Genomic DNA, 56,420 nt, shown 5'->3' with positions numbered 1-56,420 from the left:
CAAGGTGCTGCTGAAGACGGATCACGGCCCGCGGCTGTGCGACGATCCCTGGCAACCCACGGCATGAATGTCCTGCTTACCTTCCCCGGCCAGGGCACACAGCGGACCGGCATGCTGAAGGACCTGCCCGCGCATGCCGCGGTGGCAGCGGTGCTGGCCGAGGCGGAAGACGTGCTGCAAGTGCCGGCGGCGGAGATGGATACGCCGGCAAGCCTGCAGTCCACGGTATGGACCCAGCTTTGCCTGCTGACGGCGGGCGTGGCCATGGCGCGCTGCCTGGCCGCGCATGACGCCCGCGCCGACGCGGTGGCCGGTCTCTCCATCGGCGCCTATGCGGCGGCGGTGACCGCAGGTGTGCTGGACTTTGCCGATGCGTTGCGGCTGGTGCGTTTGCGCGGGGAGTTGATGGCGCAGGCCTTTCCGCATGGCTATGGCATGACGGCGATCCTCGGCCTGGACCGGAACCGGCTTGAACCGCTGGTGGCGCAGGTCTGCACGCCGCAGCAACCGGTGTACCTGGCCAATTTCAACGCCCCCACGCAGATTGTGATCGCGGGCAAGCTGTCGGCGCTGGCGGAAGTGTCGACGCTGGCGCTGGCGGCTGGTGCGCAGGCGGCCAGGCCGGTCGCCATCCACGTGCCGTCGCACTGTCCGCTGCTGGCTGACGCCGCGCGCTCCCTGGGCGAAGCCATGCAGGGGGTGGCGATTTCGGCGCCTGCGCTGCGCTACTTCAGTGCGAGCAAGGCGCGCGAACTGCGCGATCCACGCAGAATCGCGGAGGATCTCGCGCAGAACATGGCGACGCCAGTGCGCTGGCATGAAACCATGTTGCTGGCCCACGCCAATGGCGCCAGGCTGGTGGTGGAGGCACCGCCGGGCGATGTGCTGACACGGCTGGCGCAGCCGGTGTTTGCGGACGGCATGGCGCTGGCCTGTGACAGAACCCGGCTGGATTCGATCGTGGCAATCATGCGGCGCTGATTTTGCATCCGGCCGGCTACCCGACGCCGCACTACCGCACCGGGACACGCCGCGCCCTTCAACGCCCAAACCGTCCGACAAAGCTCTGTGCCTCCAGGGCATGCCCCTTGAGCGCAGCCATCAGTTCCTCGCGCGTCATGCCCGCAGGCAGGTTCGGCGCCAGATCCGTCGCGATGACCGTGACGACGTAGTGGTGGGGCGCCTCGCCGGTTGGCGCGCAGGGGCCGCGGTACGTTGCCTCGCCACGCACGTTCTTGCCGACCGTGATGCCTGGCCCGTCCGCCTTGCCTTCGCCTTCCTTCAGCTGGCCGCGATTTGCGGCAATGTTGTAGGCGACCCAATGCGAGACCCCGAGACCGGCGACGCCGTCCATGTCATACATCAGGATGGCGACAGACTTCGCGCCCGCGGGAAGCTTCGTCCACGAGACCTGCGGCGACACGCCCTTGCCACCGCAGGGCTTCTGGTCGCCGCCAACGCCATCATGCGCATACTGCGAGCCGATCGTGGCTCCCTCGGCGTACGAGGTGGACGACACCTGCATGCCGGCGGCGTGTGCGGTGCCGATGCACAGGCACATCAACGCCCCGGCCACCGGAGCGGAAACTGCGCTAGCGATCTTCATTCGAATTCTCCAGATAGGTAAGCAGCGGACCAGGAAAGGGAAGGCCCCGCTAACCGGAACCGACCTGCTGGCGCAGCACCTGTCTACGTGCCATCAGGTAGGTCAGGTTTCCTGACAGGAAAGCCGCCAGCAACAGGGCACCGGCACTCCAGGCCACGGCTGGCAGCCATGGCAGCAGGCTTGCCAGCACGGCGGTCTTGCTGGCGCCCGATGACACCAGGGCAATGCGCATGAACGCGGCAACCGCCAGGGCGGCAAATACGAGCCCGGTGTACATCCCTTCGCGGCCGACTTGACCGGCGTCGAGCGCCGCATTGGCCGTCGCGGCGAACATGATTCCCCACAGGCCGCCGGCAAGACATTGCACGGCGAGGATGGTCCGGAGCGAGCCCGCCACGGTGAAGCCGAACAACGACAGCGCGCCAAGGGCCGCGGCGGTCACCAGCAGCGTATAGGGCGGATAGCGCCGCAGCAACGATGTCGCGGGCAGCAGCGCGCCCAGCGCGAAGCCAATCCAGAACACCGGCGTCACGCGCTCCAGCCCGGCAGCCGTGACAAAGCGCAGGTAGGCCGGCGCGGAGTTGACGGTGGTGTGGATCTGGAAGCCGAGCGCAAGCACCCAGACTGCGGCAAAGAGCAGCCAGACGCGCCTGAGCGCAACGCCGGCTGCCGGCGCGGGCACGGCGTCGGCATCGTGGCGCGCCGGGCCGGATTCCATCCATCGCAGCGCGGCCACGGCCACCACCAGCCCCGCGCTGGCGGCCAGGAACGGCAGCATGGGCGACGCATCGCGCAGCCGGGCGGTCAGCAGCGGCGCCACGGCTCCGGCAAGGCCGACGCCGAGCAGCGAGCATCCCACCAGGAACGACGACGCGGTCGCGGGCAGCCGCCGGGCAATGATCACCATGGGCGGCGCGCGCAATGCCGAAGAGGTGGCCGCCCACAGCGCGGTCAGGCCCAGCAGCAGCACCGGTGAAGTTACCCGGGGCAGCAGCACGAACGCCATCGCGGAGATGACGGACAGCCCCAGCACCCAGCCTCCCAGCCTGCGCATTGCGTTGGCGACACGGTCGGCCGCGATGCCCAACGTGAAGTCCATCGCGACAAAGATCAACTGGTCCATCAGCAGGATCAAGGCGACGTGCGCGCGCGCGATGCCGGCCTGCGCGGCCAGCTGCGGCAGGAAGGCCACATAGAGGGTCCATGTCACCGCCAACAGGAACTGCACAGAGCAGAAGACCAACGCGCGCATGCCGCCCTCCCGCCGGGATTGACCAACAGCCGATTCCTGTGCCCGACGGCAGGATCGCCGCGCGGAGCCTCCCATAGCAAGGATAGGCCAGCGCCTTGCCATGGGAGTGGCGGGTTGTGCAGGTGCGATTGGGCCTCGCGAGTCGCTTGCGGCCCAACAGTCCTCGGGAAGTGCCGGGCCGGTGCCAACACCGGACCAATAGCGCCGCACCGGCGCCGCGCTCAACCGCCGCTCGCGCAGCCAATGCCGGGGCGTAATGTCATAAACGGGCGGTAGGCTGCACTTTTGGCATGGCCTGGCCAGGAACTTGCTTGGTCAATGCGTAGGATCGCAAGGCGACAACCATCCGTTGGGAGGATCTATGCAGCACGCACGCATCACCGCGCACAGGGGGATTCTGGTCGTCGAGCTGTTACCTGACCAGGAAAACGGCGAGACCACCTCGACCAACAAGCTCCGCAACCTGGCCACGGTCATTCATGACACAGGGCGGCACCTGGGGGTTTCAGAGGAAGCCCTGGCGCTGCTGAAGATGGTGAAGCGCGGCCTTGACGCCATCGGCGACTTCGCGTGGTTCCGGAGTGACGACGGGAGAGATCATTTTGCGTGGCTGGGCGGCCCGAAGCGGCTGGTGAATCCCGCCGCAGTGGCGGCTGCCCGGAGCTACGCGATACTCGCGCACCGCGTCATACCGAACGAGGTGCCAGAGGGCGCCAGGAAGGCCATCGAAGCCAATTTTTGAACGCGCGGCATCGCGCTCCGGGTCGGGCCGATCTTCCGAATGATCCGCGCAGCTAGAGCGTGGAGAGTGTGGAGCGATACCTTTCCCAGAGCTCTTGCAGGATGGATTCCGAAGGCGGTGTGATTTCAAAACCGGCGACGTTTCCGAAGACACCGAGAATGCGAGCCCGGAACGAAGCCATATCCGTCGTCGCCTTCGGTGAGAGCTGCGCGATATCGATAATCGTATGCAGTTGCTCGCCCGAGAGTTCGGCGATAGCGGACCACAAGCTATCAGGCTTGGCGCTGGGCTGGGAGGGCATCTTTCGTATCGGCGCCAGGCAGCGCTTGCTATCGGCTTGCCGGGCCATAGCTACGCTGGTACGACGACGAGAACGTGGCCAGCGCGCGCAGCGCCGCTGCCGGGTCGTGCCCGGGCTTGAGCGCAAAGCTGTTGAAACCGCAACGCGCCAGGTAGTGCACGGTGTCGATCATCACGTCACCCACGGCGCGCAGCTCTCCGGTCCAGCCTAGCTGGTGACGGAGCAGCTGTGCGATCGAATAGCCACGACCATCCGTGTAGACCGGGAAATCGATGGCAATGATCGCGATGCCTGTCGGGTCAACGGTCGTGGCACCAGGTTCCAGCAGGGTCTGAGGCTCCGCGTCCGGCGACAGGTAGACCGCGAGCGGATACTGTCGCAGCCGATATCGCTGGCGGTGGGCGATCCAGTTCTCCAGTGTCACCAGGTAGCCGGGCGCGTCGGGCGGGCAGGTGTTGTCGGCGTCTTGCGCATCCCAGATGTGAGCGAGCCAGTCATCCGCGATCAGTCGTCCGTCACGGATGACGTTGTGCCGGTCCTGCCCGGCGCAATGGTCATGGTCAGGCATTTACTGCCTCCTGGCGAGCTCGCCGCGCGCCGCTGTCAGGGTCCGGGTACACCGCGCGCTGGAAGGGTTCGATGCCGATACGGCCAACCACGTCGACAAAGCGTTCGGCTTCGCTGTCCCGATGCAGCAAATAGGTCTCGATCAGCCTCTCCACCATATCCGGAACCTGCTCCTGGGCAAAGGACGGCCCAATGATGCGGCCGATGGCTGCGCCGCTGGCCGCCACGCCATCCGGGCGGCGTTGGCCGTCGCCGCCGTTCTGCCGGCCGCCGATGGTGATCTGGTACCAGGCCTCGCCGGCCTTGTCGACGCCGAGGATGCCGATGTGGCCGATATGGTGGTGGCCGCAGGAGTTGATGCAGCCGGAGATGTTCAGGTCCAGCTCGCCGATGTCGTGTACATGGTCGAGGTCGTCGAAGCGCTCCTGGATCGCCTGTGCCAGAGGGATCGAGACCGCATTGGCCAGCGAGCAGAAGTCGCCCCCGGGGCAGGCGATGATGTTGGTAATCAGGCCCACGTTCGGCGTGGCCAGCCCGGCAGCGTCCAGCGCTTGCCACAAGGCGTGCAGGCCGCTGCGGCGGACATCGGCAAGGATCAGGTTCTGCTCATGCGACACGCGCAGTTCGCCGAAGCCGTGGCGCTCGGCCAGGTCAGCCATGATTTCCATCTGCTCCGCAGTGATGTCGCCGGGCGCCTGGCCCGCGGCTTTCAGCGATGCCGTGACGGCTGCGTAGCCAGGCACCCGGTGCCGATGCACATTGCTTTTCAGCCAGAGGCGGAAGGCACGGTCAGTCTTGGCCAGTTCGGCTGACTCGTCCGGCTCGTCGGCGGCCGCGGGCTCATACGGCGGGATCGTGAAGCGCTCGGCAATGGATGCGACAAAGCCTTCAGACACGGTGTCCGGGCCCCCGCGAATGCGTTGCCACTGCTCATCCACCTGCGCCCGGAACACTTCCGGGGTCAGGTCCTTCACCAGGATCTTGATGCGCGCCTTGTACTTGTTGTCGCGGCGGCCGTGCAGGTTGTAGACGCGCAGCGTGGCCTGCAGGTAGGTCAGCAGGTCCTGCCAGGGGACGAAGGGGTTGATCAGCTTGCCGACCATCGGCGTTCGGCCCATGCCGCCACCGACCCAGACCTTGAAGCCGGCCTGGCCGTCCTGTTCAACGGCCTGCAGCCCGATGTCATGGACGCCAACCGCGGCCCGGTCCGTCTGCGCGCCACTGATGGCAATCTTGAACTTGCGCGGCAGGAAGGCGAACTCCGGATGCAGCATCGACCATTGCCTGACGATCTCGCACCACACCAGCGGGTTCACCAGTTCGTCGGGCGCAATGCCGGCAAAGTGGTCGGTGGTGGTATTGCGGATGCAGTTGCCGCTGGTCTGGATCGCGTGCATCTGCACCGTGGCCAGCTCCGCGAGAATGGCAGGCGCATCCTCGAGCCGCGGCCAGTTGAACTGCAGGTTCTGCCGCGTGCTGAAGTGCCCGTAGCCGCGGTCCCAGCGGCGCGCGATCTCCGCAAGCTTGCGCAACTGCCGCGACGCCAGCATGCCGTAGGGAATCGCCACGCGCAGCATGGGTGCATGGCGCTGGATATAGAGGCCGTTCTGCAGCCGCAGCACGCGGAACTCATCCTCGGTGAGCTGGCCGCTCAGGAAGCGGCGGGTTTGGTCGGCGAACTGCACGACGCGTTCGTCGACGAGCTTCTGGTCAATGGCGTCATAGATATACATGGTGGAAAAGCCTCCTTGCGCGCGAGCGCTAGTCTTTTGCACGTGCCCGTTCGATGGACATGTCGGTCGGCATCATGTTGATATCGGCGTTGTGCATCACCCACAGCGAGCCGGCCACGACGATGACGATCAGGAAGCCGGTACAGGCAAAGATGGCGGTGTTGCCGCGCTGGCCGGGACCGGCGCCCAGATGCAGGAAGTACACCAGCTGCACCAGCAGTTGCGCGACACAAAGGCCCACGACCAGCGCGATCGCGGCCTGCGTTGGCAGGGATCCGGTCATCACTGCCGCAAACGATGCCATCGTCAGCGCGACCGACAGCAGCAGTCCGATGGTGTAGCTGCGCACGCTGCCGTGCGCGGCCGTCTGGTCCGCATGCACCGAATGAAGGTGGGACGATTTCATGCGAACTCCCGCAGATAGACGAAGGTGAAGACACAGATCCAGACCAGGTCCAGGAAGTGCCAGAACAGGCTCAGGCAGGCCAGGCGGCGGCGCACGATATCGTCCAGCCCGAAATGCCTGATCTGGTGGATCATCACCGCAAGCCACAGCAGGCCAGACGTGACATGCAGCCCGTGCGTGCCGACCAGCGTGAAGAAGGCCGACAGGTAGGCGCTGACGCCGGGGCCCGCACCCTCATGCAACAGGTGCGCGAACTCATAGACCTCCATGGCGATGAACAGTGCGCCGAGCGCGAAGGTCACCGCCAGCCAGCGGATCATCCGCGGCGCGTCGTCGGCGCCCTGCCTGAGCATGGCCAGGCCGAAGGTATAACTGCTCAGCAGCAGCACCATGGTTTCGGCGAACACGAACGGCAGCTCGAACAGTTGCCGCCCGCCGGGGCCGCCGGCCGTGTTTCCGGACAGCACGCCGAAGGTGGCGAACAACACCGCGAAGATCAGGCAGTCGCTCATCAGGTAGAGCCAGAACCCCAGCGGAGTGTGCGCGCCGGCTTCGTGATGGTGGTGCGCCGCGTCGTGGGCCGCCTCGTGCCCGGGATGGTGCAGGGTAGGGGAGAGAGTCGGAGTCATGGTCAGGCAGCTTCCTGCAGTTGTGCATAGCGCGCGCGCTCGATCCGCTCGACTTCGGCGGCTGGCACGTAATAGTCGACGTCGCGGTCATAGCTGCGCACGATGAAGGTGGCGATGGCGCCGACCAGGCCGACGGCGGCCACCAGCCACATGTGCCAGACCAGCGCGAAGCAACACAGCAGCCCGAACGCCGACACGATGAAGCCTGCCGAGGTGTTGCGGGGCATGTGGATGTCTTCGTAGCGGGCCGGCTGGCGCCATGCGCGCCCGGCTTCCTTGTCGTCCCAGTGCTGTTCCAGCGAGGTGATATGCGGCACGTGCGCGAAGTTGTAGAACGGCGCGGGCGAGGCGGTCGACCATTCCAGGCTGCGGCCATCCCACGGGTCGCCGGTCAGGTCCTGGTTCTGCTTGCGGTCGCGGATACTGACCGCGAACTGCACGATCATCGCCAGGATGCCAGCGCCGATGACGAAGGCACCCACCAGCGCCACCACCAGGTAGGGATGCCAGTCGACGTTGGCATAGTGGTTCATCCGGCGGGTCATGCCCTTGAAGCCGAGCACGTAGAGCGGCATGAAGGCCAGGAAGAAGCCGGTCAGCCAGCACCAGAACGACACCTTGCCCCAGAACTCGTTCAGCTTGAAGCCGAACACCTTCGGGAACCAGAAGGTGATCGCGGCCAGGCAACCGAACAGCACGCCGCCGATGATCACGTTATGGAAGTGCGCGACCAGGAACAGGCTGTTGTGCAGCACGAAGTCGGCGCCGGGAATGGCGAGCAGCACGCCGGTCATGCCGCCGACCGCGAACGTCACCATAAAGCCGATGGTCCACATGGTCGAGGTATGGAAGCGGATCCGGCCCCGGTACATGGTGAACAGCCAGTTGAACAGCTTGACGCCAGTGGGGATCGAGATGATCGAGGTCATGATGCCGAAGAAGGCATTGACGTTCGCCCCGGAGCCCATGGTGAAGAAGTGGTGCAGCCAGACGAAGAACGACAGCACGCCGATCGAGGAGGTGGCGTACACCATCGACTTGTAGCCGAACAGTGGCTTGCGCGAGAACGTGGCGATGATCTCGGAGAAGGCGCCGAACGCCGGCAGGATCAGCACGTAGACCTCCGGGTGGCCCCAGATCCAGATCAGGTTCACGTACATCATGGCGTTGCCGCCCAGCTCGTTGGTGAAGAAATGCATGCCGAGGTAGCGGTCGGCGGTGAGCAGGGCGAGCGTGGCGGTCAGTACCGGGAAGATCGCCACGATCAGGATGTTGGTGATCAGGGCGGTCCAGGTGAAGACCGGCATCTTCATCAGGTTCAGGCCCGGCGCGCGCATGCGCAAGATCGTGACGATGAAGTTGATGCCCGTCAGCGTGGTGCCAAGCCCGGATATCTGCAGTGACCAGATGTAGTAGTCAACGCCTGGCGTGGGGCTGTAGCCCAGCTCGGACAACGGCGGGTAGGCGACCCAGCCGGTGGCGGCGAAGTCGCCGACGAACATCGACATCATCACCAGCACCGCGCCCATTGCCGACATCCAGAAGCTCAGCGAATTAACGAACGGGAAGGCAACGTCGCGCGCGCCGATCTGCAGCGGCACGATCACGTTCATCAGGCCGAGCACCAGCGGCGTCGCGACAAAGAAGATCATGATCACGCCGTGCGCCGTGAAGATCTGGTCGTAGTGGTGCGGCGGCAGGTAGCCCGCGGCATCGCCATAGGCGATCGCCTGCTGGGCGCGCATCATGATGGCATCGGCAAAGCCGCGCAGCAGCATCACCAGCGCCAGGATGATGTACATCACGCCGACCTTCTTGTGGTCGACCGAGCAGATCCAGTCGTTCCAGAGGGTCTTCCACTTGCCGTAGTACGTGATGGCGCCCATCAGTGCGATGCCCAGCACGATCACGACGGCCAGCGTCCCCATGATGATCGGCTCATGGAGAGGGATGGCGTCCAGGTTGAGTTTTCCAAGCATTCTTATTGCTCCATGCGGCCAGCGGGCGCCGGCGGGACGCGCTGGAAGGCCTGCAGAGATTCCGGGGTGTCCGCGCGGCAGATCTGGCCGTTTGCCAGCATGTATTTGTCGACGACCTGGTCGAACAGCTTCGGCGCGACGGCGGCGTACAGCGTCACGGGGTCCTTGCTGCTGGGCAGTTCAAGCGTGCGGTAGGTCTTGAGGTCGAGCGCCTGCGACGAAGCGCGGGCAGCCTGGATCCAGGCATCGAACTCCTCGCGCGAGGTGGCCAGGGTCTTGAAATGCATGTCCGAGAAGCCGGGGCCGCTGTAGGCGGCGGACTGGCCGAGATAGACGCCGGGGGTGTCGGCGATCAGGTGCAGGCGCGTCTGCATGCCCGCCATGGCGTAGACCATGCTGCCGAGCTGCGGGATGAAGAACGAGTTCATCATCGATTCCGCGGTCAGCCGGAAATTGACCGGCGTGCCGACCGGGATCGCAAGCTGGTTCAGCGACGCGACGCCGTATTCCGGATAAATGAACAGCCATTTCCAGTTCAGCGCGATTACATCGACCTGGATCGGCTTGACCTGCGATTCCAGGGGCCGATAGGGATCGAGCTTGTGCGTCGAGTCCCAGATCAGCACAGCCAGGCAGGCCACGATCACGCAGGGGATGCCCCAGACCACGACCTCGATCTTGGTGGAGTGCGCCCATTTGGGGGCATAGGGGGCGCTCGTATTGGTTTCGCGGTAGCGCCAGGCGAACCACAGCGTCAGGACGATCACGGGGATGACGACCATCAGCATGACGAACAGGGAGATCAGGATCAGTGACTTTTCCTGTTCCCCAATGCTGCCCTTGGGGTTGAGCAGTTCGAGGTTGCAGCCGCTCAGCAGGGCGCTCAGGCAGGCGCACAGCAACAGGGTGGGAAGACGGCGCTTCGAGCCGGGGGATGGGCGGGGGAGCGGGCCTTGTCGATTCTTGTCTGCCGGCCCGGCAATAGGTTTGAGCATTTCGGACACCTTGGTTACGGATCACCGAAGGCTCCCGGCCACGCGCTCCGATTCAAGTGCTGGCTCAGCCCCGCGCGGGCGTGGTTTGTATGGATTCCCTCGGTGATGTCTGGCATGCTAATGCAAGACAAAACCCATACATCGAAGAAATATACGGGATGAAATCCATGCAAGGAAGCGATGTCAGTGCTAAATGGGATCTTGAGATCACAATCGGTGGCGGTGCCCGCTACTTGCAGATCGTGGACTTTATCGAGCGGGCGATCGGCGAAGGCCGGCTGGTAACCGGCGATCGCGTGCCGCCACAGCGCAGCCTGGCCAAGACCCTCCGCGTGGACCTGACCACCGTCACGCGTGCCTACAACGAGGCCAAGCGCCGCCATCTGATCGATGCCCGCGGGGCCCTCGGCACCTTCATTGCCGCGCCGCGGGCGGAGCTGGCGCGGGTGATCGACATGAGCATGAACGTGCCGCCGCCACCGGCGGGGCTGGATTTCCAGGACCTGTTGCGGCGCGGCCTGTCGCAGGTGCTGCTGCATAGCGACCCGCACCTGCTGATGACCTACCAGCTCGGCGGCGGCAGTGCTGCCGACCGGTCGGCCGGAGCGCTCTGGCTCGCGCAGATATTCGGGCCCATCGCCACTGGGCGGCTGGTGGTATGCCCGGGCGCCCAGGCTGCGCTGGCCGCCGTGATCCTGGCCCGGACCCGGCCTGGCGATGCGATCGTGAGCGAGCCGCTGGCCTACCCCGGCATTCGCGCGGCCGCGGCACAACTCGGGCGGCGTGTGATCATCGCGCAGGTCGATGCCGACGGGATGCTCCCCGACGCCCTCGAAGCGGCCCGTGCCGACGGTGCAACGCTGGCCTACCTCAATCCGACAGCCCAGAATCCCACTACGCACACCATGCCGGCCTCACGCAGGGAGGCTATTGCCAGGGCCGCGGCGCACTGTGATGTCACCTTGCTGGAGGATGATCCCTACTGGCTGCTGACGCCGTCAGCGCCGCCGCCGCTGTCCAGCTTCGCTCCCGAGCGCACGTACTATGTCTCGACCCTGTCCAAGACGCTCAGTCCGGGGCTGCGGACCGCATATGTCATGCTGCCCGAGGGCAGGCGCGGCGACGATCTGCTGGCATCGCTGCGGGCTTTTGCCCTGATGGCGGCACCGATGACCGCCGCCCTGGCGACCCAATGGATCCACGATGGCTCGGCAATGCAGCTGCTCGACGGCATCAGGACCGAAGCGTTGGCCAGATGCGCGCTGGCAAGCCGATGGCTGAGCGGGATCGGCCAGCTCCCGCCCAGCGCCATCCACGCATGGCATCGCTTGCCCGAGCACTGGTCGGCGCAGCAGCTCACCAGGGCCGCGCTGGCGGAGGACCTGCGCGTGACGCCGTCCGACGCCTTCTGGGAGGGGCCCAACGCGCCGAATGCCATCCGCATCTCGCTCGGTGGCGTGGAGGACCGCGCGCAGTTATCGGCTGCGCTGCGCAGGCTGGCCGCATTGCTGGAACGCCGGCCGACGCCGGGTCTGGAAATGGTGGTGTGAATTGCGGCGTGCGTCGGCTTGCTAGTTGCCAGCATCGTCCGCAGGCGCAGACTGTTTTGTCGCAAACTCGCCCGCGGCTTCCAGCAGCCACTCGCGCAGCCGCTGCATCGCCTCGCTCATCGGCCGCGTATCCGGCGAGACCAGGTGATACGCGCTCGTGGAGCGCTGCGAATGGGCGACGGGCATGACCAGCTGGCGGTTTGCCAGGTATTCCCCCACGAGGAAGCGCGGCACCAGACCAACGCCCAGCCCGGTGCGTGCGGCGGCGATGACCATGGAGTGGTGGTCGAAGCGTGCACCGCGCATGGCGTTGACGTCGTCGATGCCGGCCGCTTCCATCCATTGCTTCCAGCCGAGAATGCGCGTGGCGAGGTGCAGCAGCGGGGACAGGGCGATGTCATGCGGGGTGATCCGCTTTTTGCCTTCGAAGAAGTCCGGATGGCAGACCGCGACCGATTCTTCGTCAAACATCCGGTCGGCACGCGCGCCGGGATAGACGGCCTCGCCAAAGTGAATCGCCGCGTCGTAGGGCGTGCCGTCGAACAGGAAGATGTCTGACTGCGCGCTGATATTGACGACGATCCCCGGATGGCGCGCATAAAAGGCCGGTAGCCGCGGTATCAGCCACTCGACCGCCAGCGTGGGCACGCAGGCCAGCTCGACGGTGCCGCCCGCGCCCTCGTGCGCCATCAGGTCGAGCGTGTCGCGCTGCAGCTTGCGCAGCAACTCCCGCACCTGCCCGCTGTAGAGCGTGCCGGCCGCCGTCAGCGTGATGCGCTGGTTGGCGCGGTGGAACAGCTGCACGCCCAGCAGCCCTTCCAGCGACGCAATCTGGCGCGACACCGCGCTCTCGGTGATAAACAGGTCCGCCGCCGCGCGGCGCAGGTTCAGGTGCAGCGCGGCTGCCTCGAAGGCGCGCAGGCTGGACAGGCTGGGGAGTCGTTGCCGCATCGGGGGGCTGAGTTGATGATTTTAGGTCATCATCCTATACGGAAATCTCGCTTGAAAGCTTGGAGTTGATGAGAAATCATTCGATCCTTGCGTTGCCGCCTCTTCTCGGCATCGTCATCGCGACAACCTCATAACGACAACCATCAGGTAGACAGGAGACTGCATGAAACACTTGTTCAGCGCGCTCGCCGCCGGCGCCCTTGCATTCGGCGCGACCATGCCCGGCATTGCCGGCGCGCTCGAGTTCCCGGCCAAGCCGGTGCGCATCATCGTGCCGTACCCGCCGGGCGGCACCACTGACATGGTGGCCCGGCTGATCGGTGAGCAACTTGCCACGCAATGGAAGCAGTCGGTGGTGGTCGACAACCGCCCCGGCGCGGGCGGCATCGTCGGCACCGGCACGGCGGCCAAGTCCACGGCGGACGGCTACACCTTGCTGATGGGCTCAGTGGGCGAGTTCGGCATCAACCCGGCGTTGTACAAGAAGCTGCCCTATGATGCCGACGCCGATTTCGCGCCGGTCGCGATGGTGGCGCGCGTACCCAACGTGGTGGTGCTCTCGCCGGCGTTTGCGGAACGCGCGCGCGTGCAGACGCTGCCCGAGTTCATCGCCTACCTGAAAGCCAATCCGAAGCGCGTCAACATGGCGTCGGCCGGAAACGGCACCTCCACGCACCTTGCGGGCGAGCTGTTCCAGCGCATGACCGGCACGGAGATGAGCCACGTCGCCTACAAGGGCAGCAGCCCGGCCATCGCCGACCTGATGGGCGGCAGCGTCGACGTGATGTTCGACAACCTGCCGGCGTCGCTGCCGTTTATCCGCTCGGGCAAGCTCAAGCCGCTGGCCGTGACCACGCCAGCGCGCTCGTCGGCGCTTCCGAATGTGCCGACGGTCGCCGCCGCGGGCCCCGTCCCCGGCTTCGATGCCAGCCCATGGTTCGGCCTGCTTGCGCCGCGCGGGGTGCCCGCCGCGGTGGCCCAGAAAATCAGCCAGGACCTGACGCGCGTGCTTAGCGAGCCAGGCGTGCAGGCAAAAATGCGCGAGCTGGGCGCGGAACCGGCGCCCAGCTCGCCGGAGGCGTTTGCCGACGTGTTGAAGAAGGACCGCCAGAAGTGGGGCGAGATCGTTCGCCTGTCCGGTGCTTCGGTGGACTGAAGCACGCCCATATCCAGCACGCTCTGCATCCGCTCATGATTTCCGACGCCGCTTATCCCTTCGTCCCCGCGCTGCGCGACCCGGCAGGCTCGCCAATCCGGGAACTGTTCAAGTACCTGTCCGACCCCGGGATGATCTCGTTCGCCGGCGGCTACCCGTGCGCCACGCTGTTCGATGTCGACGGCATTGGCGCGGCGTCGTCGACGGTGCTGCGCGAGCGGCCCGCCGAATGCCTGCAGTACGGCGCCACCGAAGGCGCGCCGGCGCTGCGCCAGGCGCTGGCGTCGTTGATGGCCGGGCGCGGCGCGCCTGTGGCCCAGGACGAACTGCTCGTGACCAGCGGCTCGCAGCAGGGCTTCGATTTCCTCGTGCGTGCACTGGTCGAGCCCGGCAGCGTGGTGCTGGTCGAGGAGCCGACCTATTCCGCGACGCTGCAGGCATTGCGGCTGGCCGGCGCCGACATACGCGGCGTGCCGTCTAATCACGACGGCATGGACGTGGCTGCACTTGAAGCCATGCTGGCCGAGCCGTCGTTGCGGCCCCGGCTGATCTATACGGTGCCAACCTTCGCCAACCCCACCGGCGCCACGCTGTCGCCCGCACGCCGGCTGCAGTTGCTGAAGCTGGTGGCGCGGCACCGCGTGGTGCTGGTCGAGGACGATCCCTACGGGGCGCTGAGCTTCGATGGCGCACCGCCGCCTTCGCTGCTGGCGCTGTGCGCGTCGGTACCCGAGGCGCGGCCGTGGCTCGTGCACCTGGCCAGCCTGTCGAAGACGCTGGCCCCCGGCCTGAGGATCGGCTGGATGGTCGCCGCGCCCGGGATCGTGCGCCGCGCGGTGATTGCCAAGCAGGTATCCGACCTGTGCACGCCGCCATGGATCCAGCTGGCCGCGGCGCAGTATCTGGAAGCGGGCCGGCTGCCGGCACAGGTCGCGCGGGAAGTCGCGGCCTATCGTGACAAGCGCGACCAGCTCGCGGCGGCGCTGCGCCAGGCCTTTGGCGACCGCATCCGCTTCGCATCGCCGGCGGGAGGGATGTTCCTTTGGGCCGCGCTGGATGGCATCGACGATGCCGCCGCACTACTGCCGCACGCGATCGCGGAAAAGGTGCTGTTCGTCGCCGGTGCCGGATTCTATGTGGAGCGGCGCCAGCGCGCCGCATTCCGGCTGTCCTTCGCGAGCACGAACCTGACGCAGATCGGGGAGGGCGTCGCACGGCTCGCGCGGGCGGTTGCGCGGGCCGGATGAGGGCACCCACGACGCAAGCGGTTTGTGGCAGCCGGCGGATGCTATCCTGCTGCGGTCGAAACCACACGGCCGAACGCGGCAGGAGGACGGTATGACCATGACGCTCTACTACAACCCCCAAAGCCGCGCCTCGGTGGCGCGCTGGATGCTGGAGGAGGTCGGGGCTGACTACAAGCTGCAGCACATCGATTTCACCAAGGGCGAGAGCCGCTCGCCGGAGTTCCTGGCGATCAATCCGATGGGGAAGATTCCAACGCTGGTCTTGCAGGACGGCACGGTCCTGACCGAGAACGGCGCGATCATCGCCTGGCTTGCAGATGCCTTTCCGCAGGCCGGGTTGATGCCGCCCGCAGGCTCGTCCGCGCGCGGCACGGTGCTGCGGTGGCTGTTCTTCTGCGGCAGTTGCTTCGAACCGGCGCTGACTGACCGGATGATGCGCAAAGAGGCGCCGCTGCCGAAGCAGGCGGTCGGCTGGAGCGACTATGACGATGTGATCGACACCATCGAGAAAGCCCTGACTCCCGGCCCCTTCGTGCTCGGCGCAACCTTCAGCGCGGCGGACGTCTATCTCGGTGCCTCGCTGGCATGGGCGGGGCGATTCGGTGCGCCGCGCATCAGCGAGAGCCCGTGCATCCAGGACTACGTCAAGCGGATCACTGCGCGCGACGCGTTCGTGCGCGCGGCGCAGGCCCGGTGAGACGCGGCATGTCCTGCGGCCTCAGTCCAGCGCAATGTTCGCCTTGCTGATCACCTCGCGCCAGCGCTGGGTCTCGAAGCGCACCAGGTTGGCATAGTCGGCACTGGTGCCGGGCAGCGGGACCGCCCCTTGGGCAGCGAGACTGTCGGCAGTCGACTTCTCCTTCGCGATCTTGTTGATCTGGAGCGAGAGCTTGTCGATCACAGCCTTGGGCGTTCCCGCGGGCGCCAGCACGCCGGACCAGGAGTCGACCACGAAGTCAGGGACGCCAGCTTCCGCCATGGTCGGCACGTCCGGCAGCGAAGCGGCCCGTCGCGCGCTCGCGACCGCGAGGGCGCGCATCTTCCCGCTCTGGATGTGCGGCAAGACGTTAGGCAAGTTCACGAACATCAGGTCGATCTGCCCCGACAGGAGGTCGACTGTCGCAGGGCCCGCGCCCTTGAACGGCACATGCTCGAAACTGGTGCCGGTCTTGTGCTGGAAGAGTTCGCCGACCATCTGGTTGACGCTGCCGTTGCCGGCGGAGCCCATGAACAGTGTCTTGCCGCCTGCTTTGGAATAGGCGATGAACTCCTTGACAGTCTTCGCCGGTACCTTGTTCGAGACCACGAGCACGTTTGGCACGGCCGCGAACAGCGCCACCTGGACAAAGTCCTTGTTCGCGTCGTAGGGCAGCTTCTTGTAGATGAGCGGGTGGATGGACTGGTGGCTCGATGACGCGAGCAGGAGCGTATAGCCGTCAGCCAGCGACTTGGCGACCACGTCCGCACCCAGCGTGCCGCCCGCGCCGGGCTTGTTCTCCACAATGACCTGCTGGCCCAGGGTCTCCGAGAGACGTTGTGCCAGCACACGGCCAATGAGGTTCACGGTGCCTCCCGCCGCGAACGGGACGATGAGGCGGATCGGCTTGTCCGGGTACGCGGCGGAGGCGCCAGGGGCAACGCAAGCAGCGGTAAGCGCCGCAATCAGGAACTTGGCGATGAGCTTCATGGTTCTTGGCGATAGAAGGACGGGTTGGTGAATCAGGCGGCTGCCAATGCGGCGATGTCACGCTTCATCCGATCGCGCGCTGCATCGAGGCGCGCTCGGGTGGACTTCACCGAAGCCAGCACGGTGTCAACGTGGCCGCGTTGCCGCTGGATGGCGAGGGTGACCTCCGAAGGCGCCGGACCGCCGTTGCCGCGCGCGTTGACGCTCTCGACGGGATCCAGGTACTGCCGCAGCTTGTGCTCGGGCCATTCGATTGCCCGCCCGATCACGTCCACCGCGGCACGGTCCAGCATGGCACTGGTCAGCTCGCCTGCGGATTGTCCGGAATCGAGTGCCAAGCGCACCAGTCCGCCCACAACGTGGTGAGCGTCCCGGAACGACAGTCCGGCCTCGGCCACAAGCCCATCGGCCAGGTCCGTCGCCACGGAAAAGTCGAGGCTGACGCGCTGCAGCATGTTCGGCAGCCTCGGCTCCACGCTGCCGAGGATCAGCTCGAACAGGGACAGGCAGCGCGCGGTTTCCTCGCTGCATTCCCAGAAGCTGCGGATGCTCTCCCGGCTGCTGTCACCGGTGTGCGTGAAGTGCGTTCCCTTGACGGTAACCAGGGACGTCGTCAACAGGCCAACGATATGGGCGCTCTTGCCACGCAAGTACTCCAGCACTGCGGGATTCTTCTTCTGCGGCATGATGCTCGAGGTACTTGCCACCCGGTCGGGAAATGCAAGGAGGCCGAACTCGGGCGTGGACCACACGTAGAAGTCCTGCGCGACCCGGCCCCACGTCAGCGCGATGATGGCCATGGCGGACATCGCCTCCCAGGCGAAGTCGCGCGACGCCACCGCATCCAGCGTGTTGTGCACCAGCGAGCCGAAGCCAAGCCCGTCCGCCGTGACTTGCCTGTCGATCGGGAAACGCGTGCCGGCCAGCGCTCCCGCACCCAGCGGCATGGCGTCGATCCTCGGCAATGCCGCATGGAGCCGGTCCATGTCCCGGCCCAGGGCCTCGGACACGGCGCTCAGGTAGAAGCCGAAGGTGATCGGCTGCGCAGGCTGCAGGTGCGTGTATCCCGGCATGACGGCATCGGCGAATTCGCTGGCGCGCTGCAGCGCCACCTTGCGCAGCCTGCCCAGCGCCTCGATGGTGTCGATAACGATGGTGCGGGCGCGCATCCGGTCAATGGTGGCCGCAATATCGTTCCTGCTGCGCGCCATGTGCAGCCGCCCGCCGATGTCCCGGCTGGTCACCGTCATCAGCCTGGCTTCGTAGTTGAAATATGGGTCTTCCTTGGCGGGATCGAGGGTCACCGCGCTGGGGCCTTCATTTTCCATCTGCTGCAGGCCGCTGGCCAGCTTCCTGGCGATCTCCGGTGACACCAGGCCGGTCTTGTGCAGCATCAGCAGGTGTGCCTGGTTCACCTCGGTGAGGTAGGCGAATTGCCTGGAGAAGTCACGCGCAAGGCGCGGACCGTAAATGTGCTCGCAGATTTCTTTTGCAAGCGGCTCCTTGAGCCGGCGGCTGACTTTCGATTCCATGGTTTCCGATACGTTCTGTGGTGAATTGAGTATCGGAGGCCGATGGCATACCGGTCAAATGACAGATTTTGCCGTCGGCATGCATTTTTGATATGGACACGAAGGAAGGGCTGTACCATTGCGGGCATGAACTTCAAACAGATCGAGACCTTCCGGGCCGTCATGCTGACCGGCTCCATGACAGTTGCCGCGCAGCAGTTGCACACGTCCCAGCCAAACGTGAGCCGGGTCATCGGCAAGCTCGAGGCGGAGCTCGGCTTCGAGCTGTTCGACCGGCTGCCCGGACGTGTCGTGGCGACCAAAGGGGCCGAGGCGCTGTTCAAGGAAGTGGAGCGCGCCTTCGTAGGGCTGGACAGCCTGGGCGAATCGGCGCGGGCCATCCGCGACGCCGGCGTCGGAACGCTGCGTGTGGCGGCTGCCGCGTCGATATCGCTGAGCGTGCTCCCGCTGGCGGTCCGGATGTTCAGCGAAAAGTACCCCCTGGTCCGCATTGTTCTCGATACCAGTGAGTCCCACGTCATCGCCAACTGGATCGCCACCCAGCACTGCGACATCGGCTTCGTCTCCAACATTGCCGATAAGCCGGGGGTCGTCGCGTCCGTCATACACACCGAAAGCGCGGTTTGTGTCGTGCCGGCACGACACCCGCTGGCGAGGAAGAAGCGGCTCGTTCCGCAGGATCTGACCGGCGAGCGCTTCATTTCCCTGCCCAGCGGCAGCATGTCAAGGCGCGCAATCGATGCCGCCTTCAGCGACGGGGCCCGGATCATGGCGCTTGAAACCCCCTTCGCGGCGACAATCTGCAGGATGGTCAGCGAAGGTCTGGGGGTAAGCCTGGTGAATCCCATCGTCAGCCGGACGATGAAGTTCCCGGGCGTCGTGGCAATCCCGTTCAAGCCGGAAATCCCGTTCAGGAGCTACATGCTGCGCGCGAAACTGGCGCCACGCGACACGCACGTCAATGACTTTGTCGCCTGCATGCGAGCCGCCTTCAAGTCCATGTGACAGAGGCCGCTGGCGGCTCCTCAGTCCACCCTTTGCGCAGCCTGCGCCCGCCATCGGAATATGAGACATTGGAGTCCCGGTCGCGGATTCCCGGTGCTCGACTTTCCAGGAGACACGAAAATGCAAAGCAAGAACACAATCTGCTTATGGTACGACCACGACGCCCTTGATGCCGCAAACTTCTACGCTGAAACATTTCCCGACAGCGCTGTCAGCGCCGTCCACCGCGCGCCGGGCGACTATCCCGACGGCAAGCAGGGCGATGTCCTGACGGTCGAGTTCACCGTCGCCGGCATTCCCTGCCTCGGGCTGAACGGCGGCCCGCATTTCAAGCACAACGAAGCCTTCTCTTTTCAGATTGCGACGGACGACCAGGCCGAAACCGACCGCTTGTGGAATGCGATCGTCGGCAATGGCGGCCAGGAAAGCGAATGCGGCTGGTGCAAGGACCGGTGGGGACTGTCATGGCAGATCACCCCGCGCGCGCTCAGCGCGGCGATCACCGACCCTGACCGCGCGGCGGCCAAGCGCGCATTTGACGCCATGATGACGATGAAAAAGATCGATATCGCCACGATCGAGGCGGCACGGCAGGGCAGAAGCCCATCCTAGAATTGAGGTAGCGGGTCTCAGTGCCAGACCGCAATGAGGGCTGGGGCAGGGCCGCTTTTCCATCGACCGGGAGAGACCATCATGAGTCGTTTGCTGCTAGGCAACATCGAACCTGGCACCTCGGACGAGGAAATCGCGGCCTTCCTGGAAAAGTATGGGTTTCCCCCGTTCGACAACCTCGAACACGAGGAAGGCGATGGCTCGCAGCCTGCCGTGCTGTTGACCTATGGCAGCCTCGACCCCATGGTGCTGGGCAAATTGCAGCAGCGCATCCACCACATGTACTGGAAGAAGCGCGAATTGACCGCCTCTATCCTGCACGACCGCTTTGCATGAGCCGAAGATGCCTCGGGGTGGCTTACGCGGCTCACGCATCCGGCCCCATCCGCTAGAATCCTGACCGGTAGCCGTTTCCCAAAGTACCTAACGTGGCACTTCAGCAGGGTTTCATCCTGACCCGACACTGGCGCGATACGCCGGCCGGCACCGAAGTCGAATTCTGGCTGGCGACCGATGATGGTCCGCGCCGCCTGCGCCTGTCCTGTCAGCCGTCAGTCGCGTTTATCCCCGAGTCGCAGCGTGAGCGTGCCGAGGCGCTGCTGTGCCGCGAGCGCGATGTCGAGCTGCGCCCGCTCAGGCTCCAGGATTTCCAGCGCCGGCCCGTACTGGGCCTGTACTGCCGCCAGCATCGGCAACTGATCCAGCTCAGCCGTTCATTGCGCGACGCCGGCGTGGATGTCTACGAAGCCGATATCCGTCCGCCCGAGCGCTACCTGATGGAGCGTTTCATCACCGCTCCGGTCTGGTTCGACGGCGAGCCGGATGCCGGCGGCGCGCTGCGCAATGCCCAGATGAAGCCGTCGGTGGACTACCGGCCCAAGCTGCGCCTGGTCTCGCTCGATATCGAGACCAACGCGTTCGGCGAACTCTATTCGATTGCGCTCGAAGGCTGCGGTCAGCGCCAGGTCTACATGCTGGGCGCGGCGCCGCAGATGCCCGCCGACGTCGGTTTCTCGCTCGCATACTGCGCCACACGGCCCGAGTTGCTGGAGCAGCTGAACCAGTGGCTGGCCGATCACGATCCCGACGCGATCATCGGCTGGAATCTGGTCCAGTTCGACCTGCGCGTGCTGCAAGAGCATGCGCGCAAGTTCCAGATCCCGCTGCGCCTCGGCCGCGGCGGTGCCGAGATGGAATGGCGCGAGCACAACGCCCAGCAGCACTATTTCGCCAGCGCACCGGGCCGGTTGATCATCGACGGCATCGAGGCGCTGCGTTCCGCCACGTGGAGCTTCCCGTCGTTCAGCCTGGAGTCGGTGGCGCAGACACTGCTCGGCGAGGGCAAGGCGGTCGACAACCCGTACGACCGCATGGACGCCATCGACCGCATGTTCGAGCAGGACAAGCCGGCGCTGGCCCGCTACAACCTGCGCGATTGCGAGCTGGTGACGCGGATCTTCGAAAACACGGAGCTGTTGCCGTTCCTGCTGGAGCGCGCCACGGTCACGGGCCTGCCGGCCGACCGGAACGGCGGCTCGGTCGCCGCTTTCACGCATCTCTACATGCCGCTGATGCACCGCCAGGGGTATGTCGCGCCCAACCTCGGCGAGAAGGCGCCCGAGGCCAGCCCCGGCGGCTTCGTCATGGACTCGCGGCCGGGGCTCTACGAATCGGTGCTTGTGCTGGACTACAAGAGCCTCTACCCGTCGATCATCCGCACCTTCCTGATCGACCCGATCGGCCTGGTCGAAGGCCTGGCGCATCCGGACGATGCCGATTCGGTGCCTGGCTTCCGCGGTGCGCGGTTTTCCCGGACGAAGCACTGCCTGCCGGCGATCGTCGCCAGGGTCTGGCAAGGCCGCGAGGCCGCCAAGCGTGACCGGAACAAGCCGCTCTCGCAGGCGCTCAAGATCATCATGAACGCGTTCTACGGCGTGCTCGGGTCCAGCGGCTGCCGGTTCTTCGATGCGCGGCTGGCGTCGTCGATCACCATGCGCGGGCACGAGATCATGCGACAGACCCGCGCGCTGATCGAGGCCCGCGGCTATGAGGTGATCTATGGCGACACGGATTCCACATTCGTCTGGCTGCGCCGCGCGCGAACGGAAGCCGATGCCAACCAGATCGGCCGCAGCCTGGTCGCCTACGTCAACGACTGGTGGCGCGATCACCTCGGGCAGACCTATGGACTGGAAAGCGCGCTGGAACTCCAGTTCGAAACGCACTTCCGGCGTTTCCTGATGCCGACCATCCGCGGCACGGACCTTGGCAGCAAGAAGCGCTATGCCGGCCAGGTGGAACGGCCCGACGGGAAGGTCGAGATGGTCTTCAAGGGGCTTGAGACGGTCCGTACAGACTGGTCGCCGCTCGCCCAGCGTTTCCAGCAGACCCTATACGAAAAGATCTTCAACCGCGAGCCGTACGCGGATTATGTGCGGGACATCGTGCGCCGCACCCTGGCCGGCGAGCTCGACGAGCAACTGGTCTATCGCAAGCGGCTGCGCCGCAAGCTCGATGACTACCAGCGCAACGTGCCGCCGCACGTCCGCGCCGCCCGTATTGCCGATGCCTATAACGAGCGCCAGGGACGTCCGCGCCAGTATCAGCATGGCGGCTGGATCAGTTATGTGATGACCGTTTCAGGGCCGGAGCCGCTTGAGACCCGGTCGGCGCCGGTCGACTATGACCACTACGTCAACAAGCAGTTGCAGCCGATCGCCGACGCGATCCTGCCGTTCCTGGACGACGATTTCGAGACGCTGCTGGCTGGGCAGATGTCGCTGTTTCCGCAATAGCCCGGGCGCCGGGTGTGCCGTGATCGCGGAGCGCCTTGTGCCTGCGCTTTCCCGTGTTGCGCGGCTCACGCCGGATCGCGATGTAAGTTCTTGAAATATGGGTAGCCGATAATCGGCCGAACCATTTCTTCGAGTCGGGATAGACTTTCTCGGCTACGTCTTCTGCAATTGGCGCTGGCGCAACGGCGGGCATGGCCCTTGCTTCATCCCGCTGTTCCGCTCTGGCACAGGTCAACCGACTTGCCGGTGACGTTTTGACTCGGCCTTGATTCTTACGCAGGAAATCGCAATGCAACGATCACGCGGCTGCAGCGCCTGGGTTTCGGTCACGCTGGCCATCGCCATGTCAATGCTTGCCGGATGCGGAAGCAAGAAAGAGGCCGCCGCCCCGCCGCCACCGCAAGTGAGCGTGGTCACGCTCAAGACCGAGCCGCTGACGCTGGATACCGAGCTGCCGGGGCGCACCACGGCGTTCCGCATTGCCGAAGTCAGGCCGCAGGTGGACGGCATCATCCTGCGCCGCCTGTTCAAGGAGGGCAGCGACGTCACGCAGGGGCAGCAGCTCTACCAGATCGACCCGTCCACCTACGAGGCCACCTACAAGAGCGCCAGGGCGACGCTGGAATCCACCCGCCTGCTGGCAGAGCGGTACGGGCGCCTGGTCGGTGACGAGGCCGTCAGCAAGCAGCAGTACGACGAGGCCAGGGCCGCTTGGCTGCAGGCGCAGGCGGCGGTGGACCGTGCCGAGATCAACCTGCGCTATACCAGGGTGCTGTCGCCGATTTCCGGGCGCATCGGGCGCTCGAATGTGACGGAAGGTGCGCTGGTCACCAACGGCCAGGCTACCGCGCTGTCGGTGGTGCAGCAGCTCGACCCGATCTACGTCGACGTGACCCAGCCCTCTGCCTCCCTGCTGCGGCTGCGGCGCGAACTGGCCAATGGTGCGCTGCAAAGTGCCGGCACCAACGCGGCCCAGGTCAGCCTGGTGCTGGAAGACGGTACCCGCTATCCCGAAACCGGCCGCCTGGAGTTCTCCGAAGTGGCCGTGGACCAGGGCACCGGCTCGGTGACGCTGCGCGCGGTGTTTCCCAACCCGCGCCATGACCTGTTGCCGGGCATGTTCGTCCATGCCCGCCTGCGTGAAGGCGTGAAGACCAATGCCCTGCTCGTGCCCCAGCAGGGTGTGACGCGCGACCTCAAGGGCCAGGCCACGGCGCTGGTGGTCAATGCCAGGGACGAGGTGGAACTGCGCCAGATCCGCACCGACCGCGCCGTTGGCGACAAGTGGCTGGTTTCCGAGGGCCTCGGAGCCGGCGACCGCGTCATCGTTGAGGGCCTGCAGTTCGTGCGGCCAGGCGCGAAAGTGCGCGTCGCCCAGGCCGGGAGCGGCGCGGGCGCCCCGGTGGCCGCCGCGTCGGCCCCGTCCGCGGCCAAGCCCTGAGCGCGCTGCCAGGGCAAGGGAGTAGCCATGTCCAACTTCTTTATCGATCGGCCCATCTTCGCGTGGGTGATCGCCCTGGTCATCATGCTGGCCGGCGTGCTGTCGATCCGCGCGCTGCCCATCAGCCAATATCCGGCCATCGCGCCGCCCACCATCGCGATCTCGGTCAACTACCCCGGCGCCTCGGCCGAGACGGTGCAGGACACCGTGGTGCAGGTGATCGAGCAGCAGCTCAACGGCCTGGACCGCCTGCGCTACATCTCCTCGGAAAGCAATGCCGACGGCAGCATGACGATCACGGTGACCTTCGAGCAGGGCACCAATCCGGATATTGCCCAGGTGCAGGTGCAGAACAAGCTGGCACTGGCGCAGCCCCTGCTGCCGCAGGAAGTGCAGCAGCAAGGCATCCGCGTGACCAAGTCGGTGCGCAACTTCCTGGTCATCGTGGGCCTGATTTCCACTGACCCCAAGGTCACGCGGGAAGACCTGTCGAACTACATCGTCTCGAATCTCCAGGACCCGCTTTCGCGCACCTACGGCGTGGGCGACTTCCAGGTGTTCGGCGCGCAGTATGCGATGCGGGTATGGATCGACCCGGCCCGGCTCAACAGCTACCAGCTCACGCCGCTGGATGTGAGCACTGCCATTAGGGCGCAGAACGTCCAGGTGGCCTCCGGCCAGCTGGGCGGCCTGCCGGCGGTGCGGGGCCAGCAACTCAATGCCAGCGTGATCGGCAAGACCCGGCTGCAGACCGGCGAGCAGTTCGGCAACATCCTGCTCAAGGTCAACCCCGACGGCTCCCAGGTGCGCCTGAAGGACGTGGCAGAGGTGGGCCTGGGTGGGCAGGACTACAACATCAACGCGCAATACAACGGCCAGGCCGCCTCGGGCATTGCCGTGCGGCTGGCCGCGGGGGCCAACGCGCTGGAGACCGTGCGCGCCATCCGCAAGACGCTGGACGGGCTGGAGCCTTTCTTCCCGCCCGGGATGAAGGTGGTGTTCCCGTATGACACCTCGCCGGTGATCGCGGGCTCCATCCATGAAGTGGTGAAGACGCTGATGGAAGCCATCGTGCTGGTGTTCCTGGTGATGTACCTGTTCCTGCAGAACGTCCGCGCCACGCTGATCCCCACCATCGCCGTGCCGGTGGTGCTGCTGGGCACCTTCGGCGTGCTGGCGGCGTTCGGCTACACCATCAACACGCTGACCATGTTCGGCATGGTGCTGGCCATCGGGCTGCTGGTGGATGACGCCATCGTCGTGGTGGAGAACGTCGAACGCGTGATGGCGGAGGACGGCCTGCCGCCCAGGGAGGCCGCAAGGCGCTCCATGGGCCAGATCCAGGGCGCGCTGGTGGGCATTGCCATGGTGCTCTCGGCGGTGTTCCTGCCGATGGCGTTCTTCGGTGGCTCGACCGGCGTGATCTACCGGCAGTTCTCCATCACCATTGTCTCGTCCATGGTGCTGTCCGTGCTGGTCGCACTGATACTGACGCCGGCCCTGTGCGCGACCATGCTCCAGCCCATCGAAAAGGGCGACCATGGAGAGAACAAGGGCGGCTTCTTCGGCTGGTTCAACCGCAAATTCAACTCGACCGTCCAAAGCTACGAGCGCAGCGTGTCGGGCATCCTGAAGCGCCGCCTGCCTTTCCTGCTGATTTACGTGGCCATCCTAGTGGTGATGGGCTTCCTGTTCACGCGCATCCCCACATCGTTCCTGCCGGAGGAAGACCAGGGCGTGCTGTACGCCCAGGTGCAGACGCCGGCCGGCGCCACGGCCGAGCGCACGCAGAAGGTACTCGACCAGATGCGAGAGTACATGCTGAAGGAGGAGGGCGGCGTGGTGAGCTCCCTGTTCACCGTCAACGGCTTCAACTTTGCCGGTCGCGGCCAGAACTCGGGCCTGGCCTTCATCCTGCTCAAGCCATGGGAGCAGCGCAGCGGGGACAGCACCAGCGTGTTTGACCTGGCCGCGCGCGCGCAGCGCAAGTTCATGACCTTCCGCGATTCGATGTCGTTCGCGTTCGCCCCGCCCGCGGTGCAGGAACTGGGCAATGCCATCGGCTTTGACCTCTACCTGCAGGACCAGGCCGGCATTGGTCACGTGGCGCTGATGAACGCGCGTGACAAGTTCCTGGCGCTGGCCTCGCAAAGCCCGGTGCTGCAGCGCGTGCGTCCCAATGGCCTGAATGACCAGCCGCAGTACCAGCTGGTGATCGACGATGAAAAAGCGCGCGCGCTTCGCGTTTCGCTGGCAGACATCAACAGCACGGTGTCGATCGCGTGGGGTTCCAGCTACGTCAACGACTTTATCGACCGCGGCCGGGTCAAGCGCGTCTACGTGCAGGGCCGCCCGGATTCCCGGATGAATCCGGACGATATCGACAAGTGGTTCGTGCGCAACGACAAGGGCGAGATGGTGCCGTTCTCCGCCTTTGCCGACGGCAAGTGGGCCTATGGCTCGCCCAAGCTCCAGCGCTACAACGGCGTGGCGGCGGTGGAACTGCTGGGGGAGCCCGCGCCCGGGCGCAGCTCCGGCGAGGCCATGGCGGCGATCGAGGAGATCATGAAGCAGATGCCGCCGGGCGTAGGCTATGCCTGGACCGGCCTGTCCTATGAGGAACGGCTGTCGGGCTCGCAGGCGCCGGCGCTCTATGCGCTCTCGCTGCTGGTGGTGTTCCTGTGCCTGGCCGCGCTGTACGAGAGCTGGTCGATCCCGTTCTCGGTGATGCTGGTGGTGCCGCTCGGCGTGATCGGCGCACTGCTGGCCACGCTGGGGCGTGGCTTGTCCAATGACGTGTTCTTCCAGGTGGGCCTCTTGACCACAATCGGCCTGTCCGCCAAGAACGCCATCCTGATCGTGGAATTCGCCAGGAGCCAGTACGAACAGGGCAGGGGCCTGGTCGAGGCCACCGTGGAGGCGTGCCGCATGCGCCTGCGCCCCATCGTGATGACCTCGCTGGCCTTCATGCTCGGCGTGTTTCCGCTGGCCGTGTCGACCGGCGCCGGGGCCGGCAGCCAGCACGCCATCGGCACCGGCGTGATCGGCGGCATGATCACTGCCACGGTACTGGCGATCTTCTGGGTGCCGCTGTTTTTCGTCGTCGTCACCTCCATGTTCGGGCGCAAGCGCAGGCCGGAGCCGCCGGGGCCGCATGTGGCCTCCCTGGAAGAAGAGGCGCTTGAATGAAGAAGACCTTGCTCTGCGCTGCCGCCATGGCCATGCTGGCCGGCTGCAGCCTGATCCCCAAATTCGAGCGGCCGGACTCGCCGGTGGAGGCAGCCTACCCGCAGGGCCCGGCCTACCTGCCTGCCGATGCCGCAGCCGATGCCGGCCAGGTGCCCGCGGTCGAGCTGGGCTGGCACGATTTCTTCGCTGATCCGCGCCTGCGCCGTTTCATCGAACTGGCGCTGCAGAACAACCGTGACCTGCGCGTGGCCGCCCTCAACGTGGAGGCGTTCGGTGCACAGTACCGCATCCAGCGCGCCGACCTGTTTCCCGCCGTCGGCGCGGCCGCACAGGGCACGCGCCAGCGCATTCCCGCCGACCTGTCTCCCACCGGACAGCGGACGATCGGCAGCCAGTACGGCGTGTCGATAGGCACCACGGCATGGGAGATCGACCTGTTCGGCCGCCTGCGCAGCCTCAGCGAAGCCGCGCTCGAGCAATATTTCGCCAGCGACGAAGCGCGCCGCAGCGCCCAGATCTCGCTGGTGGCGAGCGTTGCCAGCGCCTACCTGACCCAGCGCGCCGATGAAGCCCTGCTGCAGCTCACCCGTGAAACGCTGGCCAATTACGAGCGCAGCTATGGCCTGACCCGGCGCAGCTACGAGGAAGGGATCGCTTCCCGGCTGGACCTGCGCCAGGCGCAGACCGCCGTGGAAACCGCCCGCGCGAGCCTTGCGCGCTATACCCGGCTGGTTGCCCAGGACCAGAATGCCCTGGTGCTGCTGCTCGGCACGTCCCCGCCCGCGGACCTGCCGGAAGGCCTGCCGCTGGAGCAGAAGCTGTTTGCCGATGTGCCGGCCGGACTGCCCTCAGACCTGCTGCAGAACCGTCCCGACGTGCTCGCGGCCGAGCACCGGCTGCGCTCCGCCAACGCCGACATCGGCGCCGCGCGTGCGGCGTTCTTCCCCAGTATCAGCCTGACCGCATCGGCGGGCACCGCCAGCAGCCAGCTTTCGGGCCTGTTCGCGGCAGGCTCCGGCACGTGGCTGTTCCAGCCGCGGATCAACCTGCCGCTGTTTACCGCCGGCAGCCTGCGGGCCAGCCTGGACTTCGCCACCATCCAGAAGGACGTCAACGTCGCCCAGTACGAGCGTACGGTGCAGACCGCCTTCCGCGAGGTCGCCGACGGGCTGGCGGCACGCGGCACCTACACCAGCCAGCTCCAGGCCCAGATCCGCTTCGTGGAAGCCGCCCAGGACGCCTATGGTCTGGCCGACCGGCGCTACCGCACCGGTGTCGACAGCTACCTTGCCGTGCTGGACGCGCAGCGCTCGCTTTACAACGCGCAGCAACTGCTGATCCAGGCACGGCTCGAGCAGCTGACCAGCGAAGTCAACCTGTACAAGGCCCTGGGCGGCGGCTGGCACGAGCCGACCGGCAAGCGCGCCGATACGTCTGCGGCAGCCGTCGGACCAAGCTGACGCGCTGGCCGGGCGGCCAGCCTGCGCCGTCGCGCGAGCATCGGCACGAACGGTCGGTGGCCTGCGTTGCACAGCCAATCCTGGTGCCGGACCCGCGATGGCGCCCAGGGAAGCGGGGCAAGTGTTGCGCGATAGCGCCAACCACGTGTTCGCATTCGCGCTGCGGCACTTCCCGACCTAATATAGGCCATGCCATCGGCGGCACGGGGCCTTTCTATGATGATCGATCCGCCAGTCTTGCCATGTTGACGCGCAGAGCCTTCCTGCTCGGCGGTGCGGGCGCTGCCGGTGCGCTGGTGATCGGATGGGCCTGGCTGCCGCCGCGCCAGCGCCTGGCGGGCGGCGAGCCGCTGGCCGTGCGCGACGGGCAGGTCGCGCTGAACGGCTGGGTCAAGGTGGCGTCCGACAACACCGTCACGGTTGTCATGAACAAGGCCGAGATGGGGCAGGGCGTGCATACCGGCGCGGCGATGCTGCTGGCCGAGGAGATGGAGGCCGACTGGTCGCAGATCCGCGTCGAGCCGTCGCCTGTCGACAACCTGTACAACAACATCGAGGGCGTGGTCGCCAACCTGCCATTCCGTCCGGACGATAAGGGGTGGCCCAGGCGCGCCGCCGAATGGTTCACGCGCAAGGGCGTGCGCGAGGTGGGCCTGATGTTCACCGGCGGCTCTACCAGCATCAGAGACCTGTGGACGCCGATGCGCGAGGCCGGCGCCGCTGCGCGCATGATGCTGTGCGCGGCAGCGGCGAAGCAGTGGGACGTCAAGGCGGAGGCGTGCCGCGCGCAGGCCGGCAAGGTGGTGCATCCGTCGGGGCGCAGTGCCACCTTCGGCGAACTGGCCGCGGCAGCTGCGCGTGAGCCTTTGCCGCGCCAGGTCGAACTGAAGGATCCGGCCAGCTACAGGCTCATCGGCACCCGCGCGGCGCGCCTTGATGCCGCTGCCAAGCTCCATGGCACGGCCAGTTTCGGTATCGACGTGGTGGCGGACGCGATGGTCTACGCCAGCGTGCAGATGTGTCCGACCCTGGGCGGCACGCTGCAGGGATCCCCGCCCGACGACGTCAAGAAGTTGCCCGGCGTGCTCGACGTGGTCGCGCTGCCTCCGCTCCAGGGCGGCAGCGGCGGCGTGGCGGTGATCGCCAGCGATGCGTGGATCGCCATGCAGGCGGTGGAGAAGGTCCAGTGCAAGTGGGACGAGGGCGGGGCGCGGACCCTGTCGAGCGACGGCATCCGCGATACGCTGGTGAAGGCGCTTGACGCCTCCAACCCGCGCGTCTGGTACGAGCATGGCAATGGGCGCGCCATGAAGCAGGGCAAGCCCGCCATTCAGGTCTTGTACTCGGCGCCTTATCTCGCTCACGCCGCGCTGGAGCCGGTCAACTGCACGGTACTGGTCCAGGAGGACCGCGCCATCGTGTGGGCCGCCACGCAGATGCCCGGACTGGCTCGCCGCTGCGTGGCGAAGACGCTCAGGCTGGACACGGACAAGGTCGAACTGCGCCAGCAATCCATCGGCGGCGCCTTCGGGCGCCGGCTCGAAGTCGATTTCATCTGCCAGGCGGCCGCCATCGCCGCGCAGCGCAAGGGCGTGCCGGTGCAGACGATCTGGTCTCGCCCCGAGGACATGCGGCATGACTTCTACCGTCCGGCCAGCGTGTCGCGCTTCGAGGCCTGGCTCGACGGGAACCGCAAGGTCATTGCCGTGCGCAATATCTCGGCCAGCCAGTCAGTGCTGGAGGGCGTCGCGAAGCGCAACTTTGGCCTGCCCGACATCTTCGTGTCGCGGCTGGACAAGTCCACGGTGGAAGGCGCCTTCGACCAGGCTTATGACTGGCCGGACGTGTGGGTCGGCCACCAGACGGTGGACCTCGCCATCCCCGTGGGCTACTGGCGCTCGGTGGGGCACTCGCACCATGCCTTCTTCATGGAGAGCTTCGTCGACGAGCTGGCGGTGGCGGTCGGGGTGGACCCGCTCGACTACCGCATGAGCCTGCTCAGGGATGAGCGCCAGCGCGCGGTGCTGGAGCAGGCAAGAAAGATGTCGGGCTGGGGCCAGCCCCTGCGCAAGCAGCCTGGTGTGGTGAAGGTGGGGCGCGGCGTGGCCCTGCACGAGTCGTTCGGCAGCGTGGTGGCGCAGGTCGCCGAGGTGTCGGTGGACAACGCGGGGCAGGTCCGCGTGGATCGCGTTTACTGCGCCATCGATTGCGGCATGCCGGTCAACCCGACCCTGATCGAGCAGCAGGTCGAGGGCGGCATCGTGTTCGGGCTGTCGGCGGCGCTGTGGCAGAAGATCACGCTGAAGGCAGGTAAGGTGCAGGAGGACTACTACACCGCCTTTCCGGCCATGCGCCTGCGAGACTGCCCGGACATCCAGGTGCACGTGATGCCTTCGATGCGCTCGCCACAGGGCGTGGGCGAGTCCACCACGCCGCCGATCGCGCCGGCGGTGGCGAACGCCTTGTTCCATGCGACCGGCGAGCGCTTGCGCGACCTGCCGCTGCTGAAGACCCTACCGCCTTCCGGAGCCTGCGATGCCCGACAATCAGATCAGTGTCAACGGTAAGAGCGTCGAAATCCGCTCGGACGGCTGCACGCCGCTGTTGTGGGTGCTGCGCTGCGAGCTCAAGCTGACGGGCACCAAGTTCGGCTGCGGCGTGGGGGTGTGCGGCGCCTGCGCGGTGCATGTCAACGGCAAGATGCTGCTGTCGTGCCAGCACCACGCGAGCGAGATGGAAGGGAAGAAGATCGTCACCATCGAAGGACTCGACGGCCCCGAGGCGAGCGCCCTGCGGGCGGCCTGGCTGAAGCACGAGGTGGTGCAGTGTGGCTACTGCCAGAGCGCGCAACTGATGGCGGCGAGCGCGCTGCTCAAGCGCACACGGAATCCGAAGGAGACGGAGATCGCCGACCAGATGAGCTGCGTGATCTGCCGGTGCGGCACGTACCCGCGGATCAGGCGGGCGATTGCGGAAGCGGTGGGGATGTTAAGGGGATGATGGTGGAACATTCCGGGTCAGCACCAGCGTCGCTATATCCGGGTGGTTCGCAAGCGGCGACCGATGCTGCCGGCTCCGCGGCGATCCCTTCCGCATCTGCTGCGACCGGGCGCGTGGAACTCTACACCCAAAGAACAATGGTGAACTGGCTGAGCCCGCTACAGCTGCCGTTCACCGCCATGCGCGTCGCCGTGGCGATGGCAATCGGCGCCTTTGCCGACCAGCGCATGGTGCAGGCGGCACTCACCACACTGAATCCGAATCCACCGCTCCCGGTGCCCGCTGACGAGCACGGCGGTGTCTGGGTCGACTATCTGGCCGACACCGGCGACGGTTGGAACTCGACCTACTCCATGGCCTTGTGCGTCAGTCACGCGGTGACGCTGCGCGAGCAAGGTGTGACGCTGCCGCGGGCAAAGGTGCTGTTGCTGGGCGGCGACCAGGTGTATCCGACGCCTGCTCATGATGGCTATCGGACGCGCTTCGTCGATCCTTTCCGGGCGGCGTTCCCTGCGCCAGTCGAGGCTGTTCACCCCGTGTACAGCGACCAGACGATCAAGTTGCCGCCGGACGCGCCGTGGATGGTCGCCACGCCTGGCAATCACGACTGGTACGATGGCTTGCGTGGCTTCGCCCGCTTGTTCTGCAGCGGCAAGCCCGTGGGCGGCTGGGAGACACGCCAGCGCACCGGCTACTATGCCTTGCAGTTGCCCGGCGGCTGGTGGATCTGGGGCCTGGACCTGCAACTGGAGTCGGAAATCGACCGGCCGCAGCGCGAGTACTTCCAGAAGCTGTGCACGGCGCTGCAGCCCGGTGACCGCGTGGTCTTGTGCGCGCCCGAGGCGAGCTGGATCGACGAGATGGAGCGCGTGCGCCGCGGCGAGCGGCGGGCCATGCCTTCGATCGAGACCAAGACCCCGCGCTTTCGGAGCCTGAGCGAGATCGAGGGGATGCTGGGCGATCGGCTCGCACTGGTGCTGGCCGGCAACTCGCACCACTACGCGCACTACGTGCCGCGAGCGGGCACGGCGGGACCGCATCGCATCACCTGCGGCGGCGGCGGCGCATTTCTTCACGGCACACACCTGCTGCCGGATCCACCGAGGCCTATCGTGGTGGGTCCGGCCAGACAGTTCTACGAGCTGAAGTCGGCGTATCCGGAAAAGGCGACCGCCCGGAAATTGCGCAATCGCGCGTGGCAACTGCCTGCGCGCAACCTCTCGTTCTGTGCGCTGGTGGCGATCCTGTACTTGCTGTTCGACTGGATCATTCAAAGCGCGAGCCTGGTATCTGTTCCCGGGCGCGATCAACATGGCTTCGTGGACCGGCTGGCCGGCCTCGAAGTGACATTCGGGAATATCGGCGAGGTGTTCCACCAACTGTTCCGGGTCATGGCGCACAGTCCGGCGTCGGTGGTGTTCGCAGCGGCCATCACCTTTAGTTGTGCTGCGCTGTCGACCAGGGATGTCAGGCGCGGCGTCCGGCTGGCGTGCGTTGTCGGCGCGTTGCACGGGCTGCTGCACCTGGCACTGGCAGTCGCGCTGCTATGGCTCGTCTTGCGCCTCAACTTCCATGTCTTTGGCGCCGACAACGCGCCCCCCGTCTTGCTGTTCGTGGTCGAGGCCATGCTGCTGGGCGGCGCCCTCGGCGGCCTGCTGTTTGGCGTCTGGATGGTGTTGGGCAATGCCCTGTGGCGTCTGCACCCCGAGGAGGTGTTCTCCTCCCAGCGCATCGCCGATTACAAGTGCTTCCTGCGGATGCGGTTCGAGGGGGGGCAATTGACAATCTACCCGCTCAAGCTGGAGAAGGTTTGCCGCCATTGGCAACTGGGCGAGGGCGTCGCGCGCCTGGCGAAGGTTAACAGCACCTGGCGCGTGCGCGCCCAGCCCGGCGCAGCCGGCCCCCGCTTCGTGCCGGCAGACGGCCAGGTATCGCCGCCGGAGGCGGTGCGGATGATTGAGGAGAAGCCAATCATCATCCAACGACAGGGAGCGTCATGATGAGCCATGCCCTGGCCTACGATGTCGTCGTCATCGGCAGCGGCTTCGGTGGTGCGGTCTCGGCGTGCCGGCTCGCGCAGGCCGGCCGCAAAGTGCTGGTGCTGGAGCGCGGCCGGCGCTGGAGCCCCGCGACTTACCCGCGCGACGAAAGTGATCCCTGGCTGTGGAACCAGGAGCGCGCCAATCGCTTCAATGGCTGGGCCGATATCCGGACATTCTCTGATGTATGGGTCATCGCCGGGGCCGGAGTCGGCGGCGGCTCGCTGATCTACGCCAACGTTTCCGTGGAAGCCAGGCCGGAAGCCTTTGAGAACGGCTGGCCGAAAGAGGTGACCTATGCCGGCCTGCAGGCCCACTACGAGGAGGTCGGGCGCATGCTCGCAGTGAGCGAAGTGCCGGATAACCAGTTGAGCGAGCGAACCCGGCTATTGCGCGAGGGCGCGGAAGCCTGCGGATGGGGCGGGCGCTTCCGCAAATTGCCGCTGGCGGTGACATTTTCCGAGCATTGGGACCCCACACGGCAAGACCCCCGCGATGACCGTCATTCGGAGAGATTCCTGAACCAGCACGGCAGGTGGCAGGGCACTTGTGTCCATTGCGGCAACTGCGACGTGGGGTGCCAGGTATCGGCCAGGAATACGCTGGACCTGAATTACCTGGCGGTGGCTGAAGACAATGGCGCCGAGATTCTCCCGTTGCACCTGGTAGACAGGATCGAGCCGCTGCAGCAGGGCTGGCGGGTCTGCTTCAGGAAGATCGACCCGGAAAACGAAACGACGAGCCCTGGCACAGTCACGGCCGCCAGGGTGATACTGGCCGCCGGCTCCATCGGCAGCACCGAGCTACTGCTGCGCTGTCGGGATGAGCATCGCACGCTGCCCGCTCTTTCACCAAGGTTGGGATTTGGCTGGGCCCACAATGGCGACTTCGTGACGCCAGCCTTCTATGGCAACAGGACGATCTCTCCTTCTCATGGCGTGACCATCTCCGCCGCGATCGACCTGCTGGACCACGGCGGCCCGAACGGACAGGCGCTCTTCGTCGAGGACGGCGGCATCCCGAACCTCGCAGGCAACTTTATTCGACGCCATATGAAGAGAACGCGTTCCCGCAAGCTGCGCGCCGTGTGGAAGGAGGTCGGAGGACTGTTTGACGACGGCGATCCGGTCGAGCGGATGATGCCCTGGTTCGGGCAAGGCGTGGACCCTGGCGATGGCCAGCTGAAGCTGGGCCGCAGGTGGTACGCGCCGTGGCGTCGGGTGCTGCGGCTCGACTGGTCGTATCAGGCATCGGTGGCCATTATCGAGGCCATGATTGCAGCGCATACGCAGCTCTCGGAAGCGACCGGCGGGGATCCGTGGGTGCCGCTCACCTGGCGACGGTGGCACAACCTGATCACCCCGCACCCGCTGGGAGGCTGCAACATGGGAACCTCCGCCGCGGACGGAGTCGTCGATGCATGGGGCCGGGTATTTGGCTACAAGGGCCTCTATGTCATGGACGGTGCGATCGTCCCGCGCCCGCTCGGCCTGAACCCTTCGCGCACCATCGCTGCGCTCGCGGAGCGTAACGTGGCGATGCTCTTGCGCGAGCAGGATTGATGCGGGGGCCGCGACGCTCGCATTCCTGTGTCTTCAGCCCCTTTGCCTATACCGCAGAAACGCCGCCCGATTGCTGCGCTGTGCCAGAGGCCGGCGGCGCGGTGACAATCGAGCGCAGCGACGGGTTGGCGGGCCTGAGGGCGGCGAGGTCGGGAACGGGGCGGCGCAACGCTGGCAGCATGGCAAACGCAGCTTCCATCGCCTGGGCCGCTCCCAGCGTCTCCAGGTCGCCCCGGAAGCGGCCGGTCACCTGCAGCCCGAACGGCATGCCGGCCTCGTCAGTGCCGCACGGCAGAGAAATGGCAGGGTGCGTGGTCAGTGTCACGACATAGGTCAAGGCCAGCCAGCGGTAATAATTTTCCTGCTTTTCGCCATTGATGGTGTCCGCGAACAGCCTGGTCCATGCGAAGGGCGACACCGGCGTGGTTGGCGACAGGATCAGGTCGTATTCCTGGTAGGCCCCCTGGAAGCGCTGCAGGATACGGTTCTGCTCGGCCTGCGCCCATGCGCTGTCGCCCAGTGACATCTTCGCGCCGAGCTCGTAGTTGGCGCGGGTATTGGGGCCGAGAGAGGCGGGGTCGCGCTGGTAGGCGTCATGCAAGCCGGCGACAAAGCTCTCGGCGCGCAGGACATCGAAGCAGCGGTGCACATCGCCAAGCTCGAAGCGGACCTCGTCGCATTGCCGGAACAGGTGGCGCATCTCTGCGATCCTGGCGCGGAACACGCGGCGGACACCGTCGTCGACCGCGCAGCTGCCGAAGTCTTCGGTCCAGCCGACCCGCAAGCTCGACAGGTCCACCGGTGCCGGCGACAGGTACGCTGCGGCGTCCACCGCGTAGCTCAAGGGATCGGTCACCGACACCCCGGCCGAAGCCGCCAGCTGCAGGCAGGTATCGGCAACGGTGCGTCCCATCGGCCCGACCACCGAGATCGGCGTCCAGCCCAGCAGTTTGCGCGAGTTGGGGACGATGCCCGGCGAGGGCCGGAATCCGACCACGCCGCACTTGGCCGCGGGAATGCGCAGCGAGCCACCGGTGTCCGACCCGGTGCAGACCGGCAGGAAGTCCGCGGCCAGCGCCGCGGCCGAGCCGCCGGAGGAGCCGCCCGCATTGAGGTTCGGGTTGAAAGGATTGCCGGTCGCGCCCCAGACCGCGTTGCGCGAGTTCGCGCCGGCGCCCATTTCGGGAATATTGGTCTTGCCCACCACGATGGCACCGGCCGCCCGCAGCCGTTTCACCAGCACGTTGTCGTCGGTCGGCACGTGGTTGCGGAACAGCGGCGAGCCATAGGTGGTCAGCAGGCCCTCGGTGGCCTCCAGGTCCTTGACCCCTAGCGGCAGCCCGTGCAGCAGCCCGAGCGGTTCGCCCCGCAGCATGGCCTGTTCGGCGGCGCGCGCTTCCTTGCGGGCGCGCTCGAAGCAGGTTGCCGTGATGGCATTGATCAGCGGGTTATAGGTCTCGATGCGCGCGATGCACGCCTCCAGCAGTTCTACCGGCGAGATTTCCCTGGAGCCGATCAGTCGTCGGAGTTCGACCGCCGAGGCCGAGGTCAGTCTGTCTTGCGTGGTCATGGAACAGGTGTCTCCGGGGCCTTGCTGTCAGTCAAGCTTGATATGGGCGCGTTGCGCGATGGCACGCATCTGCGGGATTTCCTTGTCGATCATGGCCGCGACCTGCTTGCCGGGCGCGTAGAAGGGCTCGATGCCGTTCTCCGCCAGCTGGCTGCGCGTTGCCGGATCGGCGATGGTGTCTGCCAGTGCCTTTTCCAGCCTGGCCCGGACCTCCGCTGGCAGGCCGCGAGGCGCGACCAGCGCGATCCAGGTACTGGTGTCCATGCCCGGATAGCCGCTTTCGGCGACGGTCGGCACATTCGGCAGCAGCGACGAGCGCTTCGCCGTAGTGACCGCAATGGCCTTGATCTTGCCGGACTTGAGCTGTGGAATGGCCGCAGCCACCGTATCCACGCTGAAGGGGATCTGGCCCCCCATCAGGTCGGTCATCGCCGGCGCGCTGCCCTTATAGGGCACATGCAGCAGTTTGGTGCCGGTGAGGTTCAGCAGCTCTTCGCCGGCAAAGTGGGCAGTGGTGCCGGCGCCGAATGAGCCGTAGGAATACTTGCCCGGGTCTGCCTTGACCGCGGCGACAAACTCCTTGAGGTTGTTCACCGGCACGTCGCGGTTTGCCAGAAGGATCAAGCCGGTCGACCCGATCATGCCGATGGGCTCGAAGTTCTTCTGCGGGTCGTAGGGCAGCTTTGCATAGACCGCCGGATTGACCGTGAACGTGGTGCCGGACGTGGCCATCAGCGTGTAGCCGTCCGGTGCCGCTTTGGCCACGTAGCTCGCCGCGACAATGGTGCCGGCCCCGGGCCGGTTCTCAACCACCACGGTCTGGCCAAGACGCTCGCCGAGTCTGCGGGCGATGGTGCGGCCGACGATGTCTGTGGCACCGCCTGGCGGAAACGGCAGGACCAGCTGGATCGGCTTGGATGGATAGCCACCCTGTGCAGTGGCAGGGGCGGGCGCCAGCGCGGTTCCGGCAGCCACGCTGCAGGCCGTGAGGAGGAGGAACAAGGTGCGGTGGGCGGGGGATCGCATGTTGATGCTCCGGCAGGGTAGGTATCGCGCAGCGCAGTAGGTGGGGGCACCGCGTGATCTCATCGTACGATCAATCCGGCGTGACATCGTCGCAATGTTTCGAAAGCTTGATTGCCGAAAAGGCAATCCATAAAATGAATCTGACCTTGGCTTCGCTTTCGCCCCGACCATGTCGTATCGCATCCTGCAGGAAACCGCCGTCCGCTACTTCCTTGAGGTCGTACGCACCGGCTCGGTCAAGGACGCCGCCCTCAAGCTGAACGTGGCGCCATCGGCGGTCAGCCGGCAGATCGCCAAGCTGGAGAGCGAGCTGGACACATTGCTGTTCGACCGGCGCGCGCGCGGCCTGGTACCCAATGCGGCGGGGGAGATGCTGGCGGCGCACGCCAAGCGCGCCCAGCAGGAGATCGATCGCGTCACGGGTGACATCCAGGCACTGCGTGGCTTGCGCGTGGGGCAGGTCCACCTGGCAAGCGTCGAGGGCATCGCGCACGATTTCCTTCCGGCTCTGGCCGCCAGTTTCCGGGAGAAATACGATGGCATCCGCTTCGACCTGGACGTGTGCCCGCAAGGCGACATTGCCAAGCGCATTCGCGACGGCGAGGCGGATATCGGCGTCACGCTGAGCGGCCTCCCCGAACTCGATATCGAGGTGGAACTGCGCCACCCGGCCCCGGTGCTCGCGGTCATGGCGCCGGACCACCCGCTGGCGGGCCAGCGCCAGATCTCGCTGTCGCAGGTCATCGGCTATCCGCTCGCGCTGCCGCCCAAGGACAGCTCACTGCGGCAGTTGCTGGACACCAGTTGCAGCCGCCAGGGGCTCAGCTACCAGACCGTTTTTTCCAGCAATCACCTGGACTCGCTGGTCGGATTCGCTGCGGCGGGGGCCGGTGTCATCACTTTCTATGGGGAGCTTTCGGTCCGGCGGCGGTTGAAGGAAGGGTCCATTGTCGCGGTGCCGCTACGCGACCGGGAAATGAACGAGCGCTATATCGAGATCCAGACACTGGCCCGGCGCAACCTCCCGCCCGCGGGGCGCGCCTTCGTGCAGCATCTGGCCGATGCCATCACGCGCATAGGCGACCCATGATTGCCGGATCGGCAACCATGGATTCCAATAATTGATTGCGACGGATATTCCGCCCGGACGCGCCGGCATTGCAGAATCAGGGCATTAGCATCCATTGCCTGACTCCCTATGACCCGGACCGCAAACCTGCCCTCCAGGATCCGCATCTGCCATGGCTTCTAAAGACATTCTGGTACTTGGTGCGGGCATGGTCGGCGTCTGCACGGCGCTGGCGTTGCGCCAGCGCGGCCATGCGGTCGTACTGGTCGACCGGCAGGCGCCCGGCAGGGAAACATCCTATGGCAACGCCGGCATCATCCAGCGCGAAGCGGTGCAGCCCTACGCCTTCCCGCGCGAGTGGATGGCGGTCCTTCGCGTCATCACCCGCCAGGGCAACGATGTCCACTATCACCCCGCGGCACTCGCCAGCCTGCTGCCCGCGCTGGCGCGCTACTGGCGTGAATCGGCGCCTGACCGGTACGCGGCCACCGTCACGGCATACAGTGCCCTGATCCGGCACTGCCTGACTGAGCACGAGCGGCTGATCGCGCTGGCCGGCGCACAGGAACTTGTGCGCAGATCGGGATGGCTGCAGGCGTATCGCAGCGCTGCGCCGTTCGACCAGGCGGCGCGCGCTGCGACGGAAGTCACGCAGCGGCACGGACTCGATTGCCGGATTCTCGACCAGGCCGGGCTGATCGCTACCGAGCCAGCGTATTGCGGGCCAGTGGCCGGCGCCATTCACTGGCGCGATCCCTGGACCATCGTTGATCCCGGCGAGCTGGTAAGCCGCTACGCGGCGCTGTTCAGCAAGGAGGGCGGAATCTTTAGCCGCGGTGATGCCGCAACGCTGAAACAGACGGAAGGCGGCTGGACCGTGGAGACGGAAGATGGCCCGGTCAAAGCTGCCGAGGCCGTGATTGCACTTGGGCCGTGGGCCACGACCCTGACCAGACCGCTTGGCTATCGTTTCCCGCTATTCGTCAAGCGGGGATACCATCGCCACTATGCCGCTGAGCCGATGCCGTCCATGCCGCTGCTCGATGTCGAGAACGGCTATATGCTGGCGCCGATGCAGCGCGGCCTGCGCCTGACCACGGGGGCCGAGTTCGCGCACCACGATGCCACGCCGACCCCCATCCAGCTGCAGAATGCCGAGCGCCACGCCCGCGAGCTGGTGCGCCTCGGTGCGCCAGTCGAAGACACGCCCTGGCTCGGCGCCCGGCCATGTGTCGCCGACATGCGGCCGATCGTCGGCAGGGCACCGCGCCATCGTGGCCTCTGGTTCAACTTTGGACATGGCCACCAGGGCTTCACGCTCGGCCCCGTCACGGCCCGGCTGCTTGCCGAACTGATGGACGGTGAGCAACCGTATGTCGATGCCCGCCCGTATGATCCGATCCGCTTCGGCGCGTGAGACGGCTATGCTGAAAGGGGAGTGAAAGCGGATCATGCACCCTCGACACCTTCAGCCCGGCACGCTGTGGCCGGCAATCACGCAGCGGACGGCGCACGCCCTGCAGAGCGGGGCGTTGTGCCCGATCGAAACCTCCCAGGCGGCAATTGAGGACGGCGGTGTGCGGTTCCTGGTCCGCCAGGTGTCCAGCCTGGCGCGCAAGGACAAGGCACGCGGGACGAGCAGTGCCGGGGGCAATCCATTCCTGCCGTATGACCCGGATCTGTTTGTCGCGGATATCTCCGACACCCATGTGGCCTTGCTCAACAAGTTCAATGTCATCGAGCATCATCTGCTCATTGTCACCCGGCACTTCGAGCCGCAGGAATGCCTGCTGGTCGTGGCTGACTTTGAAGCGCTGCTGGCTTGCATGGCGGAATTCCCGAGCCTGGGCTTCTACAACGGTGGGGCAGCCGCGGGAGCGAGCCAGGGCCACAAACATCTGCAGATCGTGCCGTTGCCGCTCGCCGAGGGTGGCCCGGCGCTGCCGATCGGCCCCTTGCTGGCGTCGGCGCGGATCGCCGGCGCCATCGGCGTCGTTCCCGGCCTGGCATTCGCGCATGCGTTCGCGCCGCTGGATCTGTTTGCGGCGCCCGTCGAAGAGGTGGCGCGCACGGCGTGCGAGCGCTACCGCGCGCTGCTTGATGCGGTTGGCGTGCGGGCGGTGGATGTCGAGGGCGGCCTGCGCCAGTCGGCGCCGTACAACCTGCTGGTCATGTCCGCAGGGCTGCTGCTGGTGCCGAGAACCAGGGAGTGCGTGGAAGGCATATCGATCAATGCCCTGGCGTTCGCCGGCTCGCTATTTGTCCGGGATGCTGCGCAGATGCAAACCATTGAGAACCTTGGCCCGATGCGTCTCCTGCGGCGAGCCGCGGCAGGGGCGGGGCAGGGCGGGACAGCCGCCTGGCTGCCCCTGACGTGACCCTACGCAGCCTGATTCGCAGCCGGCTGCCGCGCGGCCGCTTTTTGCCCGGCATGCTTGCTGCGCCGAGTTGCACGCAGCACCAGCAGCACTACTGGCAGGATCAGGACACCCTTGATCAGTTCCGGGTCCAGCGGGAGATGCACCGCATGCAGCGCCTTGAGCCCCGTACCCGCCAGCGACAGCACGTAGTAGGAAATGGCCGCGACCGACAGGCCTTCGACCGCGTGCTGCAGCCGCAGCTGGCTGCGCGCGGTCTGGTCCATGCCTTCGAGCAGGCGCGTGGTGTCCTGCTCCTGCGCGAGGTTGACGCGCGTGCGCAGCAGGTCGAGCGCGCGCGCCACGCGGCCGGCAAACTGCTCGTGCCGCGCCCAGACCGACCTGCACGTCTCCATGGCAGGCGCGAAGCGGCGCTCCATGAATTCGGCGATGGTCGGTATGCCTTCGATGCGCTCTTCACGCAATTCCTGGATGCGCGCCAGCACCAGCTTCTCGTAGGCGCGCGACGCGCTGAAGCGGTTGCCGGATTCCGCCAGTGCCTCGATGCGGACCGCCAGGTGCGTCAGCCGCTCCAGCAACTCGGCATCGTGGCGGCCGCCCTGGCTGGTGTCCATGCTGCGCATCAGCGGCGCGAGCGAGCGCTGCAGGTTGTCCACGCTGCGGCCCAGGTCACGCGCCACCGGCAAGGCCAGCAGCGCCATCATCCGGTAGGTCTCGATTTCATACAACCGCTGCAGCAGCCGTCCGCCTTGGACTTCGCGGAAGCCGTTGTCGATGACCAGGAAGCGCGAAAAGCCGTCGGGCGGGATGGTCCAGTCGCAGAACACCTCACCGCCGCCCAGAACGTGGCTGCCCGCCAGGATGGGGCCGTCGATCCATTGCCTCACGTTGTCGCGGGCATGGGCTGCGGCCTCGCCCGAGACCAGTTCCATGCGCAGCGCCACCAGGCGTTTGCCGGCGAAGCTGTCGAACCAGTCGGCCGGGATATGGGAGGTGGCCAGGTCGGAGAAGTAGTCCGCGTCACCACGCCGCGCCACGAACGTGAAGGTGGAGAACTCGGTGTGCCGCTCCCACTTCAGCTGCTTGTCATCGCCCCATCGTCCTGAATAGTGGGTCACGCCGTCGGCCGGGTCTTCCAGCCCGGTCAGCCGGCACAAGGAGGCCAGCAAGGCATGGTGGACCGCGGTATCGCCGTCCGCATAGATGGCGAAGTGCGTCAGCGAGGCGGAGCCGCCAATGCGCAGGAAGGGGCGGGCATGCAGTTCGCGCGCAAGGCTGTCGCGCAAGGGGTGGTCCATGATCGGCTGTGGCATAGGTCGTCAACGTTTCTGGCCAGTATGCCCGAGGGCCCTTGATTAAGAAAAACGCGTAAAATTGATCTGTTGCTTCAGTTTTTCTGATACCAATGAAAGCGCTTGACCTCGATGTGCTGGCCATGATGGTGGCGGTTGCCGATACGGGCAGCATTTCCCGTGCGGCGGAACTCGTGCATCGGTCGCAGTCGGCAGTCAGCATGCAGATCAAGGCGCTAGAGCGGGCTTTGGGCAAGCCACTGTTCGTGCGCAAGCCGAGAAACGTAGTGCTGACCCCGGAAGGCGAAGTCCTGCTGGGCTTTGCGCGCCGCATGCTGGCCTTGCGTGACGAGGCCTGGGCGGCCGTGGTCCGCCCCGACGTGACCGGGCGTGTGGTGCTCGGCATGCCGGACGACTATGCCTCATCCCTGCTGCCCACGATCCTGAAGAAATTCTCCGCGACTTACCCCAAAGTCGAGATCCAGGTCATTGGCTTGCCGAGCGTGGCCCTGGCGCCCATGGTCAAGGACGGATCGGTCGACTTGGTCTGTGCAACGAGAGTGAAGGGGCTGTCCGGGGAGTTCATCCGGCTGGAACCGATGGTGTGGGCCGCCTCGCCGGCGGCGCACGAGATCTGGAACGAGCGGCCGCTGCCCATTGCCGTGTTCCAGTCGGGCAGCGTCGCCCGCGACATTGCGATCCGCAGCCTGGAGCAGGCCAGGATCGCTTATCGCATGTCCTATGAAAGTCCCAGCCTGCTCGGCCTGCTCAGCATGGTCGAAGCGGGACTGGCGGTGGCGCCGCTCGCGCGATGTGCTGTCCCGGCGCATTTCACCATCCTTGGCCAGGCCCAGGGGCTGCCAGAGTTGGCCGGGCTGGAGCTGGTGCTGGCGCGCAGCGCAAAGTCGAAGCGGCCACCTTGTGACTTCCTTGCCGAACAGATCCTGGCGGAGCTGCAGCGCTGACAAGCGTAGAGTGGTGCTCGCCATCGTGCAGCGGCGGCCTAGGGGCGACTGAAGCAATGCGCGAATCGCGATACCAGGGTAGCGGCTATTTTGCGTGCAGGATGACGGTCCCCTCCGAAATCGCCGGCGGGCTGGCGCTGGTGCCGGCGGCATTCGCAGCGATCCAGTCCTTTGCCTTCTGGACGCTCTCGTCCACGCCCGCCTTGTCATTGCAGGTCGTGACCGAGAAGCCGCCAGTACTATTCCGGCTGAATCCCCGCCTTCTTGACCACATTTCCCCACTTCGCCAGGTCAGACTTGATCAGCGCCGCGTAAGCCTGCGGCGTGCCGCCCTGGGCCTCGATCCCGGCCGCTTCCAGCTTGGCGCGCACCTCGGGCAGCTTCAACACCGCATTGATCTCGGTGTTGAGCCTGGCAACGATCTCCTTCGGCGTCCCCGCGGGCGCCAGGAAGCCCCCATTGGTGTTGGCGTCATATCCCTTGAGTCCTTGTTCTTCGGCAGTCGGCACATTGGGCAGGGCCTTGGAGCGCTTTCGGGTCGATACCGCGACGGCGCGCACGTTACCAACCTTGAGCTGCTCCTGTATGGCGCTGAGGGAGTCGATGTAGAGGACGGTGCGGCCGGCCAGCAGGTCGGGGTGGGCGGCGGATGATCCCTTGTAGGGGACCAGCAGCATGGGCGCACCGCTGACCATGCGGAACATTTCGGCGGCCATTTCCTGGGCGCTACCGCGGCCGGAGGTGGCGACCTTGGCCTCGCCGGGATTGGCCTTCATCCAGCTGACCAGTTCGGGCATCGTTTTGACCGGGAGTTTCGGGTAGACCGCGAACACCAGGGGGATTTCGTGGGTGTAGACGATGGGCTCGAAGCTCTTTTCCGGATCCCAGCCGAGGTTCTTGAAGAGGAATTTGTTGATGTTGTGGCTGCCGCCTACGATGCCGATCGTATAGCCGTCGGGTTTGGCGTTGGCCAGTATCGCGGTGCCCAGGTTGTTGGACGCGCCCGGACGGTTGTCGACAATAAAGGGCTGCTCAAGCTTGATTGAGAGCTTTTCTCCCACCACGCGGGCAATCAGGTCGATGCCGCCCCCGGGCGGCGCCGGGACGATGATGGTGACGGGTCGGGTCGGGTAGTTCTGTGCCGACGCCAGGCCGGGTGCCAGTAGCAAGGCGGCCGGGACGGCCAGGAATTTGATCCGCTTGGTAAATTGCATCGTTGTCTCCGTTTGCATTTGGTCAACTTGTGTCGACTCTGATGACACACCCACGATTGCCAGGGAGGCCGGGGCGCGGTAGCGGCTGTCAGCCGCGCCCGACGAACGGCATGGCGCTCGCCATGACGGTCATGGTCAGCACGTTGGCATCCAGCGGTAGCGAGGCCATGTGCCGCACGGCGTTGGCGACATGGCTGGCATCCATCATGGGTTCTGGAGCGATCGTGCCGTTGGCCTGCGGCACGCCCCGCGTCATCCGTTCGGACAGTTCGGTCAGCGCGTTGCCGATGTCGATCTGGCTGGCCACGATATTGAAGGCGCGGCCGTCCAGCGCCAGCGCCTTGGTCAGGCCAGTGACCGCGTGCTTGCTGGCGGTGTAGGGCGCCGTGAAGGGGCGTGGAGTGTGCGCGGAGATCGAGCCGTTGTTGATGATGCGGCCGCCCTGCGGCGACTGGCGGCGCATGAGCCCGAAGGCCGCACGCGCGCAGAGGAAGACGCCGGTGACGTTGGTGTTGATGACGCTGAACCATTTGTCGAGCGGCAGCTCGTCCATCGGCACGGCAGGGGCATTGACGCCGGCGTTGTTGAACAGCAAGTCCAGTCGGCCAAACTCGCGCTCGATGGTGTCGAACAAGGCTTGCACGCTGCAGGGGTCGGTGACGTCGGCGGGCACGGCCACCGCAGTCTGGCCGCGCGCGGCAGCCTCGGCTGCCAGGGATTGCAGGGGATCGGCGCGGCGGCCGGCCAGCACCACCGTCCAGCCGTCATTGAGCAAGGCAATCGCGGTGACGCGGCCAACGCCGCTGCCGGCTCCGGTGACGAGGGCGATCTTGCGGGAAGCGGTCAAGCGAGGTCTCCTAAAGTAGTGTGAGGTCGCGGAATTCGGCCGTGCATTCAGGTGGTCAGGCTCATGGTCGGACGCTCGTCGGCCAGGGCCTGGGCGACGCTGTCGAGCACCATGTGCGCCATGGCGGTACGGGTTTCCCAGGTCGCGCTGGCGCGGTGGGCCTGCAGCGTCGTGCGGTCGGACTGGCGCAGCGTCAACGGCACGCGCGGCTCGTCGACGAACACGTCGAGTCCAGCGCCCGCGATGCGGCCGGCGGCCACGGCCTCGGCCAGGTCAGATTCGTTGACCAGCCGGCCACGCGCCACGTTGACGAGATAGCCGCGCGGGCCCAGCGCGTCCAGCACCGCGGCATCGACGATGCCTTCGGCCTTGTCGGCCGCCGCGCACAGCACCAGCGCATCGCTGTCGCGCGCCAGGTCCTGCAGGTACGGCACGAACGCATGCGGCACGTCATCCATGCGGCGCAGGTCGGTATAGCGGATGGGGCAGCCAAAGGCTGCCGCCCGCGTCGCGACCGCGCGGCCGACGCGCCCCATGCCGACGATGCCGAGGCGCATGCCACTGAAGCGCCGGGCCAGCGGGATGGCGTTGGGCTGGGGGTGCAGTTCCCACTGGCCCGCGCGCACAAAGCGGTCGCCGGCGCAGAGGTTGCGGCAGGCTGCGATCAGCAAGCCGATGGCCAGGTCAGCCACGTCTTCGGTCAGCGCCCCCAGTGTCGCCGTGACGGGCAGGCCACGGCCACGGCAGTAGGCCAGGTCCACCGCGTCGGTGCCGACGCCATTGACGGCCACCACCTTCAGCGCGGGCAGCTGTTCCAGCATCGCCCGCGAGATCCCGGTGTGTCCGCCGGTAATGACGGCCTCGATGGCAGCACCATGTTGCCGCAGCCAGGCCGCCTGGTCTGCGATCTCGAAGTACTTGTGCACCTCATAAAGTGCGGCGAGCTTGTCGTTGACCGCCGGGATCAGGATGGGATTGAGTTGCAGGATCTGGGGCTTCATATCCGTGGCAGGAAGGGCGCGTTGAACTTGACTGCATAGTAAGTAATAGTTGATTGACAAGGCAATATTGATCTATAAAATCAATATAAAATCTTGCAACAAGTCATCATGGGATCCTGGATATCGATGGACGAGGCCTGCAGCCGCCTTGGCGTGCGCCCGCAGACGATCTACGCTTACGTCAGCCGAGGCAAGCTGGAAGTCATTTCCGATCCGGCCGACACGCGCCGCAGCCTCTACCGCGCCGAAGATGTCGCCACCCTCGCCAAACGCAAGCAGGCCGGGCGCAAGCACGAGACCGTGGCGACCAATACGCTGTTTGGCGCGGAACCCAGCATCCCGACCGCTCTCTCCACGTTCGTGCGCGAGCGCTTGTACTACCGCGGACAAGACGCGGTGACCCTGGCCGGCTCGGCCAGCCTGGAGGAGGTGGCGCAATTGCTGTGGGACGCCGAGCAAGCCGTCGACTTTTCATGCTCGGCACGCATCGGCAAGCCGCCCGGGCGCGTGGCGGCGTTCACGGGCCTGGCTACACTGGCCGCCACCGGACACTCCACGCACGGGCGCATGACACGCGTCCTGCACCAGGAATGCCAAAGCCTGGTGGGCCAACTGGCCAATGCCTTTGGTGCGCACGCGGGGCAACAACCCTTGCACCTGCGTCTTGCGCAAGGGTGGAAACAATCCCTGCAGGTGGCAGAGCTGCTGCGGACCGCCATGGTGCTACTGGTCGACCACGAACTGACGAGCTCGGCCTTTGCCGCGCGCATCGCGGCGTCCACTGGCGCATCCTTGCCGGCCTGCCTGCTGTCCGGCCTGACCACGCTGTCCGGGCCCTTGCATGGCGATGCCTCGGGCCGCGTCAAGGCGCTGTTCAACGAAGTGGAACGGCAAGGCGAGGATCAGGTGATCGCCCACCATCTGTCCACCGGATTGCCCCTGGCAGGCTTCGGACATCACCTCTATCCCGATGGCGATCCTCGCGCGGCAGCCCTGTTGGCCCTGTTCGACCCACCGGAAGTCATTCGGCGCTTTATCGAGAAGGCAACCAAACTGACCGGCTTGCAGCCCAATATGGACGTGGCCCTGGCGGCCCTCGTCACACACTATGGGCTGCCGGACGATGCCGCGTTCGGGATGTTTGCCACGGCACGCAGCATTGGACTGCTGGCCCACAGCCTGGAGCAGTTGGGCGTGGGGCAGGTGATACGTCCGCGGGGGCGCTATGTCGGGACGATGCCTGAAAAGGTTGGCGAGCGTTGAATCACAGGTAGCGGCCGGGCCTGATTGGCAGATCAATTCAGGCCGGTAATGTAGTTGGCGAGATTCCTGATGTCGTCATCACTTAGGTTGCGCGACACGCTGGTCATGCTCCCCGCGTCATTGGTACGCCGCCTGGCGCGGAAATCCTCCAGCTGCTTGACGATATACGCGTACTGCTGCCCGGCTACCCGCGGTATTTCGTTCTGCCCGGCAAATCCTCCGAGGTGGCACATCGTGCACAGCACTTCTTCGGACTTGCTGCGCCCGGCGGCGACCCGCGCTGCGTCGACCTTGTAGGTCGACGCTGTCGGCGTCTGCGCGGCAAAGTAGTCGGACAGGTCCTGCATGTCCTCTTTTGACAAAGGCGTGGCCATTGGCGACATGGCAGGGTCGCTGCGCCGTCCTTCCTTGAAGTCACGCAACTGCAGGTAGAGGTAGCGCGCGGTCTGTCCCGCCAGATGCGGATAGGCAGGATTGGTGGAATTGCCCTGCGGACCATGGCAGGCAACGCAGACCTGCGCCTTGGCCTGCCCGGCGGCCGCTTCGGCACGGGTATTGCCGCTTGCGGCCAACAGTGCCAGCAGTGCAGTCACCATGGCGGGCACCGCGGCGCGCCGCGCCGCGGGAAGGCGGCGGCGCGGACGGAGCGGGATAGTCGGCATTCCGGGATCGCTTTCGGCGAACCTATTGCACCGCAAAGACAAAGATGCTGTTGCCACGCTTGAAGTCGAGCTGGGTGTTGCCGCCGGCCGCGACGGCAATGTACTGCTTGCCGCCGACGGTATAGGACACTGGCGGCGAATTCACGCCGGCCCCGCACTGGAACTGCCACAGCATCTTGCCGTTGGCCGCATCGAATGCCTTGAACAGGCCGTTGCCTTCGCCAGTGAAGACGAGGCCGCCGGCCGTTGCCAGCACGCCGCCGATCAGCGGCTGCTCGGTCTTGTAATCCCACGCCACCTTGCCGCTATCGATATTGACCGCCGAGAGCTTGCCCCACTGCTGCTCGCTCGGGATGACCTTGAAGGCGCCGCCCAGCCACAGCTTGCCGCCTGGATAGGGGACATCTTCGACCTGGTAGGTCATTGGCTGATGCAGGTTGGCGGCATAGGCAAGCCGCATCTTGGGGTTGAACGCCATCGGCGACCATTCCACTCCCCCGTTGGCGCCCGGCAGCATGCGCGCACCTTGCGGGGTGGGCAGGGTCCACATGTTCTCCTGCGGGATCATTGCCTGCGAGAAGCGGATCAGTCGGCCGTCGCGGCGGTCGTGCACATAGACGTGCCCGGTCTTGCCGCCGTGGATGACGCCCCGGATCATCTGGCCTTTTTCATCGCGCACGTCGACGAGGATCGGCGGACTGGCTGCATCCAGGTCCCACACGTCATGGGCGATATATTGCGAGTGCCACTTGTAGGCGCCGGTGTTCAGGTCGACCGCGACCAGGGAATCGGTGTACAGGTTGTCTCCGGGACGGATCGCGCCGTACAGGTCGGGCGACGGATTGCCCACCACGAAGATCGCCAGCTTGTTGGCGCGGTCGACCGCCGGGGCCATCCACACGCCACCACCAAGCGTCTTGTAGAAGTCGCCGCCCTTGTCGGCCAGCATCTTCTTCTCGGCGGCGATGTCGCGCTTCATGTCGCGCCCGGTGGCGTCCTTGGTGGCCCACACCCCTTCATGGCCCTTCTCGGGGATGGTGTGGAAGGTCCACAGCAGCTTGCCGTCGGTCGTGCTGAACGCCTTGACGAAGCCGCGGATGCCGTATTCGCCGCCATTGGTGCCGATCAGGACCTTGTCGTCGACGACCACCGGCGCCATGGTCTCGGAGTAGCCGAGTTCCGGGTCAGCGATCTGGGTTTCCCACAGCAGCTTGCCGGTCCTGGCATCAAGCGCGACCAGCTTGGCATCGAGCGTGCCCATGTAGAGGCGATCGCCGCTGATTGCCACGCCACGGTTGTTAGGCCCGCAGCAGAACGTGGTGACCGGTCCCATCTTGTGCTTGTAGTGCCAGAACTCCTTCCCCGTCACCGCGTCGATGGCATAGACGTGGTTGTAGGAAGTCGTCAGGAACATGACCCCGTTTACGACGATCGGCGCAGTCTCCATCGACTCCATCACTGCCGTCTGGAAGATGAAGGCGGGGCGCAGCCTGGCGACGTTCTTCGTGTTGATCTGCGCCGCTGGATGGTAGCGCATCTGCACGTACGACCCGTTGGAGTGCAGCCAGTCGTTGCCGTTGGTGCCTGCAGCATCCAACTGTGCCTGGGTGACCGGGCGCAGCGCACTGGACATAGGCGCGCCTGGCGTGGTCGCGCTGCCCTGGATATCCTCGGCGGCGAGCGCGGCGGATGCATGGAAGGCGAGGAACAGCAAGGGGAGGGTGTGCCGGGAGAGGCGAGAGAATGAGAGCATGGGGCGCTCCTTATTCGATTCTTGTCGACCTGGCCGCTTGGGTGAGCGACACGCACAAGCCGATGCGTATCGTGGCGAGGCAAAGCAGGCCCTGCCGCGCGTCGAAGCGGCCCCGAGGTGAAGTGCAGTATAGGCAAGAACCCAAGCAAAACAACAAGCACATGCAGCGCGGCTTTCTGCACTGCAAGGACATCGTTGAACCGATGCATCGCAGCATGAAAAGGCCGCTTGAATTTGTGCTTCCTGCGCACCAGACTTAGCGGGCGGGTAAGCAGAAGACACCGGGAATTGCCTTGCGTTGCGGTACCCGTCTTGCGCAATGCATCGCGCCGGTTGTCATCGGAGGAGCCGGATATGAATCGTGATCTGCGAAGGATTTCAATGGTGTGCGTGTGCGCGCTTGGCCTGCTTGCAGCTCGGGCACTTGCCGATGACGACATCAGCCTGAACGCGCGGTTGCTGGCTTCGGCGCGCGCCGGGGACGAGGCCGGGGTGCTCGGCGCGCTGAAGCAGGGCGCCGCGCCGGACTCGCGCAGCCGCATCGGCGACACGCCATTGCTGACGGCATCAAAGCGCGGCCTGACCGGCATGGCGCGTGTGCTGGTGGAACACGGCGCTAACGTCAGCCTGCCGAACGTGCAAGGCGTGACGCCGCTGATGGCGGCTGCGTTTGGTGGCTACCAGGAGATCACCGCGATGCTGCTGGCGCGTCATGCCGAGCTGAACGCCACCGACCGCGTCAGCAAGACCGCCATGATCTACGCTGCGGGAGAGGGCCGCACGGCGGTGGTGAGGCAGTTGCTCGATGCCGGCGTCGATATCAACGCGCGCTACGCACATGGCCTGACGGCACTGATGTGGGCGGCCGGCTATGACATGAGTGACGTGGTCCAGTTGCTGCTCTCGCGTGGCGCAAATGCCTCGTTGCGGGATGATCGCGGGCTGACTGCGCGCGAGATTGCCGAGCAGGCTGGTGCGAAGAACGTGGCCGCCGCGCTGGCGGGCAGCCAGACCGCAGCGGCACCGGCGAAGTAGCGCCGCTGCGCTTACGGCGAATCGATCGAACCCACGCTCTTGGGATAGGTCACGATGCCCCAGCTCAGCGGCAGCCCGTCGAACTGGCGCACCGGCTCGTAGGTGCGTGCGTCGATGACATAGACCGCATTGGAGCGCCCGCAGGCCACCAGCAGCCGCGCATCGTCCGGCGTGAAGCTGAAATGCCAGCAGCGCTTGCCTATCGCGATGTCGGCCAGCGACGCGAAGGTCTGCGCATCGAACACCTGCAGCGTGTCGGCGCGCGAGGCGGCGACGAACAGGCGCTCACCGGCGCGATCGAACGCCACCCCGTAGGGACCCGTGCGCGTCGGCACGGTGCGCAGCACGCGGAAGTTCGTGGCGTCGAGCACGACGAAGGCATTGGCTGATTCCAGCGTCACCACATAGCGGTTGCCGTCCGGGCTTGCCTTGATGCCGCGCGGGCGCGAACCGGCGGGCATTGGCAGCAGCTTTACTTGCCTGCCGCTGGCGTTCTCATAGACCGTGACGGTGTCGTCGCCTTCATTGGTGACCAGCATCAGCTTGCCGTCGCGCGAGAACTCAATACCTTCGGTTTCCAGCCCGCTGCGGATCCTACGGTTCACGCGCCAGTCCTTGAGGTCGATCACGGCGATTTCCGCCGGCAGGGGCTTGTCGTCATCGCTTTTACCCTTCGCGGATGGGGGCGGCGCGGCCCCGGGCGGGCCGGAGCGCTCGCCCGGTTCGTAGGTGACGAAGGCCTGGTTCCCGGCCACGCGCACGAACTCCGGGTTCTGTCCGATCGGCACGCGGCGAACCAGCTGCCCCGTGGCAAGGTCAATTACCGACAGGTCGCCCGTGCCCTTGTTGGCCGCCAGCAGGTATTTGCCATCCGTGGTCACAGCCAGTCCGCGCGGCCCCTTGCCCCCGGCCGGGAGGCTGGGCATGACTTCGAGCCGGTCCAGGTCGATGACGGCGATGCCGCCGCCTTCGGTCGACACATAGGCCTGCGCTGCGTCGGCGGCGACCGGGCACACCAGCGCCAGGAGGCCAGCGGCCAGCATGTGTCGCGTACGGGATGGAAGGTGCGAAGGCATGACGTTCTCCTCGTTGCCCGGATGCATGGCGGCCCGCTCAGGGCCCGCCCCATTCATAACGCACGCCGACCAAGAACAGCCGGGGCGCGCCCGGTGCCACAAAGCGCTCGACGGGTACGGCCGCGCCGGGCAACAGCAGCGTGCCGCCCGGGAACAGGTTGTAGCCCGCCTGTCCGTAAGTCTCGTAGCGGCGGTCGAACAGGTTGTCGATGCGCCCATAGAGTTGCCAGCGCGGCGAGAACTGCCAGCTGGCGCGCAGGTTCAGTAGCAGGTAGCCAGCGGTGCGGGCAAGGCCGGGGTTCTGCGCGCTGAGCGCGCCATCCTCGTTACCCGCGACTGGACGCGATGACGATACGATCACGTCGCCGCCCACGCTGATGGTGGCAGTCGCGCGCCAGTCTGCGCCGAGCTTGAAGCTGTGCAGCGGGATTCCTGCCATGCGCGTGCCCGGATGCACCGCCACCGGCGCAGCGAAGGGGGTCTGCAACTGGCCGTCCGCCTGGTAGGTCGCTTGCGTGTAGCCGTAGCCGGCGCGCAGCGTCAGCCGGCCCAGCCGCTGCCGCAAGCCCAGCTCAAGGCCCTGGTTGCGGGTCTTCGGGAAGTTCGAGAAATAGCCCAGCGGACTGAACGGCGAGCGCTGAAAGATGATGTCGTCGGTGTTGTTGCTGCGGTATAGCGCCAGGGTCAGTTCAGTGGTGTCAGCCGGCTGCCAGCGTCCGCCCAGCTCCAAGGTGCGCGTGACCACCTGGCGCAGGGGGGGATCGGCCTGCAGGCCGGTAGGAAGCTGGCAGGCATTTGCAGGGTCCGCGCAACCCAGCTCGATCGCCGTGGGCATGCGTGTGCCCTGCGAAGCGGAGCCGAAGATCGTCAGGCTGTCGAGCAGCGCGTGCGATGCGCCCACCGACGGGTTGAGCCGTGTGAACGTGAAGCGTTCGTCCGATGGCGTGGGCGCGCCCAGCACTGTATGCCGTCGCCCTTCGTTCCAGCGGGCGGCCAGCGTCAGGAAGGTCTGGGGAAGCAGTCGGATGGTGTCGGTAGCGTACAGCCCCACCGTGCCGTCGTGGCCGTCCAGCAAAGCATTGGTGACCACTGGCGCATTGGGATCGCCAAGCGCCCTGCGCGCTGCGTCGAAGCTGGCCAACTGCGTCGTTTGCGCGTAGCGCGACTGGTTCAGGTCCAGCGCGGCACCCAGTGCGAAACGGTGCGTCTCGCCATCGTGCGACCACTGCGCAGACACGCCATAGCTGGTCTCGCTCACGGTGGAGGCGTTGAGCACGGCATTGGCGGGCGCCTCGTCCGCTTCGCAGCCTGCGGCGCCGGGGGTGCCCTGGCAGTCGCGCAGGGTGTCCAGGTAGTCGTCGTGGATATCGCCGCTGTTGGTGCGCGAGCGCGTGCGGCGCACATAAGCCGTTAGCAGTAGCTGGTCCTGCGCATTGAACTGGTGCGCACCATTGAGCGTCAGCTGCAGCGATTTCGCGCGCGTGACATCGGGCGCGGTGTAGATGGCGCTTCGGTCGGCGCGGTAGATGCTATCCGGCGTCAGGCCGTTGCCCGACAGCCGGCTGTTGCTGCCGAGCAGGCTGAGGCTCCATTGGGTGGCGCTGGTCGAGCGGCCCAGCTTGAAGAAGAGGTTGCCCAGATCGCTGTCGGAGCTGTCGCGCCAGCCATCCTCACGCCAGCCGGTGCCGCCAAAGTAGGCGTGCCAGCCGTCGCCCAGCGACTTGCCCGTGCTGACATCGAGCCGCGCTCGGCCATGGCTGCCGATGCTTAGGTCGGCCTCCACGCCCTGGTGCGTTTCGCCCGACTTGGTGACCAGCGCAAGCGCGCCGCCCAGCGTATTGAGCCCATACAGCGGGTTGCTGCCCGGCACCAGCGTTACCGTGCTGATGGCGGCCTCCGGCATGCCGGCCCAGTTGATGACGTCGCCCAGGGCCGCGTTCTGGCGCACGCCGTCCAGGTATAGCGACAGCCCTTGTGCCGAACCCAGCGTCGGCGAGAGCCGGTAGCCGCGATACAGGATGTCCTGCGCGAACGGATTGCCCTGCGCGTCATTGACCACGATGCCGGTCATGTTCTCCGCCAGGAAGGACGGGAGGTTGACGGACTTCGCGCGTTCCAGGTCGCCATCGGTGGCGGTCTGGACGTTGGCGGGAAAAGCCTGGCGCTCGATGGTGAAGCCGGGCAACGGCGTCGGGGCGACCACAGTGACCTCCTTCAGGTTGTGGACCTGGTCCGCCAGCCTGCCCGCGTCAGGCTGGCTGGCCTGCTGCGCCGCGACAGGCGCGGCCGCCACCAGCGCAATGGCGACCATGCCTGGCGCATGCCGGGGCGGGCGGGTGCGGCGGCGGGCGCAGGCCATGAGGTTCCCCTCTCGTGCAGCATCGCGTGGGCAGCTGTGGCTGTGATGGAGACTTCCTAGAGTGGCGCAAATGCTACCTAATCTAGTCCAGCGCGCAGGCGGTGCCAAGGATTGCCCGGCAGGTCGTTTTTTCGCCTAGAGTTTTTTGGGCGGCCAGTGTGCAGGAGGAGATCTTGCGTACTGGCCGCAGGGCCAGGCAATCCTCGCAGGAGCGCGCGATGCAAGATCCGGCAGTTGTCATCGATCCTGAACGCCGCCGCATGCTGTTGCGGGTGGGCGCACTGGCCATCCTGGCGCTGAGCCTTCCGCCGCTGGGCGCCTGCGCTCAGGGAGCGGGCGCCGCGGGTCACGCGGGGCCGGCGCGCATCGGCGTAATCGGATCGGGGCGCATCGGCGGGACGGTCGGAGGGCTCTGGGTCAAGGCAGGGCACCCGGTCCTGTTCTCGTCGCGTCATCCTGAATCGCTCAAGCCGCTGGTCGACGGCCTCGGCCCGCTGGCTCGGGCGGGCACGGTCGCGGAGGCCATCGCCTTTGCCGACGTGCTGTTCCTCGCCACCCCCTACGGCGCGTTGCCGCAACTCAGCCAGGAGAATGCCGGGGCATGGTCAGGCAAGATCGTGCTGGATGCCACCAATGCCATTCCCCAGCGCGACGGCGCGATTGCCGAAGAAGCCCAGCGCAACGGCATTGGCATCACCACGGCGAAATACCTGCGCGGCGCACGTGTGGTGCGGGCGTTTAATTTCATGGGGGCGACCAACTTCGCCAGTGAACATCACCGGCCCGGCGGCCTGATTGCCGTGCCGATTGCCGGTGACGACCAGGTGGCGCTGCAGGTGGCGGCACAACTGGTTCGCGATGCGGGTTTCGAGCCGGTGATGGTGGGACCGCTGGCCAGCGCGGACAGGTTCGCGCCGGGCGGGCCGCTGTTCCGGCAGATTGGCACCGCCGAGGAATTTCGCAGGAAGATGAGCGGGAATTAGGGGCTAGTCCCGGTGCTCGCCGATGTGTTCACCTTTCGGGTCGCAGGGGAGGGCACTTAAGTGGCAAAAGAGGCGCTTTCAGGTTTTCCTCAAAAACGCTTGCAAGGCAGGCATCCAGGCATTAAGATTCGCCCCCTCGTTCGCAAGGCACCGCGCAACGGGGGTGGGAAAAGACTTGCAAGGATTAACTCGGTTCGAAAGAGCGAGCCTTCCAGAATAAAAGAATTTCTCGAAAATGATTGATTAATCGCAGAAAGTTCTTTATAGTCTCGTTTCTCCGCTGCAAACAAAACGCAGCGACGCAAACGGCAAAGCCGGATGCGGTGCCCGAAAGGGCGGGTTCTTTAACAACCAAACAACCGATAAGTGTGGGCGCTTGATAACGGATGCGGAAGACTTCGGTCTTTTAGCTTTACAAGTTATACAGTGCTCGCACAGCAAAACGTGACTGGGTCTTCGGATCTGGTCAGTCAGTTTTCTGAGAGTGAGCG

47 protein-coding genes (1 of these 47 running past the window's edge) are annotated in these 56,420 nt (G+C 65.9%); 25 read left to right on the top strand and 22 right to left on the bottom strand.

The features are described from left to right. A protein-coding gene (locus tag AC1Q7H_RS16960) for a malonate decarboxylase holo-ACP synthase (RefSeq protein WP_013956626.1) crosses the window boundary here: on the top strand, positions 1-67 show its end. It extends 581 nt beyond the left edge of the window; 67 of the gene's 648 nt are visible here — the last part of the coding sequence; its start codon lies off the left edge, out of view; the stop codon is at positions 65-67. Then, positions 64-981, top strand: coding sequence for a malonate decarboxylase subunit epsilon (gene mdcH, locus AC1Q7H_RS16955; RefSeq protein ID WP_013956627.1), 918 nt, complete (start codon positions 64-66; stop codon positions 979-981). Before AC1Q7H_RS16960 ends, mdcH begins: the two co-directional genes overlap by 4 nt. A 58-nt stretch (positions 982-1,039) precedes the next feature. On the opposite strand, the gene AC1Q7H_RS16950 is transcribed toward mdcH, so the two are convergent. Together AC1Q7H_RS16950 and AC1Q7H_RS16945 are read right to left on the bottom strand one after the other, a co-directional pair. After that, positions 1,040-1,606 carry a YbhB/YbcL family Raf kinase inhibitor-like protein gene (locus AC1Q7H_RS16950; protein ID WP_013956628.1) on the bottom strand — a complete coding sequence of 189 codons (567 nt, stop codon included), beginning with the start codon at positions 1,604-1,606 and terminating at the stop codon, positions 1,040-1,042. A gap of 49 nt (positions 1,607-1,655) precedes the next feature. Next, positions 1,656-2,858: an MFS transporter gene (locus AC1Q7H_RS16945; protein ID WP_153954799.1), complete on the bottom strand. Its 1,203-nt coding sequence runs from the start codon at positions 2,856-2,858 to the stop codon at positions 1,656-1,658. Positions 2,859-3,219: 361 nt separating this feature from the next. On the opposite strand from AC1Q7H_RS16945, the gene AC1Q7H_RS16940 reads away from it, so the two are divergent. Continuing rightward, entirely contained in the window at positions 3,220-3,600 is a 381-nt protein-coding gene (locus AC1Q7H_RS16940) for a hypothetical protein (protein WP_013956630.1), read from the top strand. Between the two features lie 52 nt (positions 3,601-3,652). Here AC1Q7H_RS16940 and AC1Q7H_RS16935 read toward each other — a convergent pair whose 3' ends face one another. From AC1Q7H_RS16935 to cyoA, 7 genes are read right to left on the bottom strand one after another with little or no spacing between them, the layout of a single operon-like run. Next, complete coding sequence (locus AC1Q7H_RS16935; RefSeq protein ID WP_153954798.1) at positions 3,653-3,901, bottom strand: hypothetical protein; 249 nt, start codon at positions 3,899-3,901, stop codon at positions 3,653-3,655. Positions 3,902-3,929: 28 nt separating this feature from the next. Beyond that, the gene (locus AC1Q7H_RS16930; RefSeq protein WP_153954797.1) at positions 3,930-4,469 is read right to left on the bottom strand and encodes a DUF934 domain-containing protein; all 540 of its coding nucleotides are present in this window, start codon (positions 4,467-4,469) and stop codon (positions 3,930-3,932) included. Continuing rightward, positions 4,462-6,201: a nitrite/sulfite reductase gene (locus AC1Q7H_RS16925; protein ID WP_153954796.1), complete on the bottom strand. Its 1,740-nt coding sequence runs from the start codon at positions 6,199-6,201 to the stop codon at positions 4,462-4,464. Before AC1Q7H_RS16925 ends, AC1Q7H_RS16930 begins: the two co-directional genes overlap by 8 nt. Before the next feature lie 28 nt (positions 6,202-6,229). Next, the gene (cyoD, locus tag AC1Q7H_RS16920; RefSeq protein ID WP_492378366.1) at positions 6,230-6,607 is read right to left on the bottom strand and encodes a cytochrome o ubiquinol oxidase subunit IV; all 378 of its coding nucleotides are present in this window, start codon (positions 6,605-6,607) and stop codon (positions 6,230-6,232) included. Then, entirely contained in the window at positions 6,604-7,236 is a 633-nt protein-coding gene (gene cyoC, locus AC1Q7H_RS16915) for a cytochrome o ubiquinol oxidase subunit III (protein ID WP_013956634.1), read from the bottom strand. Before cyoC ends, cyoD begins: the two co-directional genes overlap by 4 nt. 2 nt (positions 7,237-7,238) lie before the next feature. Next, a complete protein-coding gene (cyoB, locus tag AC1Q7H_RS16910; protein ID WP_013956635.1) occupies positions 7,239-9,215 on the bottom strand; it encodes a cytochrome o ubiquinol oxidase subunit I in 1,977 nt (658 codons plus the stop codon). 2 nt (positions 9,216-9,217) lie between these two features. After that, entirely contained in the window at positions 9,218-10,210 is a 993-nt protein-coding gene (gene cyoA, locus AC1Q7H_RS16905) for a ubiquinol oxidase subunit II (RefSeq protein ID WP_013956636.1), read from the bottom strand. Between the two features lie 167 nt (positions 10,211-10,377). Here cyoA and AC1Q7H_RS16900 point away from each other — a divergent pair, with 167 nt between their 5' ends. Further along, positions 10,378-11,760: an aminotransferase-like domain-containing protein gene (locus AC1Q7H_RS16900; protein WP_013956637.1), complete on the top strand. Its 1,383-nt coding sequence runs from the start codon at positions 10,378-10,380 to the stop codon at positions 11,758-11,760. A 21-nt stretch (positions 11,761-11,781) separates the two neighbouring features. Here the strand turns inward: AC1Q7H_RS16900 and AC1Q7H_RS16895 are convergent, their stop codons facing one another. Then, the gene (locus tag AC1Q7H_RS16895; protein ID WP_153954795.1) at positions 11,782-12,711 is read right to left on the bottom strand and encodes a LysR substrate-binding domain-containing protein; all 930 of its coding nucleotides are present in this window, start codon (positions 12,709-12,711) and stop codon (positions 11,782-11,784) included. Positions 12,712-12,874: 163 nt separating this feature from the next. On the opposite strand from AC1Q7H_RS16895, the gene AC1Q7H_RS16890 reads away from it, so the two are divergent. The 3 genes from AC1Q7H_RS16890 to AC1Q7H_RS16880 all read left to right on the top strand — a co-directional run bounded on the left by AC1Q7H_RS16890 (position 12,875) and on the right by AC1Q7H_RS16880 (position 15,811). Continuing rightward, positions 12,875-13,867, top strand: coding sequence for a tripartite tricarboxylate transporter substrate binding protein (locus AC1Q7H_RS16890; RefSeq protein ID WP_013956639.1), 993 nt, complete (start codon positions 12,875-12,877; stop codon positions 13,865-13,867). Positions 13,868-13,902: 35 nt separating this feature from the next. Beyond that, positions 13,903-15,114, top strand: coding sequence for an aminotransferase-like domain-containing protein (locus AC1Q7H_RS16885; protein WP_013956640.1), 1,212 nt, complete (start codon positions 13,903-13,905; stop codon positions 15,112-15,114). 91 nt (positions 15,115-15,205) lie between these two features. Further along, positions 15,206-15,811, top strand: coding sequence for a glutathione S-transferase family protein (locus tag AC1Q7H_RS16880; protein ID WP_013956641.1), 606 nt, complete (start codon positions 15,206-15,208; stop codon positions 15,809-15,811). A gap of 21 nt (positions 15,812-15,832) precedes the next feature. Here the strand turns inward: AC1Q7H_RS16880 and AC1Q7H_RS16875 are convergent, their stop codons facing one another. Both AC1Q7H_RS16875 and argH read right to left on the bottom strand, forming a co-directional pair. Beyond that, positions 15,833-16,801 (bottom strand): Bug family tripartite tricarboxylate transporter substrate binding protein, encoded by a 969-nt coding sequence (locus tag AC1Q7H_RS16875; RefSeq protein WP_153954794.1) that lies wholly within the window; start codon positions 16,799-16,801, stop codon positions 15,833-15,835. A gap of 32 nt (positions 16,802-16,833) precedes the next feature. Then, entirely contained in the window at positions 16,834-18,333 is a 1,500-nt protein-coding gene (gene argH / locus AC1Q7H_RS16870) for an argininosuccinate lyase (protein ID WP_013956643.1), read from the bottom strand. A gap of 126 nt (positions 18,334-18,459) precedes the next feature. Between argH and AC1Q7H_RS16865 the strand changes: the two genes are divergently transcribed. The 11 genes from AC1Q7H_RS16865 to AC1Q7H_RS16815 all read left to right on the top strand — a co-directional run bounded on the left by AC1Q7H_RS16865 (position 18,460) and on the right by AC1Q7H_RS16815 (position 35,436). After that, positions 18,460-19,338 (top strand): LysR substrate-binding domain-containing protein, encoded by an 879-nt coding sequence (locus AC1Q7H_RS16865; RefSeq protein WP_013956644.1) that lies wholly within the window; start codon positions 18,460-18,462, stop codon positions 19,336-19,338. A 120-nt stretch (positions 19,339-19,458) separates the two neighbouring features. Continuing rightward, a complete protein-coding gene (locus AC1Q7H_RS16860; protein ID WP_013956645.1) occupies positions 19,459-19,950 on the top strand; it encodes a VOC family protein in 492 nt (163 codons plus the stop codon). Positions 19,951-20,031: 81 nt separating this feature from the next. Then, entirely contained in the window at positions 20,032-20,286 is a 255-nt protein-coding gene (locus tag AC1Q7H_RS16855) for a hypothetical protein (RefSeq protein ID WP_013956646.1), read from the top strand. 92 nt (positions 20,287-20,378) lie between these two features. Next, positions 20,379-22,745 (top strand): DNA polymerase II, encoded by a 2,367-nt coding sequence (locus AC1Q7H_RS16850; RefSeq protein WP_492378364.1) that lies wholly within the window; start codon positions 20,379-20,381, stop codon positions 22,743-22,745. Between the two features lie 289 nt (positions 22,746-23,034). Beyond that, the gene (locus AC1Q7H_RS16845; protein ID WP_013956648.1) at positions 23,035-24,186 is read left to right on the top strand and encodes an efflux RND transporter periplasmic adaptor subunit; all 1,152 of its coding nucleotides are present in this window, start codon (positions 23,035-23,037) and stop codon (positions 24,184-24,186) included. A 27-nt stretch (positions 24,187-24,213) separates the two neighbouring features. Further along, positions 24,214-27,375, top strand: coding sequence for an efflux RND transporter permease subunit (locus tag AC1Q7H_RS16840; protein ID WP_013956649.1), 3,162 nt, complete (start codon positions 24,214-24,216; stop codon positions 27,373-27,375). Next, on the top strand, positions 27,372-28,835 hold the full coding sequence (locus tag AC1Q7H_RS16835) for an AdeC/AdeK/OprM family multidrug efflux complex outer membrane factor (protein WP_013956650.1): 1,464 nt from the start codon (positions 27,372-27,374) through the stop codon (positions 28,833-28,835). The genes AC1Q7H_RS16840 and AC1Q7H_RS16835 overlap by 4 nt, the downstream gene beginning before the upstream one ends. A 242-nt stretch (positions 28,836-29,077) precedes the next feature. Then, a complete protein-coding gene (locus tag AC1Q7H_RS16830; RefSeq protein ID WP_492381487.1) occupies positions 29,078-31,402 on the top strand; it encodes a xanthine dehydrogenase family protein molybdopterin-binding subunit in 2,325 nt (774 codons plus the stop codon). After that, the gene (locus tag AC1Q7H_RS16825) at positions 31,371-31,835 is read left to right on the top strand and encodes a (2Fe-2S)-binding protein (protein ID WP_013956652.1); all 465 of its coding nucleotides are present in this window, start codon (positions 31,371-31,373) and stop codon (positions 31,833-31,835) included. The genes AC1Q7H_RS16830 and AC1Q7H_RS16825 overlap by 32 nt, the downstream gene beginning before the upstream one ends. 113 nt (positions 31,836-31,948) lie before the next feature. Beyond that, complete coding sequence (locus AC1Q7H_RS16820; RefSeq protein WP_492381486.1) at positions 31,949-33,835, top strand: preprotein translocase subunit YajC; 1,887 nt, start codon at positions 31,949-31,951, stop codon at positions 33,833-33,835. Next, positions 33,832-35,436, top strand: a complete 1,605-nt coding sequence (locus AC1Q7H_RS16815) for a GMC oxidoreductase (RefSeq protein WP_153954790.1) — start codon at positions 33,832-33,834, stop codon at positions 35,434-35,436. Before AC1Q7H_RS16820 ends, AC1Q7H_RS16815 begins: the two co-directional genes overlap by 4 nt. Before the next feature lie 46 nt (positions 35,437-35,482). On the opposite strand, the gene AC1Q7H_RS16810 is transcribed toward AC1Q7H_RS16815, so the two are convergent. Then, entirely contained in the window at positions 35,483-37,006 is a 1,524-nt protein-coding gene (locus tag AC1Q7H_RS16810; RefSeq protein WP_153954789.1) for an amidase, read from the bottom strand. A gap of 27 nt (positions 37,007-37,033) precedes the next feature. After that, the gene (locus AC1Q7H_RS16805; protein WP_153954788.1) at positions 37,034-38,032 is read right to left on the bottom strand and encodes a Bug family tripartite tricarboxylate transporter substrate binding protein; all 999 of its coding nucleotides are present in this window, start codon (positions 38,030-38,032) and stop codon (positions 37,034-37,036) included. Positions 38,033-38,201: 169 nt separating this feature from the next. Here AC1Q7H_RS16805 and AC1Q7H_RS16800 point away from each other — a divergent pair, with 169 nt between their 5' ends. From AC1Q7H_RS16800 to AC1Q7H_RS16790, 3 genes are all read left to right on the top strand, one after another. Beyond that, positions 38,202-39,122 carry a LysR family transcriptional regulator gene (locus AC1Q7H_RS16800; protein WP_153954787.1) on the top strand — a complete coding sequence of 307 codons (921 nt, stop codon included), beginning with the start codon at positions 38,202-38,204 and terminating at the stop codon, positions 39,120-39,122. Positions 39,123-39,273: 151 nt separating this feature from the next. Further along, on the top strand, positions 39,274-40,518 hold the full coding sequence (locus AC1Q7H_RS16795) for an NAD(P)/FAD-dependent oxidoreductase (protein WP_153954786.1): 1,245 nt from the start codon (positions 39,274-39,276) through the stop codon (positions 40,516-40,518). A 34-nt stretch (positions 40,519-40,552) separates the two neighbouring features. Continuing rightward, positions 40,553-41,479 (top strand): ATP adenylyltransferase family protein, encoded by a 927-nt coding sequence (locus AC1Q7H_RS16790; protein ID WP_153954785.1) that lies wholly within the window; start codon positions 40,553-40,555, stop codon positions 41,477-41,479. Positions 41,480-41,481: 2 nt separating this feature from the next. On the opposite strand, the gene AC1Q7H_RS16785 is transcribed toward AC1Q7H_RS16790, so the two are convergent. Beyond that, complete coding sequence (locus AC1Q7H_RS16785) at positions 41,482-42,777, bottom strand: DUF3422 family protein (protein ID WP_228772494.1); 1,296 nt, start codon at positions 42,775-42,777, stop codon at positions 41,482-41,484. Positions 42,778-42,884: 107 nt separating this feature from the next. Here AC1Q7H_RS16785 and AC1Q7H_RS16780 point away from each other — a divergent pair, with 107 nt between their 5' ends. Further along, positions 42,885-43,736 (top strand): LysR family transcriptional regulator, encoded by an 852-nt coding sequence (locus AC1Q7H_RS16780; protein WP_013956661.1) that lies wholly within the window; start codon positions 42,885-42,887, stop codon positions 43,734-43,736. Between the two features lie 239 nt (positions 43,737-43,975). Here AC1Q7H_RS16780 and AC1Q7H_RS16775 read toward each other — a convergent pair whose 3' ends face one another. The 3 genes from AC1Q7H_RS16775 to AC1Q7H_RS16765 all read right to left on the bottom strand — a co-directional run bounded on the left by AC1Q7H_RS16775 (position 43,976) and on the right by AC1Q7H_RS16765 (position 46,798). Further along, positions 43,976-44,950, bottom strand: a complete 975-nt coding sequence (locus AC1Q7H_RS16775) for a Bug family tripartite tricarboxylate transporter substrate binding protein (protein ID WP_013956662.1) — start codon at positions 44,948-44,950, stop codon at positions 43,976-43,978. An 88-nt stretch (positions 44,951-45,038) separates the two neighbouring features. Beyond that, positions 45,039-45,797 (bottom strand): SDR family oxidoreductase, encoded by a 759-nt coding sequence (locus tag AC1Q7H_RS16770; RefSeq protein WP_013956663.1) that lies wholly within the window; start codon positions 45,795-45,797, stop codon positions 45,039-45,041. A gap of 47 nt (positions 45,798-45,844) precedes the next feature. Beyond that, positions 45,845-46,798, bottom strand: coding sequence for a 2-hydroxyacid dehydrogenase (locus AC1Q7H_RS16765; RefSeq protein ID WP_492381485.1), 954 nt, complete (start codon positions 46,796-46,798; stop codon positions 45,845-45,847). Between the two features lie 108 nt (positions 46,799-46,906). Between AC1Q7H_RS16765 and AC1Q7H_RS16760 the strand changes: the two genes are divergently transcribed. Continuing rightward, positions 46,907-48,061, top strand: coding sequence for a citrate/2-methylcitrate synthase (locus AC1Q7H_RS16760; protein ID WP_153954783.1), 1,155 nt, complete (start codon positions 46,907-46,909; stop codon positions 48,059-48,061). Positions 48,062-48,093: 32 nt separating this feature from the next. Here AC1Q7H_RS16760 and AC1Q7H_RS16755 read toward each other — a convergent pair whose 3' ends face one another. Both AC1Q7H_RS16755 and AC1Q7H_RS16750 read right to left on the bottom strand, forming a co-directional pair. Next, positions 48,094-48,723, bottom strand: coding sequence for a c-type cytochrome (locus tag AC1Q7H_RS16755; protein ID WP_153954782.1), 630 nt, complete (start codon positions 48,721-48,723; stop codon positions 48,094-48,096). 22 nt (positions 48,724-48,745) lie between these two features. Continuing rightward, positions 48,746-50,476, bottom strand: a complete 1,731-nt coding sequence (locus tag AC1Q7H_RS16750; RefSeq protein ID WP_492381484.1) for a pyrroloquinoline quinone-dependent dehydrogenase — start codon at positions 50,474-50,476, stop codon at positions 48,746-48,748. Positions 50,477-50,830: 354 nt separating this feature from the next. Between AC1Q7H_RS16750 and AC1Q7H_RS16745 the strand changes: the two genes are divergently transcribed. After that, a complete protein-coding gene (locus tag AC1Q7H_RS16745) occupies positions 50,831-51,511 on the top strand; it encodes an ankyrin repeat domain-containing protein (protein ID WP_153954781.1) in 681 nt (226 codons plus the stop codon). A gap of 11 nt (positions 51,512-51,522) precedes the next feature. On the opposite strand, the gene AC1Q7H_RS16740 is transcribed toward AC1Q7H_RS16745, so the two are convergent. Next, the gene (locus AC1Q7H_RS16740; protein ID WP_013956670.1) at positions 51,523-52,587 is read right to left on the bottom strand and encodes a YVTN family beta-propeller repeat protein; all 1,065 of its coding nucleotides are present in this window, start codon (positions 52,585-52,587) and stop codon (positions 51,523-51,525) included. A gap of 37 nt (positions 52,588-52,624) precedes the next feature. Then, positions 52,625-54,946 carry a TonB-dependent receptor gene (locus AC1Q7H_RS16735; protein WP_153954779.1) on the bottom strand — a complete coding sequence of 774 codons (2,322 nt, stop codon included), beginning with the start codon at positions 54,944-54,946 and terminating at the stop codon, positions 52,625-52,627. 218 nt (positions 54,947-55,164) lie between these two features. Here AC1Q7H_RS16735 and AC1Q7H_RS16730 point away from each other — a divergent pair, with 218 nt between their 5' ends. Next, complete coding sequence (locus tag AC1Q7H_RS16730; RefSeq protein WP_153954778.1) at positions 55,165-55,929, top strand: NADPH-dependent F420 reductase; 765 nt, start codon at positions 55,165-55,167, stop codon at positions 55,927-55,929. Positions 55,930-56,420 lie beyond the last annotated feature (491 nt).

Source organism: Cupriavidus sp. GW823-FHT06D04 (assembly GCF_058795055.1).
Note: the sequence above shows the minus strand (reverse complement) of the source record. Positions and strands in the feature narration are given on the sequence as shown.

What these genes read in the sequence shown, in the direction of transcription:
- mdcH (WP_013956627.1), top strand. Translation starts at nt 64, where the DNA reads ATGAATGTCCTGCTTACCTTCCCCGGCCAGGGCACACAGCGGACCGGC.
- AC1Q7H_RS16950 (WP_013956628.1), bottom strand. Translation starts at nt 1,606, where the DNA reads ATGAAGATCGCTAGCGCAGTTTCCGCTCCGGTGGCCGGGGCGTTGATG.
- AC1Q7H_RS16945 (WP_153954799.1), bottom strand. Translation starts at nt 2,858, where the DNA reads ATGCGCGCGTTGGTCTTCTGCTCTGTGCAGTTCCTGTTGGCGGTGACA.
- AC1Q7H_RS16940 (WP_013956630.1), top strand. Translation starts at nt 3,220, where the DNA reads ATGCAGCACGCACGCATCACCGCGCACAGGGGGATTCTGGTCGTCGAG.
- AC1Q7H_RS16935 (WP_153954798.1), bottom strand. Translation starts at nt 3,901, where the DNA reads ATGCCCTCCCAGCCCAGCGCCAAGCCTGATAGCTTGTGGTCCGCTATC.
- AC1Q7H_RS16930 (WP_153954797.1), bottom strand. Translation starts at nt 4,469, where the DNA reads ATGCCTGACCATGACCATTGCGCCGGGCAGGACCGGCACAACGTCATC.
- AC1Q7H_RS16925 (WP_153954796.1), bottom strand. Translation starts at nt 6,201, where the DNA reads ATGTATATCTATGACGCCATTGACCAGAAGCTCGTCGACGAACGCGTC.
- cyoD (WP_492378366.1), bottom strand. Translation starts at nt 6,607, where the DNA reads ATGAAATCGTCCCACCTTCATTCGGTGCATGCGGACCAGACGGCCGCG.
- cyoC (WP_013956634.1), bottom strand. Translation starts at nt 7,236, where the DNA reads ATGACTCCGACTCTCTCCCCTACCCTGCACCATCCCGGGCACGAGGCG.
- cyoB (WP_013956635.1), bottom strand. Translation starts at nt 9,215, where the DNA reads ATGCTTGGAAAACTCAACCTGGACGCCATCCCTCTCCATGAGCCGATC.
- cyoA (WP_013956636.1), bottom strand. Translation starts at nt 10,210, where the DNA reads ATGCTCAAACCTATTGCCGGGCCGGCAGACAAGAATCGACAAGGCCCG.
- AC1Q7H_RS16900 (WP_013956637.1), top strand. Translation starts at nt 10,378, where the DNA reads ATGCAAGGAAGCGATGTCAGTGCTAAATGGGATCTTGAGATCACAATC.
- AC1Q7H_RS16895 (WP_153954795.1), bottom strand. Translation starts at nt 12,711, where the DNA reads ATGCGGCAACGACTCCCCAGCCTGTCCAGCCTGCGCGCCTTCGAGGCA.
- AC1Q7H_RS16890 (WP_013956639.1), top strand. Translation starts at nt 12,875, where the DNA reads ATGAAACACTTGTTCAGCGCGCTCGCCGCCGGCGCCCTTGCATTCGGC.
- AC1Q7H_RS16885 (WP_013956640.1), top strand. Translation starts at nt 13,903, where the DNA reads ATGATTTCCGACGCCGCTTATCCCTTCGTCCCCGCGCTGCGCGACCCG.
- AC1Q7H_RS16880 (WP_013956641.1), top strand. Translation starts at nt 15,206, where the DNA reads ATGACCATGACGCTCTACTACAACCCCCAAAGCCGCGCCTCGGTGGCG.
- AC1Q7H_RS16875 (WP_153954794.1), bottom strand. Translation starts at nt 16,801, where the DNA reads ATGAAGCTCATCGCCAAGTTCCTGATTGCGGCGCTTACCGCTGCTTGC.
- argH (WP_013956643.1), bottom strand. Translation starts at nt 18,333, where the DNA reads ATGGAATCGAAAGTCAGCCGCCGGCTCAAGGAGCCGCTTGCAAAAGAA.
- AC1Q7H_RS16865 (WP_013956644.1), top strand. Translation starts at nt 18,460, where the DNA reads ATGAACTTCAAACAGATCGAGACCTTCCGGGCCGTCATGCTGACCGGC.
- AC1Q7H_RS16860 (WP_013956645.1), top strand. Translation starts at nt 19,459, where the DNA reads ATGCAAAGCAAGAACACAATCTGCTTATGGTACGACCACGACGCCCTT.
- AC1Q7H_RS16855 (WP_013956646.1), top strand. Translation starts at nt 20,032, where the DNA reads ATGAGTCGTTTGCTGCTAGGCAACATCGAACCTGGCACCTCGGACGAG.
- AC1Q7H_RS16845 (WP_013956648.1), top strand. Translation starts at nt 23,035, where the DNA reads ATGCAACGATCACGCGGCTGCAGCGCCTGGGTTTCGGTCACGCTGGCC.
- AC1Q7H_RS16840 (WP_013956649.1), top strand. Translation starts at nt 24,214, where the DNA reads ATGTCCAACTTCTTTATCGATCGGCCCATCTTCGCGTGGGTGATCGCC.
- AC1Q7H_RS16835 (WP_013956650.1), top strand. Translation starts at nt 27,372, where the DNA reads ATGAAGAAGACCTTGCTCTGCGCTGCCGCCATGGCCATGCTGGCCGGC.
- AC1Q7H_RS16830 (WP_492381487.1), top strand. Translation starts at nt 29,078, where the DNA reads ATGTTGACGCGCAGAGCCTTCCTGCTCGGCGGTGCGGGCGCTGCCGGT.
- AC1Q7H_RS16825 (WP_013956652.1), top strand. Translation starts at nt 31,371, where the DNA reads ATGCCCGACAATCAGATCAGTGTCAACGGTAAGAGCGTCGAAATCCGC.
- AC1Q7H_RS16815 (WP_153954790.1), top strand. Translation starts at nt 33,832, where the DNA reads ATGATGAGCCATGCCCTGGCCTACGATGTCGTCGTCATCGGCAGCGGC.
- AC1Q7H_RS16810 (WP_153954789.1), bottom strand. Translation starts at nt 37,006, where the DNA reads ATGACCACGCAAGACAGACTGACCTCGGCCTCGGCGGTCGAACTCCGA.
- AC1Q7H_RS16805 (WP_153954788.1), bottom strand. Translation starts at nt 38,032, where the DNA reads ATGCGATCCCCCGCCCACCGCACCTTGTTCCTCCTCCTCACGGCCTGC.
- AC1Q7H_RS16800 (WP_153954787.1), top strand. Translation starts at nt 38,202, where the DNA reads ATGTCGTATCGCATCCTGCAGGAAACCGCCGTCCGCTACTTCCTTGAG.
- AC1Q7H_RS16795 (WP_153954786.1), top strand. Translation starts at nt 39,274, where the DNA reads ATGGCTTCTAAAGACATTCTGGTACTTGGTGCGGGCATGGTCGGCGTC.
- AC1Q7H_RS16790 (WP_153954785.1), top strand. Translation starts at nt 40,553, where the DNA reads ATGCACCCTCGACACCTTCAGCCCGGCACGCTGTGGCCGGCAATCACG.
- AC1Q7H_RS16785 (WP_228772494.1), bottom strand. Translation starts at nt 42,777, where the DNA reads ATGGACCACCCCTTGCGCGACAGCCTTGCGCGCGAACTGCATGCCCGC.
- AC1Q7H_RS16780 (WP_013956661.1), top strand. Translation starts at nt 42,885, where the DNA reads ATGAAAGCGCTTGACCTCGATGTGCTGGCCATGATGGTGGCGGTTGCC.
- AC1Q7H_RS16775 (WP_013956662.1), bottom strand. Translation starts at nt 44,950, where the DNA reads ATGCAATTTACCAAGCGGATCAAATTCCTGGCCGTCCCGGCCGCCTTG.
- AC1Q7H_RS16765 (WP_492381485.1), bottom strand. Translation starts at nt 46,798, where the DNA reads ATGAAGCCCCAGATCCTGCAACTCAATCCCATCCTGATCCCGGCGGTC.
- AC1Q7H_RS16760 (WP_153954783.1), top strand. Translation starts at nt 46,907, where the DNA reads ATGGGATCCTGGATATCGATGGACGAGGCCTGCAGCCGCCTTGGCGTG.
- AC1Q7H_RS16755 (WP_153954782.1), bottom strand. Translation starts at nt 48,723, where the DNA reads ATGCCGACTATCCCGCTCCGTCCGCGCCGCCGCCTTCCCGCGGCGCGG.
- AC1Q7H_RS16750 (WP_492381484.1), bottom strand. Translation starts at nt 50,476, where the DNA reads ATGCTCTCATTCTCTCGCCTCTCCCGGCACACCCTCCCCTTGCTGTTC.
- AC1Q7H_RS16745 (WP_153954781.1), top strand. Translation starts at nt 50,831, where the DNA reads ATGAATCGTGATCTGCGAAGGATTTCAATGGTGTGCGTGTGCGCGCTT.
- AC1Q7H_RS16740 (WP_013956670.1), bottom strand. Translation starts at nt 52,587, where the DNA reads ATGCCTTCGCACCTTCCATCCCGTACGCGACACATGCTGGCCGCTGGC.
- AC1Q7H_RS16735 (WP_153954779.1), bottom strand. Translation starts at nt 54,946, where the DNA reads ATGGCCTGCGCCCGCCGCCGCACCCGCCCGCCCCGGCATGCGCCAGGC.
- AC1Q7H_RS16730 (WP_153954778.1), top strand. Translation starts at nt 55,165, where the DNA reads ATGCAAGATCCGGCAGTTGTCATCGATCCTGAACGCCGCCGCATGCTG.